This is a genomic window from Streptomyces sp. NPDC093071 (assembly GCF_044754545.1).
Taxonomy (GTDB): domain Bacteria; phylum Actinomycetota; class Actinomycetes; order Streptomycetales; family Streptomycetaceae; genus Streptomyces.
In genome coordinates, this window is record NZ_JBIVPH010000010.1 from 169628 (window position 1) to 224441 (window position 54814).

Annotated in this window: 53 protein-coding genes and 1 pseudogene (1 of these 54 only partly in view); 16 read left to right on the forward strand and 38 right to left on the reverse strand. The window is 73.2% G+C overall.

What is annotated here, in order from left to right:
• A protein-coding gene (locus ACIQD7_RS28860; RefSeq protein WP_402445375.1) for a hypothetical protein crosses the window boundary here: on the reverse strand, positions 1-209 show its 5' portion. Its footprint begins 457 nt before the window's first position; only the first 209 of its 666 coding nucleotides appear in the window; its start codon is at positions 207-209; its stop codon lies beyond the left edge, outside the window.
• A 208-nt stretch (positions 210-417) separates the two neighbouring features.
• Here ACIQD7_RS28860 and ACIQD7_RS28865 point away from each other — a divergent pair, with 208 nt between their 5' ends.
• Together ACIQD7_RS28865 and fxsT are read left to right on the forward strand one after the other, a co-directional pair.
• A complete protein-coding gene (locus tag ACIQD7_RS28865) occupies positions 418-1167 on the forward strand; it encodes a hypothetical protein (RefSeq protein WP_402445377.1) in 750 nt (249 codons plus the stop codon).
• Between the two features lie 104 nt (positions 1168-1271).
• Positions 1272-4037 (forward strand): FxSxx-COOH system tetratricopeptide repeat protein, encoded by a 2766-nt coding sequence (gene fxsT / locus ACIQD7_RS28870; RefSeq protein ID WP_402445379.1) that lies wholly within the window; start codon positions 1272-1274, stop codon positions 4035-4037.
• Positions 4038-4047: 10 nt separating this feature from the next.
• Here fxsT and ACIQD7_RS28875 read toward each other — a convergent pair whose 3' ends face one another.
• Positions 4048-4926, reverse strand: coding sequence for a glycosyltransferase family 2 protein (locus tag ACIQD7_RS28875; RefSeq protein WP_402445380.1), 879 nt, complete (start codon positions 4924-4926; stop codon positions 4048-4050).
• A gap of 220 nt (positions 4927-5146) precedes the next feature.
• Here ACIQD7_RS28875 and ACIQD7_RS28880 point away from each other — a divergent pair, with 220 nt between their 5' ends.
• Positions 5147-6199 carry a serine/threonine-protein kinase gene (locus tag ACIQD7_RS28880; RefSeq protein ID WP_402445382.1) on the forward strand — a complete coding sequence of 351 codons (1053 nt, stop codon included), beginning with the start codon at positions 5147-5149 and terminating at the stop codon, positions 6197-6199.
• 47 nt (positions 6200-6246) lie between these two features.
• On the opposite strand, the gene ACIQD7_RS28885 is transcribed toward ACIQD7_RS28880, so the two are convergent.
• On the reverse strand, positions 6247-6528 hold the full coding sequence (locus ACIQD7_RS28885; protein WP_402445384.1) for a hypothetical protein: 282 nt from the start codon (positions 6526-6528) through the stop codon (positions 6247-6249).
• A gap of 187 nt (positions 6529-6715) precedes the next feature.
• Here ACIQD7_RS28885 and ACIQD7_RS28890 point away from each other — a divergent pair, with 187 nt between their 5' ends.
• Positions 6716-8587, forward strand: a complete 1872-nt coding sequence (locus ACIQD7_RS28890) for an alkyl/aryl-sulfatase (protein ID WP_402445385.1) — start codon at positions 6716-6718, stop codon at positions 8585-8587.
• 70 nt (positions 8588-8657) lie between these two features.
• Here the strand turns inward: ACIQD7_RS28890 and ACIQD7_RS28895 are convergent, their stop codons facing one another.
• Positions 8658-10262 (reverse strand): tetratricopeptide repeat protein, encoded by a 1605-nt coding sequence (locus tag ACIQD7_RS28895; protein WP_402445387.1) that lies wholly within the window; start codon positions 10260-10262, stop codon positions 8658-8660.
• Between the two features lie 222 nt (positions 10263-10484).
• On the opposite strand from ACIQD7_RS28895, the gene ACIQD7_RS28900 reads away from it, so the two are divergent.
• The gene (locus tag ACIQD7_RS28900) at positions 10485-11531 is read left to right on the forward strand and encodes an Lrp/AsnC family transcriptional regulator (protein WP_121829774.1); all 1047 of its coding nucleotides are present in this window, start codon (positions 10485-10487) and stop codon (positions 11529-11531) included.
• Between the two features lie 9 nt (positions 11532-11540).
• On the opposite strand, the gene ACIQD7_RS28905 is transcribed toward ACIQD7_RS28900, so the two are convergent.
• Positions 11541-12371, reverse strand: a complete 831-nt coding sequence (locus ACIQD7_RS28905; RefSeq protein WP_383410182.1) for a class I SAM-dependent methyltransferase — start codon at positions 12369-12371, stop codon at positions 11541-11543.
• Between the two features lie 62 nt (positions 12372-12433).
• Between ACIQD7_RS28905 and ACIQD7_RS28910 the strand changes: the two genes are divergently transcribed.
• A complete protein-coding gene (locus tag ACIQD7_RS28910) occupies positions 12434-14311 on the forward strand; it encodes a prolyl oligopeptidase family serine peptidase (RefSeq protein ID WP_402445450.1) in 1878 nt (625 codons plus the stop codon).
• Between the two features lie 24 nt (positions 14312-14335).
• Positions 14336-15085, forward strand: a complete 750-nt coding sequence (locus ACIQD7_RS28915) for an SURF1 family protein (RefSeq protein WP_390755656.1) — start codon at positions 14336-14338, stop codon at positions 15083-15085.
• A gap of 330 nt (positions 15086-15415) precedes the next feature.
• On the opposite strand, the gene ACIQD7_RS28920 is transcribed toward ACIQD7_RS28915, so the two are convergent.
• The 6 genes from ACIQD7_RS28920 to ACIQD7_RS28945 all read right to left on the reverse strand — a co-directional run bounded on the left by ACIQD7_RS28920 (position 15416) and on the right by ACIQD7_RS28945 (position 21190).
• Positions 15416-16513: a hypothetical protein gene (locus ACIQD7_RS28920; protein ID WP_402445389.1), complete on the reverse strand. Its 1098-nt coding sequence runs from the start codon at positions 16511-16513 to the stop codon at positions 15416-15418.
• 344 nt (positions 16514-16857) lie between these two features.
• Positions 16858-17586, reverse strand: a complete 729-nt coding sequence (locus ACIQD7_RS28925; protein ID WP_121829778.1) for a SigE family RNA polymerase sigma factor — start codon at positions 17584-17586, stop codon at positions 16858-16860.
• A gap of 386 nt (positions 17587-17972) precedes the next feature.
• A complete protein-coding gene (locus tag ACIQD7_RS28930; RefSeq protein WP_121829779.1) occupies positions 17973-19244 on the reverse strand; it encodes an aspartate kinase in 1272 nt (423 codons plus the stop codon).
• Between the two features lie 202 nt (positions 19245-19446).
• Positions 19447-20109: a DUF5063 domain-containing protein gene (locus ACIQD7_RS28935; RefSeq protein ID WP_402445390.1), complete on the reverse strand. Its 663-nt coding sequence runs from the start codon at positions 20107-20109 to the stop codon at positions 19447-19449.
• 41 nt (positions 20110-20150) lie between these two features.
• Complete coding sequence (gene recR, locus ACIQD7_RS28940) at positions 20151-20750, reverse strand: recombination mediator RecR (protein ID WP_121829781.1); 600 nt, start codon at positions 20748-20750, stop codon at positions 20151-20153.
• Between the two features lie 104 nt (positions 20751-20854).
• On the reverse strand, positions 20855-21190 hold the full coding sequence (locus tag ACIQD7_RS28945; RefSeq protein ID WP_121829782.1) for a YbaB/EbfC family nucleoid-associated protein: 336 nt from the start codon (positions 21188-21190) through the stop codon (positions 20855-20857).
• 319 nt (positions 21191-21509) lie between these two features.
• On the opposite strand from ACIQD7_RS28945, the gene ACIQD7_RS28950 reads away from it, so the two are divergent.
• The gene (locus ACIQD7_RS28950; protein ID WP_202527012.1) at positions 21510-22247 is read left to right on the forward strand and encodes an SLATT domain-containing protein; all 738 of its coding nucleotides are present in this window, start codon (positions 21510-21512) and stop codon (positions 22245-22247) included.
• Between the two features lie 34 nt (positions 22248-22281).
• On the opposite strand, the gene ACIQD7_RS28955 is transcribed toward ACIQD7_RS28950, so the two are convergent.
• The 3 genes from ACIQD7_RS28955 to ACIQD7_RS28965 form a co-directional block, all read right to left on the reverse strand.
• A complete protein-coding gene (locus ACIQD7_RS28955) occupies positions 22282-22935 on the reverse strand; it encodes a hypothetical protein (protein ID WP_402445392.1) in 654 nt (217 codons plus the stop codon).
• A gap of 155 nt (positions 22936-23090) precedes the next feature.
• The gene (locus ACIQD7_RS28960; RefSeq protein ID WP_161371867.1) at positions 23091-23795 is read right to left on the reverse strand and encodes a GntR family transcriptional regulator; all 705 of its coding nucleotides are present in this window, start codon (positions 23793-23795) and stop codon (positions 23091-23093) included.
• A gap of 80 nt (positions 23796-23875) precedes the next feature.
• A complete protein-coding gene (locus tag ACIQD7_RS28965; RefSeq protein ID WP_401503293.1) occupies positions 23876-25237 on the reverse strand; it encodes an aspartate aminotransferase family protein in 1362 nt (453 codons plus the stop codon).
• 133 nt (positions 25238-25370) lie between these two features.
• Between ACIQD7_RS28965 and ACIQD7_RS28970 the strand changes: the two genes are divergently transcribed.
• Both ACIQD7_RS28970 and ACIQD7_RS28975 read left to right on the forward strand, forming a co-directional pair.
• Positions 25371-25976: a DJ-1/PfpI family protein gene (locus ACIQD7_RS28970; RefSeq protein WP_121829787.1), complete on the forward strand. Its 606-nt coding sequence runs from the start codon at positions 25371-25373 to the stop codon at positions 25974-25976.
• On the forward strand, positions 25973-26458 hold the full coding sequence (locus ACIQD7_RS28975; protein ID WP_121829788.1) for a MarR family winged helix-turn-helix transcriptional regulator: 486 nt from the start codon (positions 25973-25975) through the stop codon (positions 26456-26458). The genes ACIQD7_RS28970 and ACIQD7_RS28975 overlap by 4 nt, the downstream gene beginning before the upstream one ends.
• On the opposite strand, the gene ACIQD7_RS28980 is transcribed toward ACIQD7_RS28975, so the two are convergent.
• Positions 26400-26846, reverse strand: coding sequence for a hypothetical protein (locus ACIQD7_RS28980; protein WP_121829789.1), 447 nt, complete (start codon positions 26844-26846; stop codon positions 26400-26402). The genes ACIQD7_RS28975 and ACIQD7_RS28980 overlap by 59 nt on opposite strands.
• Before the next feature lie 156 nt (positions 26847-27002).
• Between ACIQD7_RS28980 and ACIQD7_RS28985 the strand changes: the two genes are divergently transcribed.
• A complete protein-coding gene (locus ACIQD7_RS28985) occupies positions 27003-27839 on the forward strand; it encodes a helix-turn-helix transcriptional regulator (RefSeq protein ID WP_402445395.1) in 837 nt (278 codons plus the stop codon).
• Entirely contained in the window at positions 27836-28075 is a 240-nt protein-coding gene (locus tag ACIQD7_RS28990; RefSeq protein WP_402445397.1) for a DUF397 domain-containing protein, read from the forward strand. Before ACIQD7_RS28985 ends, ACIQD7_RS28990 begins: the two co-directional genes overlap by 4 nt.
• A gap of 159 nt (positions 28076-28234) precedes the next feature.
• Here the strand turns inward: ACIQD7_RS28990 and ACIQD7_RS28995 are convergent, their stop codons facing one another.
• The 4 genes from ACIQD7_RS28995 to ACIQD7_RS29010 all read right to left on the reverse strand — a co-directional run bounded on the left by ACIQD7_RS28995 (position 28235) and on the right by ACIQD7_RS29010 (position 32051).
• Positions 28235-29125 carry a glycoside hydrolase family 19 protein gene (locus ACIQD7_RS28995; RefSeq protein WP_402445399.1) on the reverse strand — a complete coding sequence of 297 codons (891 nt, stop codon included), beginning with the start codon at positions 29123-29125 and terminating at the stop codon, positions 28235-28237.
• A gap of 194 nt (positions 29126-29319) precedes the next feature.
• The gene (locus ACIQD7_RS29000) at positions 29320-30264 is read right to left on the reverse strand and encodes an FG-GAP repeat domain-containing protein (protein WP_402445401.1); all 945 of its coding nucleotides are present in this window, start codon (positions 30262-30264) and stop codon (positions 29320-29322) included.
• A 171-nt stretch (positions 30265-30435) separates the two neighbouring features.
• Positions 30436-31068, reverse strand: a complete 633-nt coding sequence (locus ACIQD7_RS29005) for an AAA family ATPase (protein ID WP_390755663.1) — start codon at positions 31066-31068, stop codon at positions 30436-30438.
• 41 nt (positions 31069-31109) lie between these two features.
• Positions 31110-32051, reverse strand: coding sequence for an NADP-dependent oxidoreductase (locus ACIQD7_RS29010; RefSeq protein ID WP_402445403.1), 942 nt, complete (start codon positions 32049-32051; stop codon positions 31110-31112).
• A gap of 269 nt (positions 32052-32320) precedes the next feature.
• On the opposite strand from ACIQD7_RS29010, the gene ACIQD7_RS29015 reads away from it, so the two are divergent.
• The gene (locus ACIQD7_RS29015; protein ID WP_402445404.1) at positions 32321-33913 is read left to right on the forward strand and encodes a PstS family phosphate ABC transporter substrate-binding protein; all 1593 of its coding nucleotides are present in this window, start codon (positions 32321-32323) and stop codon (positions 33911-33913) included.
• Here ACIQD7_RS29015 and ACIQD7_RS29020 read toward each other — a convergent pair.
• On the reverse strand, positions 33910-34278 hold the full coding sequence (locus ACIQD7_RS29020) for a hypothetical protein (protein WP_391165766.1): 369 nt from the start codon (positions 34276-34278) through the stop codon (positions 33910-33912). The genes ACIQD7_RS29015 and ACIQD7_RS29020 overlap by 4 nt on opposite strands.
• A gap of 216 nt (positions 34279-34494) precedes the next feature.
• On the opposite strand from ACIQD7_RS29020, the gene ACIQD7_RS29025 reads away from it, so the two are divergent.
• Entirely contained in the window at positions 34495-36393 is a 1899-nt protein-coding gene (locus ACIQD7_RS29025; RefSeq protein ID WP_402445406.1) for a protein kinase, read from the forward strand.
• Between the two features lie 70 nt (positions 36394-36463).
• Here ACIQD7_RS29025 and ACIQD7_RS29030 read toward each other — a convergent pair whose 3' ends face one another.
• A complete protein-coding gene (locus tag ACIQD7_RS29030) occupies positions 36464-37747 on the reverse strand; it encodes an adenylosuccinate synthase (protein ID WP_121829798.1) in 1284 nt (427 codons plus the stop codon).
• Positions 37748-37890: 143 nt separating this feature from the next.
• Here ACIQD7_RS29030 and ACIQD7_RS29035 point away from each other — a divergent pair, with 143 nt between their 5' ends.
• Positions 37891-38673: a diacylglycerol kinase gene (locus ACIQD7_RS29035; protein WP_402445408.1), complete on the forward strand. Its 783-nt coding sequence runs from the start codon at positions 37891-37893 to the stop codon at positions 38671-38673.
• Positions 38674-38684: 11 nt separating this feature from the next.
• On the opposite strand, the gene ACIQD7_RS29040 is transcribed toward ACIQD7_RS29035, so the two are convergent.
• The 4 genes from ACIQD7_RS29040 to ACIQD7_RS29055 are packed head-to-tail and all read right to left on the reverse strand — an operon-like array spanning position 38685 to position 40811.
• Entirely contained in the window at positions 38685-39203 is a 519-nt protein-coding gene (locus ACIQD7_RS29040) for a GNAT family N-acetyltransferase (RefSeq protein ID WP_402445410.1), read from the reverse strand.
• A complete protein-coding gene (locus ACIQD7_RS29045) occupies positions 39200-39625 on the reverse strand; it encodes an arsenate reductase ArsC (RefSeq protein WP_402445411.1) in 426 nt (141 codons plus the stop codon). The genes ACIQD7_RS29040 and ACIQD7_RS29045 overlap by 4 nt, the downstream gene beginning before the upstream one ends.
• Positions 39622-40428, reverse strand: coding sequence for an aquaporin (locus tag ACIQD7_RS29050; protein WP_402445413.1), 807 nt, complete (start codon positions 40426-40428; stop codon positions 39622-39624). Before ACIQD7_RS29050 ends, ACIQD7_RS29045 begins: the two co-directional genes overlap by 4 nt.
• On the reverse strand, positions 40428-40811 hold the full coding sequence (locus tag ACIQD7_RS29055; protein WP_391055435.1) for a metalloregulator ArsR/SmtB family transcription factor: 384 nt from the start codon (positions 40809-40811) through the stop codon (positions 40428-40430). The genes ACIQD7_RS29050 and ACIQD7_RS29055 overlap by 1 nt, the downstream gene beginning before the upstream one ends.
• A gap of 85 nt (positions 40812-40896) precedes the next feature.
• Between ACIQD7_RS29055 and ACIQD7_RS29060 the strand changes: the two genes are divergently transcribed.
• Positions 40897-41316 carry an ArsI/CadI family heavy metal resistance metalloenzyme gene (locus ACIQD7_RS29060; protein WP_402445415.1) on the forward strand — a complete coding sequence of 140 codons (420 nt, stop codon included), beginning with the start codon at positions 40897-40899 and terminating at the stop codon, positions 41314-41316.
• Between the two features lie 15 nt (positions 41317-41331).
• Here the strand turns inward: ACIQD7_RS29060 and ACIQD7_RS29065 are convergent, their stop codons facing one another.
• The 13 genes and pseudogenes from ACIQD7_RS29065 to fbaA all read right to left on the reverse strand — a co-directional run bounded on the left by ACIQD7_RS29065 (position 41332) and on the right by fbaA (position 54789).
• A complete protein-coding gene (locus ACIQD7_RS29065) occupies positions 41332-42504 on the reverse strand; it encodes a serine hydrolase domain-containing protein (protein ID WP_402445417.1) in 1173 nt (390 codons plus the stop codon).
• Positions 42505-42693: 189 nt separating this feature from the next.
• On the reverse strand, positions 42694-43896 hold the full coding sequence (locus tag ACIQD7_RS29070) for a cytochrome P450 (protein ID WP_402445419.1): 1203 nt from the start codon (positions 43894-43896) through the stop codon (positions 42694-42696).
• Positions 43897-43905: 9 nt separating this feature from the next.
• Entirely contained in the window at positions 43906-44568 is a 663-nt protein-coding gene (locus ACIQD7_RS29075) for a response regulator transcription factor (RefSeq protein WP_121829805.1), read from the reverse strand.
• On the reverse strand, positions 44565-45878 hold the full coding sequence (locus tag ACIQD7_RS29080; protein WP_402445420.1) for a sensor histidine kinase: 1314 nt from the start codon (positions 45876-45878) through the stop codon (positions 44565-44567). Before ACIQD7_RS29080 ends, ACIQD7_RS29075 begins: the two co-directional genes overlap by 4 nt.
• A 104-nt stretch (positions 45879-45982) precedes the next feature.
• Positions 45983-46849: an alpha/beta hydrolase family protein gene (locus ACIQD7_RS29085; RefSeq protein WP_390755665.1), complete on the reverse strand. Its 867-nt coding sequence runs from the start codon at positions 46847-46849 to the stop codon at positions 45983-45985.
• Between the two features lie 121 nt (positions 46850-46970).
• Positions 46971-48236, reverse strand: coding sequence for a kynureninase (gene kynU / locus ACIQD7_RS29090; protein ID WP_402445422.1), 1266 nt, complete (start codon positions 48234-48236; stop codon positions 46971-46973).
• On the reverse strand, positions 48229-49119 hold the full coding sequence (locus ACIQD7_RS29095; RefSeq protein WP_402445424.1) for a tryptophan 2,3-dioxygenase: 891 nt from the start codon (positions 49117-49119) through the stop codon (positions 48229-48231). The genes kynU and ACIQD7_RS29095 overlap by 8 nt, the downstream gene beginning before the upstream one ends.
• A gap of 121 nt (positions 49120-49240) precedes the next feature.
• Positions 49241-49420, reverse strand: a complete 180-nt coding sequence (locus tag ACIQD7_RS29100; RefSeq protein ID WP_402445453.1) for a DUF3152 domain-containing protein — start codon at positions 49418-49420, stop codon at positions 49241-49243.
• 82 nt (positions 49421-49502) lie between these two features.
• Positions 49503-50030: pseudogene (locus tag ACIQD7_RS29105) on the reverse strand (DUF3152 domain-containing protein); the annotation flags it as partial.
• 414 nt (positions 50031-50444) lie between these two features.
• Positions 50445-50858, reverse strand: coding sequence for a DUF3151 domain-containing protein (locus ACIQD7_RS29110; protein ID WP_121833705.1), 414 nt, complete (start codon positions 50856-50858; stop codon positions 50445-50447).
• Between the two features lie 112 nt (positions 50859-50970).
• Entirely contained in the window at positions 50971-52482 is a 1512-nt protein-coding gene (locus ACIQD7_RS29115; protein ID WP_402445425.1) for an MFS transporter, read from the reverse strand.
• Positions 52483-52521: 39 nt separating this feature from the next.
• Positions 52522-53682 carry a MalY/PatB family protein gene (locus ACIQD7_RS29120; protein WP_402445426.1) on the reverse strand — a complete coding sequence of 387 codons (1161 nt, stop codon included), beginning with the start codon at positions 53680-53682 and terminating at the stop codon, positions 52522-52524.
• 84 nt (positions 53683-53766) lie between these two features.
• A complete protein-coding gene (gene fbaA, locus ACIQD7_RS29125) occupies positions 53767-54789 on the reverse strand; it encodes a class II fructose-bisphosphate aldolase (RefSeq protein WP_062754101.1) in 1023 nt (340 codons plus the stop codon).
• Positions 54790-54814 lie beyond the last annotated feature (25 nt).

The window sequence follows — 54814 nt, forward strand, 5'->3', positions numbered from 1 at the left end:
GGTGTATCACCGTGATCGGCGGCGATGGCAGCCAGCGCTGCGAGAGAAGCCACCACCCGGTACGCCGTCGCCACGAGTTTCAGCGAACGAGCCTCCTTGACCAGGTTGTTCACCGTGCTCGATACGCGCACGTCCCGGATCGTCCTCGCTTGGAGTACCGACCCCTTGACGTGCCCACTCACATCGTTGCTGACGAATTGCTCGCTCATGCACCGGAAACTACGTCTCCGCGCAGGAGCACGCCATCGAACATGCCCCTTCGCCCCGGACGCCCCGGACGCCGCCCGGCGGGCAGCGGCGTGGTGAGAGGCCGAATCCCTTCCATCCTGTACACCCCTTGTGGGAAGGGGCGTTGAAGGTACCGAGAGTGATCAGTACTGTCGGTGGCCAACGGGGAGTCAGGGGGAGATTCTTGTGGTGACGCGTCGCAGTCGTGCGTGGGGACCGGGTGCCCGGACAGCGGCGCGGGCGGGTTTCGCCGGGCTGGTCGGCGCGGTGGTCGGCATCGCCGCGTACTCCATCAGTCAGACCGGGGGTCAGTCGCTCTCGGTCGTGGTGGGCGGACTGGCCGGTGTCGCGATCGTGCTGGGGGCCGAGTTCTACCGCCGGTCGGCGCAACTGACGGAGGTACAACTCACCCTGCCCGGAAGCGTGATGGTCTTCGCCGCCAACACGGACATGCGGCAGGCGGCCCTGCGGATGTTCTTCCAGGCTTCCACGCGTATCGCCACCCGTCCGCTGGACGACGGCAGCGGGAACCTCCGCGAGGCGCTGACCTCGCTCAAGACCCTGTTCGACCTGTACCGGGAGCCGCTGGAGTCCGGGGCCGCGCCCCCGCCGCCCGCCAAGGGTGACTCGGTGCACGAGCTCGTCCTGGACGTCCTGAACTTCGAGCTCGCCCCGTTCCTCGCGAAGTGGCATCCGCGGCTGAGCGCCTGGGAGGCCTCCCAGGGCGAGCGGGTGGACGAGACGGAGTGGCCCGACAACGCCGCGTTCCGTGCCGATCTCAAGGAACTCCAGCAGCGCCTGCGTCCGTACGTCATCGGTCTCGGGGAGATCGCCGGGGTCCGCGACCCGGAACGGCATCTGCGCCGGTCCGCGTGGAACCCGGGAGCCGGGGGCACGCCGGTCCCCCACCAGCAGGGGGCCGGGGCCGACACCCCCTGAGGCGGCCCGGTGACGACCTCGTCGTTCACCTGCAACGTCCGCGCTCGGCGGGGGATCATTGGGCGACACGGCACGACAAGCACCTGGTCACTCGGGGGGCCACGATGACCGAGAGTACACAGCGGTTCTTCATCAGTTACGCGGGGCCGGACCGCCCCTGGGCGGAATGGGTGGGCTGGCACCTGGAGCGGGCCGGCCACGAGGTCACGCTCGACGTCTGGGACTGGCGTACCGGTGACGACTTCGTACGCCACATGGACAACGCCCTCGGGACGGTCGACGCCGTCGTGGCCCTCTTCTCCAAGTCCTACTTCGAGCCCGGGCGGTGGACCGAGGAGGAGTGGGCCGCCACGGTCGCCCGCAGGGACCGCATCATTCCTCTCGCTCTCGAACCCATCGCCACCGACGACGTCCCCCCGATCCTGGCACGGAGGCTCCGCAAGGACCTCCACGGACTGGACAAGACCGCCGCCCTGGCGGCCCTCCGGGAGGCGATCGACGGCGGGGCCCGCCCGACCAGCAGCCCGGCCTTTCCCGGCACTCCCGCGTCGGTGGAACCGGCTTCGGCCTCCGACGACACGCAACCCCGGCTGCCGAGCAGCGCGGGCCGGCCCGACGTGTGGAACGTACGCCGACGCAACCCCGACTTCTCCGGGCGCGAGGCCGAGCTCACCCGGCTCCGTGAGGGACTGCTCGCCCCCCGGCAGTCCCTGGTGCAGGTGCTGCACGGGATGGGCGGCATCGGCAAGACCCAGATCGCCCTGGCCTACGCCCACCGCTTCGGCGGCCAGTACGACCTGGTGTGGTGGATCGACGCCGAGCAGGCCGACCAGCTGCCCGTCCACTACACGGAGTTGGCGGACCGCCTCGGCATCGCCAAACCCGACGCGGGCTCCGAGCACAACGCCCGTGCCCTGCTGCAGCACCTGCGCGACCGGCAGCGCTGGCTCCTCATCCTCGACAACGCCGAGGATCCCGGCCAGATCGAGCCCTGGCTTCCCGAAGGGCCCGGCCACGTCCTCATCACCTCGCGCAACCCCGACTGGCAGGGCGTCGCCCACCAGACGGGACTGGACGTCTTCACCCGCTCCGACGCCGTCGCCTACCTCGAACTCCGTATCCCGGGCATCGCCCCCGACCAGGCCGACGCCCTCGCCAAGGACCTCGGCGACCTTCCCCTGGCCCTGGCCCAGGCAGCGGGCGTCGTCGGCAGTGGCATGACCCTCGACCGCTACCGCCGGCTCGTCACCACCAGCACGGCGAGGATCCTGGAGGAGGGCGAAGCCCCGGGCTATCCGGCCACGCTGGCCGCTTCGGTCGACATCGCCACCGACCGACTGGGGGACAGCCACCCCGACGCCCTCGCCCTTCTGCGCCTCGGCGCGTTCTTCGGTCCCGAGCCCATTCCGACCAGTTGGCTGGAGGAGGCGCGTCCCCGGCTGAGCACCATCCCCGGCGATCCGGACGACCTGATGTGGCCGCACACCGCCCTGCAGCCCCTGAGCCGTTACGGGCTCGCCCGGGTGGACCACGAGGCGTTCCAGATCCACCGTCTGACGCAGGCGGTCCTCCGTGACCAGACCGAAGCGGAGCAGGTCCGGATGATCTGCGGCGACGTCGCGGCCGTCCTCGGCGGCGTCGACCCGGGCGACCCCGAAACTCCTGACACCTGGCTCGACTGGGCCGCGCTCGCCTCCCACCTCACAGCTCAGCACGCCCTCCTCTCCGACCGCCCGGAGCTGAGGGTCCTCCTGCTCAGGGCCGTGCTCTTCCTCATTCGAAGCGGCCAGCCACAGAGCGCCCACGGTCTCACGACCTCACTGCGGCGGTCATGGGTCTCCGAACTCGGAGAGGAGCACCCGCACACCCTCACCTGCACGCAGTACCTCGGTCACGCGACCAGCGATCTCGGCGACCTCAAGGGAGCCCTGCCCCTCATTCAGGACACGTTCGCCCGGCGGCAGCGCACGCTCGGGGACGATCACCCCGACACGCTGCATTCCGCCAACGACCTGGCCGTGATCTTGGATTCCATCAGCGTGAACACAGAGGTTCACCTTACGCACGAGGACACTCTGACCCGGCGGCGCCGCGTCCTCGGCGACGACCACCCCGACACCCTCAGTTCCGCCCACAACCTCGCAGCCGTCCTGCGCGCCTTCGGCAAACCGGACGAGGCCCGCCGCATGCACGAAGACACCCTCACCCGGCAGCGCCGCGTCCTCGGCGACGACCACCCCGACACCCTCCGATCCGCCCACGGCCTCGGCATCACACTGCACGATCTAGGCGAACTGGACGAGGCCCACCGCATGCACGAGGACACCCTCGCCCGGCGACGCCGCGTCCTCGGCGACGACCACCCCAACACCCTCCGATCCGCCAACGACCTCGCCAGCGCCCTGCACGACCTGCACAAAACAGACGAGGCCCGCCGCATGCACGAGGACACCCTCACCCGGCAACGCCGCATCCTCGGCAACGACCACCCCGACAGCCTCCAGTCGGCCCACAACCTCGGCATCACCCTGCGCGTCCTGGGCAAACCGGACGAGGCCTGCCGCCTGCAAGAAGACGTCCTCGCCCGGATGCAGCGCACTTTCGGTACCGATCGTCCCGAGACCTTGAAGGTCGCCCACAGCCTGGCCATCACCTTGCACGCCCTCCGGCGTCACCCGGAGGCGATCCGACTGCTCGAAGAGACGCGTGGCCATCTGCGACGCATCCTCGGTGACCAGCACCGCGACACTGTGCAGGTCACCGCGTCGCTCGCCACCGTCCTGACCGAAACGGGGCAGCGTTTCAAGGCCCAGCGGCTGCTCGCCCAGCAGAAGCCGAAGAAGCGCCGCTTCGGCAAGAAGTCCCGGTGACCAGGGGCCGTCAGATCACCGGCGGCCGCCCCAGCCGCGTCATGCGCAGGACTGTGGCCCAGCGGATCGGGACGCGGGGGCCCGCCGGGCGGCGGATGCCCTCGGCGAAGCCGGTGAGCCAGGCGCCGAGGCCGGGGAGGGAGCGGGTGCGGGCGAAGGTGAGGAGGGTCCAGACGCCGAGGTAGACGGGGACCAGGAGGGCCGGGAGGTTGCGCTTGGCCAGCCAGACGCGGTTGCGGGCGGTCATGCGGTGGTAGACGGCGTGCCGGGCCGGGCTGGTCTTCGGGTGCTGGAGGAGGAGCTTCGGCTCGTAGACGACCTTCCAGCCCGCGTCCAGGGCCCGCCAGGCGAGGTCCGTCTCCTCGTGGGTGAAGAAGAAGTCCTCCGGCCAGCCGCCGATCTCGTCGAGCATCCGCATCGACAGGCCGTGGCCGCCGCCGAGGAAGGTGGTCACCTCGCCGCCGCGCATCGGGTCCTTCGCCCCGAGGCGGGGCACGTGGCGGCGCTGGGTCTCGCCGGTCTCGTCCGCGATGCGGAACGAGACCACGCCGAGCGCCGGGTCCCCGTCGTACAGGTCCGCGAGGCGGCGGAAGACGTCCCGGTCGACGAGCAGGCCGTCGTCGTCGAGGTCCACCACCACGTCCACGTCGCCGAAGGCGCGGAGCGTGTCGAGCGCGACGTTCCGGCCGCCCGTCACCCCCCGGTTCTCCGGGAGTTCGACCCCGGTGACGCCCTCGGGCAGCTCCGGGAGCGAGCCCGTGCCGTTGCCGACGACCACGATCCGGGCGGCCGGCTCGTCCTGGGCCGCCACGGCGTCGAGCAGCGCCCGCAGCTCGGCCGGGCGCGTGCCCATCGTCAGTACCGCCACACCGATACGCGGTCGCGCCACGGTCCGCTCCGTTCCTCGCAGGCCAAAGGTCCTCGCAGGCCTCGAAGGCCTTTCGGGCCGCGATGCTAGCCGCCCCGCGCCACCTTCCGTTCACCCGGACCACGGATGTCGTGCACCGCGGGGGCGTTCGGAGGGGGAGCGCGGCGAGGAGCGCGGTCGCGCGGCTCTACGCTGGTTCCCTTCCGTCAGGTTGATCGATCTTCGAAAGGGTGGTCTCCAGGTGCTGGTCGCGGACCGATATCGGCTTCACGTGTGTATCGGCCGGGGCGGCATGGGCGAGGTGTGGCAGGCCACCGACGAGGTCCTCGGCCGGTCCGTGGCCGTGAAGCTGATGCTGGCCAACGCGGCCGACCCCTCCGCGGGCGACCGGTTCCGCCTGGAGGCGCAGACCGCCGCCCGGCTCAGCCACCCGCACGTGGTGGGCGTCTTCGACTTCGGCACCTGGGACGGGAAGCTGTTCCTCGTCATGGAGTTGGTCGAGGGCGACAGCCTCGCCGGAAGCCCCTCCGACCCCCTGGTCCTGCCGCCCGAGCGGGTCGCCGTGGTCGCCGCGCACGCCGCCGCCGGGCTCGCGGCCGCGCACCGGCAGGGCGTGGTGCACCGGGACATCAAGCCGGGGAACCTGCTCATCGACGCCGAAGGGACCGTGAAGCTCGCCGACTTCGGCATCGCCCGCTTCGTCGACGACCCCTCGGCCGCGCTCACGACGACCGGTCAGATCGTGGGCACCGGGCTGTACCTGGCGCCCGAGCGGGCCCTCGGGCAGCCCGCCTCGCCCGCCTCCGACGTGTACTCGCTGGGCTGTGTGCTCTACCAACTGCTCACCGGAAGACCCCCGTTCCGCGCGGACACCGCCACCGCCCTGCTCTACCAGCACATCGACACCCCGCCCGCGCCGCCCGCGCACCTCGGGGTCGCGCTGCCGCCCGAGTTCGAGTCGTACCTGCTGAGCCTGCTGGCGAAGCAGCCCGAGCAGCGGCCCTCCGCGCAGGCCATCGCCGACTGGTTCTCCTCCGGCGCCTGGCGCTCCTACCACCAGGCCCCGCCCGCTCCCGCGCCGCACCGCCCCGCACCCATGCCCCGGCACGTGCCCGCCCCCACCCCGCCGCCGACGACCGTGCCCGCCGCGCCCGCCTCCCGGCGGCGCGAGCGCCCGGCCCCCGGCGGCGGGCTCGCGGAGCTCTCCCGGCGCCGCCCGCGCAAGACGGCCGCCGTGGCCGGGGCCATCGCCTTCGTGGTCTTCCTGATCATCGGGATGGCCTGGCTCTCCTGACGCCCGCGGCACGGTCACGGCACGCCCGCGGCACGGTCACGGACGGTTCAGTACGGCCTCGGCGCCATCACCAGCGGATCCCCCTCGTCCGCCGGGATCAGCAGGCAGCGCGGTACGCCGGGGCCCGCGGTCGCCCGTACGGTCACCGTCGTCGGAGGGTCGGTCAGCAGCTCGACCGGGAGCGCGACCTGCCGTTCGCGCCCGATCACGACCCGGGCGGTCTCCTTGCCGTCGACGAGGACGTCGACGGCCGCCGAGTGGCCCGTCTCCACGGTCACGGAGACCGAGTGCCCGAGGTGGTCGATGTGGAAGTGGTGCCGTCGTCTCATGGGTCACCTCCGTACCTCCCAGAGTAGGTACGGCCCGGCTCTCCCGCCCCTCCCCGCTCCCCCGCCCCGGCGTGCGGGCGCGGGGGCCCGATGGTCAGATGGACCGGTACGAACCGCCACGGACCGACACGGACCCTCACGTACCGGTACGGCGAGCGGCGCCCGCGCGGAACGGAGCACCCCGCCCATGAGCGACACCCTCCCCTCGTTCGAGGACACGACGGACTTCGAGAACGCCGACCGGGGCTTCCTCGCCGCCCTCGTCCCCGGCACGGTCACGGACGCCGGCGGGCGGACGGTCTGGGACGGCGACGCCTACGCGTTCCTGGAGGCGGACTGCCCCGACACCGCCCACCCCAGCCTCTGGCGCCAGTCGCGGCTCTGCGCCCGGCAGGGGCTCTACGAGGTCACCGAGGGCGTCTACCAGGTGCGGGGCCTCGACCTGTCGAACATGACGCTCGTCGAGGGCGAGCGCGGGGTCGTCGTCATCGACCCGCTGATCTCCACGGAGACCGCCGCCGCGGCCCTCGCGCTCTACCGGGAGCACCGCGGCGACCGCCCGGTCACCGGCCTGATCTACACCCACTCGCACGGCGACCACTTCGGCGGGGCCCGGGGCGTCCTGCCGCGCGGCACCGAGGAGGGCGTGCCGGTCCTCGCCCCGGCCGGCTTCCTGGAGCACGCCGTCAGCGAGAACGTGTACGCGGGCAACGCCATGACCCGCCGGGCGGCCTACATGTACGGATCGAACCTGCCGAAGGCGCCGGACGCCCAGATCGGCGCCGGGCTCGGCCCGACCATGTCCACCGGCACCATCAGCCTGATCCCGCCGACCGTGGACATCACCGGGACCGGCCAGGAGGAGACGGTCGACGGCGTGCGGATCGTCTTCCAGCTCACGCCGGGCACCGAGGCCCCGGCCGAGATGAACTTCCTCTTCCCCGACCTCCGCGCCCTGTGCCTGGCCGAGAACGCCACGCACAACCTGCACAACGTCCTGACCCTGCGCGGCGCGGTCGTCCGCGACGCCCGGGTCTGGGCCGCGTACCTCGACGAGGCGATCGAGTACTTCCACGGGCGGTACGACGTCGCCTTCGCCTCCCACCACTGGCCCACCTGGGGCCACGACGAGGTGGTGCGGTTCCTGACCGAGCAGCGCGACCTCTACGCGTACCTGCACGACCAGACGCTGCGGATGCTCAACGAGGGCCTCACCGCGCCGGAGATCGCCGAGCTGCTCGAACCGCCGCCGGCGCTCGCCCGCGCCTGGCACGCGCGCGGGTACTACGGCTCCCTGCACCACAACGCGAAGGCGGTCTACCAGCGCTACCTGGGCTGGTTCGACGGCAACGTGGCCCACCTCTGGGAGCACCCGCCGGTCGAACTCGCCAAGCGGTACGTGGCGGTGGCGGGCGGGCCCGCCGAGGCCCTCGCCAAGGCACGCGCGTACGTGGCGGAGGGCGACCTGCGGTTCGCCGCGACCCTCCTGAACCACCTGGTCTTCGCCACCGCGCCGGAGGTCCCCGTGGGCGAGGAGCGCCCGGCGAGCGCGGTCCACGAGGAGGCCAGGGAGACGCTCGCCGGGGTCTACGACCGGCTGGGGTACGGCTCCGAGAACGGCCCCTGGCGCAACTTCTACCTCACCTCGGCGCAGGAGCTGCGGAACGGGGTCAGTGGCGAGACGGTCGACATGACGAACCCCGAGATGGCGATGGCCCTCACCGTCCCGATGCTGATCGACTCGATCGCCGTCGCGATCGACGGGCCGCGCGCCTGGAACGACGACCTGACGCTCGACCTGGTCCTGACGGACGACCCGGAGGGCGGTCGGCGGCGGCTCACCCTGCACAACGGGGCCCTCACCCACCGGGCGGTCACCGACCCCCGGACGCCCGCCGGGCTCACCCTGACCCTGTCCAAGCAGCAACTGCTCGGCCTGCTCGCCGGGGAGGGGCCCGGGGAGCTCGGGGTCGGGGTGGAGGGCGACCCCGCCCTGCTCGCCCGCCTCCTCTCGTACGTGACGAAGCCCGACCCGCTCTTCCCGATCGTCACCCCGTGAAACCCCTTCCCGGCGCCGGAGACGCATAGGGCTCTCGGGTCTCCTGGGCCTCCTGGGCCTCCTAGGCCTCCTAGGGCTCCTCCGCGAGGGCGAACAGGCCCAGGCTCGCGCCCTCTTCACGCGCCCGGCGCAGCTCCTCCTCGCCGAGCGTCTCCCGCAGGGCCCGCTCGCTGCGCTTCCGTGCCGTCAGGCCGGAGGCCGCCGGGCGGTACTCCTCGCCGAAGACGGAGGTCCTCAGCACGTCCACGGCGCCCAGGAGGTGGGCGGCGGAGACGGGCCGTCCGGTCGCGATCCGCAACTCCGCGAGGAGTTCGGCCGCGCAGGACGCCCCGGCCGCCGAGCCGAGCGTCAGATGGCCCCGGAGCGCCCTCCGGGCGTGCTCGGCGGCCCTCCCCCGCTCCCCGTCCCAGGCGAGGAGCTCGGCACGCGCGTGGTGCGCCCAGGCGTCGGCCCACAGGTCCCGTCCGGCCCAGGCCCGCCGCCCCGCCCGTTCGAGCGGCAGCCGGTCCAGGGCCTCCTGCGCCGCCTCCGGGTCGGTGCGGGCGAGGGCGAGGGCGAGCCCGGCCCAGGCCGGTTCGCGGCCGGGACCGAAGTCCGGGGGCTCCGCCGTCAGGGCCAGCGCCTCGCGGAACTCGGCCGCCGCCGCGCGCGTGCGCCCCTGGTGGAGGGCGGTGGAGCCGCGCAGCTGGGCGAGCAGGCCCAGGCAGCGGTCGTCGCCGTCCCGTACGGCCGCCGCCCAGGCCCGGGCCAGCAGCGGGTCGGCGTCCTCGGGGCGGCCCGCCTCCAGCTCCAGGTGGGCGGCGAGCCACAGGGCGCGGGCGGGCGGCGGCCCGGGGTGCAGGGCGAGGGCGTGCCGCAGCCGGGTCCGGCCCTCGGCGACCCGGCCGCAGGCCACCCACAGGAACCACAGGGAGACCGCGATCTCGACGGCCGTGCCCGCCTCGGCGCTCGGGGAGAGCGGCGCGGTGGTGGGGTCCATGGCGGCGGCCAGGTCCGGGAGTTCCCGCAGGGCGAGGTCGCGGGCGTCGAGCTGCCGGCCGCTCTGCCACCGGTCGGCGGCCCGGCGGGCGAGCCCGGCGCACCACCGGCGGTGATGCAGGACGACGGCCCAGCGGTCGCCGCGTTCGGTGAGCCTGCGGGCGCCCACCGCGCGCATGGGGAGCGGCATCCAGTAGCGGGGCACGTCCTCCTCGCCGTCGAACAGGTCGTCGACGGGCAGAAGCGCGAGGGGGGCGAGCCGGTCGAGGACCTCCCCGACCCGGGACGAGGGGAGGGTGCCGGAGGCGCACACCTCGCGGACGGCGTCCCGGCCGAAGGCGCCCTCGAAGACGGAGAGCCGCTCCCACAGGAGCCGCTCGTCGGGGTCGCAGCGGGCGTATCCGCCCTCGGCGGCGGCGAGCTGACCGGCGGTCACCGGCTCGCCCCACAGCAGCTCGGTCTCCGGGGTCCCGCCGGGCCCGGCGCACTCGACGCCTCCGGCGCCCTCCGTGTCCCCCGCGCTTCCCGCGCCCCCGCCGCTCCCCGTAACCCCGGCGCTTCCCGTGTCCCCGAGGCTTCCGGCGCTCCGGAGGCCCCTGAGGTGTCCGATGTGCCGGACGTGTCCGGTCGTGTCGGCGGCCGGATCGCCGGCCGGGCGACCGGACGGGCGTCCGTTCCCCCGCGAGTGCCTCGTCATCCCCACCCTTCCCTGGTGTACGCGCGCGTGGGATGTGGTGCCCCGGACCGTCGCGTCCGCGGGCCGTTCCACGGGCCGTGCCCGCGCGCCGTGTCCGCGCGTTGTGCCCGACGTCATGGCGAAGGCCGCCGTCGCGGGCTTGAATGCACGTGCCCCGGTGCACATCCTGGGGCTCCTCGGAACCCGGAGGCGGGGTTTTCCGGGGATCGGCCAAGGAGGCACATGGATACCGGGGAATCCGTCCTGGGAGAGGCGGATCTGGCGCTGATCCACGCGCTGCAGATGGCTCCGCGCGCCAGCTGGACGCAGCTCTCGGCCGTCCTGGAGGCGAGCCCCGACACCCTCGCCCGGCGCTGGGAGCACCTCAGCGGCAAGGGTTACGCCTGGAGTTCGCTGCTGGCCGCCCGGCACGGCAAGGAGGCCACCCTGTACGCGTGGGTGGAGCTGGAGTGCGTCGCCGGGGCCATCGAGGCCACCGCGGGCGAGCTCGCGGAGGACCCCTGCACCCTCGGCGTCCACCAGGTGACCGGCGACGCCGACCTGGTGCTGCTCGTCGCCTCCCCCGACCTCTACGCCCTCGACGCCTACCTGGCCGGCCGGGTGCGACGGCTGCCGGGGGTGCTCCGGTGCCGCGCGCAGGTCGTCACGCGGCTGCACAACCGCCCGTACCGGTCGCGGATCGACCAGCTCACCCCCGGGCAGATCCAGCTGCTCACGGAGCTGACGGGCGGGGAGCGGCGGAGCCGGGTCCACGCGCGCGCGTACCCGCACGTGACCGAACTGGACCGGCGGATCGTCGCGGAGCTGGCGGGGGACGCCCGCCGCAGCGCCGCCGAGCTCGCCCGGCAGTGCGGCACGAGCGAGTCGACGGTACGGCGCAGGCTGGACGTCCTGGCGACGGCCGGCGCCTTCCACCACCACTGCCTGCCCGCGCCGCGGTTCTCCGGGCGTCCGGTGTGGGCGCTGGTCACGGCGGACATCCCGCCCGTCGAGGTGCCGGAGACGGTCGCCGCGCTCGGCCGGCTGCGCCAGGCCCGGCTGGTCACCTCGGTCACCGGGCCGCACAACCTGGCGCTCGCGATGTGGCTCCGTACCGTCGACGAGCTGCACGAGGTGACGGCGGCGCTCGTCCGGGCCGCGCCGGCGCTGCGGATCACGGGCACCTCGCTCTCGCTGCGCACGCACAAGATCGGGGCGCAGGTCCTCGGCCCGGACGGTCGGCGGACGCACCACGTGCGCCCGGGGGACACGCTCCGGGAAGGGAGCTGAGGACCGGTCTCAGGCGGGGCGGGACGCCTTGACCGAGTACATCAGGGGGACGCGGGGGCGGTCCGCCGGGAAGCGGTAGTAGCCGTCCTCGTGCCGCTGGAGCGTGCCGTAGCGGGGGAAGAGCGAGACGTCGTGCTCGTGCAGGAAGTCGATCCGCAGGCCCGTCCGCGCGAGCGCCGTGACGACCTCGCCGACCGGGTGCACCCACTCCACGCTGCGGTTGTGGACGGTGGGGGCGTCGAGGTCGGCGTACGTGCCCGGGGTGGTGTCCACCCACGGGTCGCGGACGAAGTAGTCGTGCACGATCCGGCTGCCGGTCTCGTCGTCGAGCGAGTCGGTCAGCGGGTGGAACTCGGCCAGGTAGAGGAAGCCGCCGGGGGCGACGAGCGAGGCGGCGGTCTCCGCCCAGCGCTCGACGTCGGGCAGCCAGCACAGCGCCCCGCCGCCGGTGTAGACGACGTCGTACGAGTCGTCGGGGACGGCCCCGGCCGCGTCGTACACGTCGGCGGCGACGAACGCGGCCCGCTCCTGCGCGAGGCCGAGGTCGGCGGCGAGCGAGCGGGCGGTCTCGACGGCCGGTTCGGAGAAGTCCAGGCCGACGACGTGGGCGGCGCCCTGCCGGGCCCAGGAGAGGGTGTCCAGGCCGATGTGGCACTGGAGGTGGAGGAGGGTGCGCCCGGTGACGTCCCCGACCTCCGCCAGCTCGAAGTCCCGCAGGGCGTTCTTGCCCGCGCGGAAGGCGTCGAGGTCGTAGAAGGAACCGGCCGCGTGGAGGGGGACGCGTTCGTCCCAGCGCGCGCGGTTGGCCTCGCGCCAGTCCTCGGGGGTCGGAGAGTACATGTCGGCGAGGTTATCCACAGGCTGCGGAGCACGCGACCCGATTGTCCGCCGCCCGGAGCATGATGGGTGCCATGACCGAGAGCGAGAACGCCGAGAGCACCGAGAACCCCGCACGCCCCGAGAACCCCGCACGTCCCGAGAGCGCCGACGCGCCCGTCTGGGAGCGGCGCTTCCGCGCGCCCCGCGTCTCCCTGCCCGACTGGGCCGAGGAGGCGCCGGACCGCTCGCTGTTCGTGTCGAACGCGACGGGGACGTACGAGCTGTACGCGTGGGACCGGGCGACCGGGGAGCAGCGGCAGGTCACGGACCGGCCGAACGGGACGACGGACGGGACGCTGTCCCCGGACGGCGACTGGATCTGGTGGTTCGCGGACACCGACGGGGACGAGTTCGGGGTGTGGATGCGGCAGCCGTTCGCGGGCGGCGCGGACGAGCCGGCCGTGCCGGACCTGGCCCCCTCCTATCCGGCCGGGCTCGCCATCGGCCGGGAGGGCACGCTCGTGGTGGGCCGTTCCACGGACGAGGACGGCTCGACGGTCCATCTCGTACGGCCCGGGGCCGGCGCCCCGGTCGAGATCTACCGGCACCGGGAGTCGGCCGGGGTCGGCGACCTGTCGTACGACGGCTCGCTGGTCGCGATCGAGCACACCGAGCACGGGGACGCGATGCACTCGGCGCTGCGGGTGCTGCGCGCCTCGGACGGGAGCGTGGTCGCGGAGCTCGACGACACCAAGGACGGCACGGAGGAGCTGGGCCTCACGGTCCTGGGCTTCGCCCCGGCCGCCGGGGACACCCGGCTGCTCGTCGGCCACCAGCGGCGGGGGCGCTGGGAGCCGATGCTCTGGGACGTGGCGACGGGCGCCGAGACGGATCTGCGGCTCGACCTGCCGGGCGACGTGTCGGCGGAGTGGTACCCGGACGGCTCGGGCCTGCTGATCGTGCACGGCTTCGAGGCCCGCAGCGAGCTGTGGCGGTACGAGATCGCCACCGGGGCCCTGGTGCGGGTGGAGACCCCGGCCGGTTCGGTGTCGGACGCGACGGCCCGTCCTGACGGCTCCGTGGAGTACCTGTGGTCCTCGGCCGCCGAGCCGCCGGTGGTGCGCTCCACGGACGGCGGGGTCGTCCTGGACCCGCCCGGCCCGAAGGCGCCGCCGTCGCTGCCGGTGGAGGACGTGTGGGTGGAGGGGCCCGGCGGCAGGGTCCACGCGCTGGTGCAGCGCCCGGCGGAGGGCGAGGGCCCGTTCCCGACGGTCTTCGAGGTGCACGGCGGTCCGGCCTGGCACGACAGCGACGCCTTCGCGTCGGGCCCGGCGGCCTGGCTGGACCACGGGTACGCGGTGGTGCGGGTCAACTACCGGGGTTCGACGGGGTACGGCCGGGAGTGGACGGACGCGCTGAAGCACCGGGTGGGCCTGATCGAGCTGGAGGACGTCGACGCGGTCCGGAGGTGGGCGGTGGCGAGCGGGCTCGCGGACCCGGAGCGGCTGGTCCTCTCCGGCGGCTCGTGGGGTGGCTATCTGACGCTCCTGGGCCTGGGCACCCAGCCGGACGTCTGGGCGGTCGGTCTGGCGGCGGTCCCGGTCGCGGACTACGTGACGGCGTACGAGGACGAGATGGAGGCTCTGAAGGCGCTGGACCGCACGCTCCTGGGCGGCTCGCCCGAGGAGGTGCCCGAGCGGTACGCGGCCTCGTCGCCGCTGACGTACGTGGACGCGGTGAAGGCGCCGGTGCACATCTCGGCCGGGGTCAACGACCCGCGCTGCCCGATCCGGCAGATCGACAACTACGTCGACCGGCTGGCGGCCCGGGGCGCGGTCCACGAGGTGTACCGGTACGACGCGGGCCACGGCTCCCTGGTGGTGGAGGAGCGGATCAAGCAGGTCGCCCTGGACCTGGCGTTCGCCGCGAAGCACCTGGGGACCCGGGCGACGGGGGGCTGAGCGGCCTTGCGTACCGTGGGGGGCGTGTACCGGTTCCTGAGAACTCCCCGCTGGTGGGGGATCAACCTCTTCGTCCTCCTGGCGATCCCGTTCTGCGTCTTCATGGGGACCTGGCAGCTCGGGAAGTTCGAGGACCGCGTCGACACCCACCAGGAGGCGGAGCGGCGGCCCGCGCCGAGCACGGCGGCGGCCGAGCCGCTGGACTCGCTGCTCCCGGTGGACAAGGAGACGTCGGGCCGCACGGCCGAGGCGCGCGGCCGGTTCGGGGACCAGTTCCTCGTGCCGGGCCGCGAGCTGGACGGCCGGAGCGGTGCGTACGTCCTGACGCTGCTGCGGACGGACGGCGGCCGGTCGCTGCCGGTGGTCCGGGGCTGGCTCCCCGAGGGCGCCCCGGCGCCCGCCCCGCCGTCCGGCGAGGTCACGGTGGTGGGCGCGCTCCAGGCCTCGGAGAACCAGGGGTCGAAGGGCGTCCGCGCGGCGGGCGGCCTGCCCGAGGGACAGCTCGGCATGATCAGCGCGGCGTCCCTGGTGAACGTGGTGACGGACGACGTCTACGACGCCTGGATCACCCTCGCGGACTCCCCCGCCGGCCTCACGCCGGTCCCGGCGGCGGCGGCCGCGGGCACGGGCCTCGACGCGAAGGCCTTCCAGAACCTGGGCTACACGGCGGAGTGGTTCGTCTTCGCCGGCTTCGTGCTCTTCATGTGGTTCCGCCTGGTGCGGCGCGAGGCGGAGGCCTCCCGGGACGAGGCGCTGGGTCTGTCGGGCGCGTGAGGCCCGCGGGGCGCGTGAAGGCCGTGAAGGTCGCGGGACCATGAAGCGCATGGGGCTGTGAAGCCCGTGAAGCCCGCAGGGCCGTGAAGCCCGCAGGGCCGTGAAGCCCGCAGGGCCGTGAAGGTCGCGGGGCCGTGAAGCCCGTGAAGCCCGCAGGGCGCGTGACAACCGTAGAGCTCGTGAAGGCCCCGGGGCACGTAAGGCCTGCGGCCCTGGAGCGCACGCACGACCCGTAGTCCCGTAGTCCCGGAGGCCGCGCAAGGCCCGTGGCCCCGCAGAAGGCGTGAGAGCCCCGGCCCCGGAATCCGGGGCCGGGGTGTGCTCCTGGGATCAGGAGCCGAGGAGGCCGGTGCGGTAGACGGTGCCGGAGCAGGCGTCGGGGATGACCGCCGACAGCGAGGGGCCGCCGGGCTCCGCGGTGTGGCTGACCACGACGCTTCCGTCCGCCGGGCCGTCCGCCAGGAGCAGCTGGGCCGCCGGGCCGCCCTCGGCACCCGGGACCGGTTCCGGGCTGCCGCCGGAGCCGCCGGAGCCCGGACCGCCGCTGGGGTCGGGGTTGGTCGTGGGCTCGGTCGGAGTGGGCGTCGGGGGCGGTGTGGTCGGCGGCTCGACGGGCGTGGTCGGCGTCGGGGTGGGCGTGGTGCCGGTCGTCGGACAGGTCTCGCTCGGCACCCAGACGAACTTCACCTCGTAGGAGCCGTTCGGCTTCAGGACGAGCCGGGCGGACTCCTGCGAGGCGCCGGGCAGCCCGTCGCCCGAGGTGTGCCGGACCACCGAGATGCGTCCGGGGTCGGCCGCCCCCCGGGCCTCGAAGCCGACGACGCCCGCGCCGTCCACGACGCAGGAGGTGCCGGAGACGTTGACGACGCGGAAGCTGCCGTACACCTTGCCCTCGGCGTCGGGGCCGCCGGCCTGCGCGCCGCCGGAGCCGAGCTGGCCGGACGTGCAGCGGCCGACGCCGGAGCCGACCCCCTCCGTGTCTCCCGAGGCCTCGCCGGAGGCCCCGGCGCCCGGTCCCTCCGGCTTGCCGGAGGAGCCGTCGGCCCCGCCCTCCTCGCCGTCCCGGCTCGGGGAGACGCTGCTCGCGGGGGTCTTGGAGCTCTGGCCGCCCTCGACGCCGGTCTCGGTGCCGGTGCCGCCCTGGGCCTCCTCGCCGTGGCCGGCGTTCACGGGGCTGGCGGTGGTGGTCCCCTCCGAGGAGGCGACGTGCACGAAGGCCGGGACGGCCGTGCCGATGAGAACCGCGGCGGCCGCGGCGCCCACGACGGCCTGCCGCTTGCGGGCGCGCCGGGCGGGCACGGCCCGGCGCAGGTGCTCCAGCGAACCGGCGGAGGGCTCCAGCCCTCCCACGGCGCCCTGCAGCATCCGCCGCAGCGCCAGCTCCTCGTCCCCGTCTCCGTCGCCGGGCCCGGGCTCGATGTTCACCATGCGCTGTCCACTCAGATCGTCGCGTTCGTCTCGGGCACGGGCCTCGGGGCCCCCGGTGACCCTACGGTCCCCGGCGCCCGGCCCGTCTCCCTCGGATCCCCCGTGGTCGTCGGCGCGCGTTCCGCGCCCCCCCGCGTCCCCGGACGAGTCCCCGGAGCCCTCCGCGGTCCCGGGCCCCCCGGCACCGGTCCCGCGTTCCTCGGGTTCCCCGTGGTCCTCCGCGCGGTCCTCGGCGCCCGTCCCGTGGTCGTCGGGTGCGCCGTGGTCACGGCCCTCCGGGCGCACGCCCTCCTCCGGGGCGGTCCCGTCCTCGGGAGTCCCGCCCCGCTCGCCGCGCGCCCCGCTCACGACGTCGCCCCCATCGCGACGCGCAGGGCGGCCATGCCCCGCGAGCCGTACGCCTTCACCGAACCCAGGGATATCCCCAGCGTCTCGGCGACCTGGACCTCGGTCATGTCCGCGAAGTACCGCAGGACGAGGACCTCGCGCTGGCGCCGCTGGAGCCCGCGCATCGCCTTGATCAGGTCCTCGCGCTCCAGCTGGTCGTACGCCCCCTCCTCCGCGCTGGCCATGTCCGGCATCGGCTTCGAGAGGAGCTTGAGGCCGAGGATGCGGCGGCGCAGCGCGGACCGGGAGAGGTTCACGACGGTCTGGCGCAGGTAGGCGAGCGTCTTCTCCGGCTCACGGACCCGCTTGCGGGCCGAGTGGACGCGGATGAACGCCTCCTGGACCACGTCCTCGCAGGAGGCCGTGTCGTCGAGGAGCAGCGCGGCCAGCCCGAGCAGCGACCGGTAGTGGGCGCGGTAGGTCTCGGTGAGGTGGTCGACGGTGGTGCCGACGGCCGGAGCCCCCTCGTCGCTCGTGCGGGGCGCGGGAATGCCGTTCACCCGGGTGGACCGGGAACCGGTGGTCACGGGGGCGATCACCGGCATTCCGCCGGGAGCCCGCGGGCGCCGGAACGGGGCGACGACGGAGCCGCGTACGGAGCCGGCGACGCCGCTCCGTACGGGGAGCAACGCCGTGCCCGCGCCGCGCAGCGGGGCGATGGTCGCGATGTCGAGTACCTCTGCCACGCCTGTTGGACACGCCTGCCCCCGGCAGGGTTGTACGCGCTCGCCGTCCTTTTCGACGGCGGGTTGTTCGTCCTCATGCGTACCTGTTCTCCCCCGATGCCCCGCTTTCACAGCGCGCCCGGCGCCACACGCCCACGGGTGTCCGCAGAGACGCGCCCCACCCAACTACCGGTTGCAGCAAGGGGGAAATGCATCGTCGTCCAGGAGATCATCCCAGTTCAAGGGGTATCTGACGCCGAATTGCTCACAGGTCGTTCACAGATCACACAAATCCATGACACACGGCTCCCCCGGACGGACGGCCGCGAGGCCGCCGTCCGGGGGAGCCGGGAAACCGGGGGACCGGCGAAACCGGGGAACCGGGGGAACCGGGGAACCGGGCGGGGTCAGCGCCCGGTGCCGCCGTAGACCACGGCCTCGTCCGAGTCGCTGTCCAGGCCGAAGGCGGTGTGGACGGCGCGCACGGCCTCGTTGACGTCGTCGGCGCGGGTGACGACCGAGATGCGGATCTCGGAGGTCGAGATCAGCTCGATGTTCACGCCCGCGTCGGAGAGCGCGCGGAAGAAGTCCGCGGTGACGCCCGGGTTGGTCTTCATGCCGGCGCCGACCAGGGAGATCTTGCCGATCTGGTCGTCGTAGCGCAGCGAGTCGAAGCCGATCGCGCCCTTCGCCTTCTCCAGGGCGTCGATGGCCTTGCGGCCCTCGGCCTTGGGGAGGGTGAAGGAGATGTCCGTGAGGCCGGTGGAGGCGGCGGACACGTTCTGGACGATCATGTCGATGTTGATCTCGGCGTCCGCGACGGCCCGGAAGATGGCCGCGGCCTCGCCCGGCTTGTCCGGCACGCCGACGACGGTGATCTTCGCCTCGGAGGTGTCGTGGGCGACACCCGAGATGATGGCCTGCTCCACCTTCTGGGCTCCTTGCGGTTCGTTGCTGACCCACGTGCCCTGGAGTCCGGAGAAGGACGAGCGGACGTGGATCGGGATGTTGTAGCGGCGCGCGTACTCGACGCAGCGGTGCAGCAGCACCTTGGAGCCGGAGGCGGCGAGCTCCAGCATGTCCTCGAAGGAGATCCAGTCGATCTTCTTCGCCTTCTTCACCACGCGCGGGTCGGCGGTGAAGACGCCGTCCACGTCGGTGTAGATCTCGCAGACCTCGGCGTCGAGGGCGGCGGCGAGCGCGACGGCGGTGGTGTCGGAGCCGCCGCGGCCCAGGGTGGTGATGTCCTTCTTGTCCTGGGACACGCCCTGGAAGCCGGCGACAATGGCGATGTTGCCCTCGTCGAGGGCGGTGCGGATCCGGCCCGGCGTGACATCGATGATGCGCGCCTTGTTGTGGACCGAGTCGGTGATGACACCGGCCTGGCTGCCGGTGAACGACTGGGCCTCGTGGCCCAGGTTTTTGATCGCCATGGCCAGCAGGGCCATGGAGATCCGCTCCCCGGCGGTCAGCAGCATGTCGAACTCTCGCCCGGAAGGAATCGGGGATACCTGTCCGGCGAGATCGATCAGCTCGTCCGTCGTGTCGCCCATCGCGGAAACCACGACGACCACCTGGTGGCCGTTCTTCTTGGCGTCCACGATCCGCTTGGCGACGCGCTTGATGCCTTCGGCATCGGCAACGGAGGAGCCTCCGTACTTCTGCACGACAAGGCCCACGTGCGCTCCTCGCTCAGTCTGTGCCGCAGCCGGCGCTGCGATCGGCTCAGTCTAACGAGGGACTCGAAAACGCCTACGAGGTATCGCATGGTGAGACGCCCGGCTCACCCCGTGATCACGAGACCGAAATGTCCCGGATGACCCCAGCGGGCGCACGGACCCCGGCACCCGGACGGGCCCGGCTCCCCGGCCGCCCCGGCGCTCAGCTCTTCAGCGAGCGCAGCCCCAGCGGCCCCGCGATCTCCTGGATCATCACCCGGCCCGCCTCCTCGGCGAGGTCGTCCTCGGTCAGGTCCTCGTCCGTGTCCAGGCCGTCCAGGGCCGCGAGCGGCTGGTCGAGGCGGACGTGGGCGACGAGGGACTGGAGGGCGCGGAGGGTGGCCGAGGCGGTCGGGCCCCAGTTGGAGAAGTACGAGAACTGCCACCACCACAGGGCCTCGCTGGTCCGGCCCGCCCGGTAGTGGGCCAGTCCGTGGCTCAGGTCGGCGACGATGTCCGCCAGGTTGTCCGAGATCCGGGCCGGGACCGGCGCCTTGCGCGGCTCGTACGGGTCGAAGACCTCGGAGAAGACGTCGACCGGGTCCAGGAGCGCGGCGAACCGCTCGCGCAGGTCGTCCGCGTCGAGCTCCGGACCGGTGTCCGTCTCGTAGCGCTCGTCCGGGACGATGTCCTCGTGCGCGCCGAGCCGGCCGCCCGCCAGGAGCAGCTGGGAGACCTCCAGGAGCAGGAAGGGCACCGTGCTGTCCGGCTCGTCGCCCTTGGCCACCTCGGTGGTCGCGACGATGAAGCTCTCGATGGAGTCGGCGATCTGGACCGCGAAGTCGTCGGGGTCCTGCGTGACGGAGTGCAAGGTGGGGTCAGACATGGAACTGCCTTCCTCGGAGCACCCACACGTGGGCTGGGTCGTCATACATCCAGCAGCCTCCGGCCCTCGAAGGCGCGGCCCAGGGTCACCTCGTCCGCGTACTCCAGGTCGCCGCCGACCGGGAGGCCGCTCGCGAGCCGGGTGACCCGCAGGCCCATGGGCTTGATCATCCGCGCCAGGTACGTCGCGGTGGCCTCGCCCTCCAGATTCGGATCGGTCGCGAGGATCAGCTCGGTGATCGTGCCGTCCGCGAGCCGCGCGAGCAGCTCGCGGATGCGCAGGTCGTCCGGGCCGACGCCCTCGATGGGGCTGATCGCGCCGCCGAGGACGTGGTAGCGGCCGCGGAACTCCCGCGTCCGCTCGATCGCCACGACGTCCTTGGGCTCCTCGACCACACAGATGACGGTCGTGTCCCGGCGCGGGTCCCGGCAGATGTTGCACTGCTCCTGCTGTGCCACGTTGCCGCAGACCGCGCAGAACCTGACCTTCTCCTTGACCTCCAGGAGCGCGTGCGCGAGCCGCCGGACGTCCGTCGGCTCCGCCTGGAGGACGTGGAAGGCGATCCGCTGCGCGCTCTTGGGACCGACGCCGGGCAGCCTGCCCAGTTCGTCGATGAGGTCCTGAACCACGCCTTCGTACAACGGAACGCCCTTCTCGGGTGTGCTTGATTCTTACGGTAGTGGCTGGGGCCGGACCTTAGAACCCCAACGGAAGCGGTGCTGTGGACGGGCCCCGGCGGGGAGTCTCAGAAGCCGAGGCCCGGCATGCCGCCCATGCCCTGCGCCAGCGGGCCCAGCTTGGCCTGCTGGAGCTGCTGCGCGTTGTCGTTGGCGGCCTGCACGGCGGCGACGATCAGGTCGGCCAGCGTCTCGGTGTCCTCCGGGTCGACCGCCTCGGGGGCGATCACCAGGCCGCGCAGCTCGCCGGAGCCGGTCACGGTCGCCCTGACCAGGCCGCCGCCCGCCTGACCGTCGACCTCGGTCGCGGCGAGCTCCTCCTGCGCCCGGGCGAGGTCCTGCTGCATCTTCTGGGCCTGCTGGAGAAGCTGCTGCATGTTGGGCTGGCCACCACCGGGAATCACGGTCACTCCTGAGGGTCGGTGCGTCGGGTCGGTCCGTCCGGTCCATATGTCCGGCTCGGTACGCCGAGCCTACGTGGTCCCCGCCCACCCTGCCTCCATCACTCTTTCGGGTGAGAAACTGCGGGCTCCTCTACCTGATCAACACCCACTTGCGGGCGGAAATCCTGGGATTCCGGGCCCATCGCCCTCCATTCGGCGGTAGGAAGGGCAGGCACCACGTGCACCGCACGCCACAGAAGGACACGAGCGACACGAGCGCCGCACCGAGCGGAGGCGCTGAGCTGAACAGAGGAGTCCCCCGGTGAGCCAGCAGCCGGAGATGCAGCCGCCGGGGCACCCCGGGGGAGACGTCCACCCCGATCCGACCGGCCGTGTTCCGGACGGCCGCGACCTGACCGGCAGGCCCTTCCCCCTGGGGGACTGGGGCGAGCCGGCCGAGCGGCTCGACGAGCTGTACCGCTGGGTGGAGGGCAATGCCCTGCGCACCGCCGAGTGGTACCTCGCGGACCGGGTCTGGAAGCGCCGCGCCGCCCGGCTCCTGCGGATCGGTACCGCCGTCGGGGTGATCGCGGGCGCCGCGCTGCCGCTGCTCGACCTGACCGGGGTCGCGGCGGGCACGGCCGGCTGGGGCTACCTCTCGCTGCTGCTCGGCGCCGCCTGCCTGGCCTGCGACCGGTACTTCGGGGTGACGTCGGGCTGGATAAGGGACGTGGCGACGGCCCAGGCGGTGCAGCGGCGACTCCAGGCGCTCCAGTTCGACTGGGCCTCGGAGAGCGTCCGGGAGGTCCTGGGGCCCACGGAGGGCACCGCCAGCGAGGCGGCCGAGCGCTGTCTGGGCGTGCTGCGCCGCTTCTCGGAGGACGTGACGGAGCTGGTACGGGCGGAGACCGCCGACTGGATGGTCGAGTTCCGCTCGGGCCCCGCGCCGCTGGCCCTCCAGTCGGTCGGCGTGCTGCCGTCCCGGCCCGAGAGCGTGCAGTCGGCGGGCGGCCGCTTCCCGCTGCCGCCGGGCACCCGGCCGAACATGCCGCGCCAGCGGCCCCCGGAGACCCGCTGAGGCCTCCCGGGGGCGCGGGGCACGGCGTCCGGGCTCAGCTCAGGATGATCATCGAGCCCTGGGCCAGGCTCCGGGTCGCCGCCGCGTGCAGCCCCAGCCACACGTGCCGCTCCCGGGCGAAGGGCCCCTGGTCGTACGGGGAGGGGCCGACGGCCGGCTCCTCCAGGGCGGTCGGCCGCTCCGGCGGCAGCGGGGCGGCCGGCGGGTTGGCCGGGTCGATGCCGATCGAGGGCGCCACGAACTCCAGCTCCCGCAGCAGCCCGTGCGAGGAGCCGAGCGGCCCGCCGCCCTCCAGGAGCTCGTCGCTGGCGAGCGGCGCCGGGAAGTCGACCGGCACGTACGCGCCCGCGTGGTCGTAGTGCCAGACCAGGTGCGACCGCTGCGCGGTCGGCTCGAACATCTCCAGGAGCTGTTCGTAGTCCCCGCCCAGCTCGCCGACCGGTTCGACCGGGAGCCCGTGCACCTGGAGCAGGTAGGCGCGGCGCAGGAAGTGCAGGGCCTCGTAGTCGAAGCCGGCGACCGGGGCGACGTCGCCGGAGAGCCCCGGCATGTACGCGTAGACGGGCACGGTCGGCAGGCCCGAGGCGCTGAGGACGGCGTCGTAGGCGGCGATCTCTTGGGCGAAGGGGTTGTCGGGGCTGTGGCACAGCACGTCGACGAGGGGGACCAGCCACAGGTCACAGGCCAAGGGAGGCTCGCTCTCCGTCAGTTGCAGGGACGGCCAGGGTAGTCGGATCGTCCGACGACGCCCACCCGCTGAGGACCTGCCCCCGGAGACGGGCCCTCAACCCGCCGGGCCCCGCCCCGGTGTCCCCGCCGGACCCGCTCCCCACCGTCCCCGTCCTACCGGCCGCGTCGCTCCAGGAGCTCCAGCCGGTCCGCCCACTCCAGGGCGTGCGCGTTGTACTCCCGTACGACCGTCACGGCCGCCTCCGCGTCGCCGCGGGTGACCGCGTCGACCAGGTCCACGTGGCCGCTCCACAGCCAGCCCAGGAGGTCCCGCTCGGAGCGCAGGTGGGGCACGGAGAAGGCCCAGGCCTGGACGCGGAGCCGGTGCAGGAAGTCCGCGAGGTGGTCGTTGGCGGCGATCAGGCGGCCCAGCTCGCGCCAGTAGCGGATGTCGTAGCCGATGAGGACGTCCAGGTCACCGGCGCGGGCGGCGCGGGCGGCGGCCTCGCCCCGGCGGCGCACGGAGACGAGCGCGACCCCGATGCCGAGTTCGGGGGCCGGGGGCCGGGCCCGGTCGGCGCGGCGGCGGAAGATGCCCTCGACGACGAGCATCCGGGCCTCGACCATCCGCCGGTAGTCGTCGACGGAGTACTGGTGGACGCGGAAGCCGCGGTGCTGGTCGGAGTCGAGGAGGCCCTGCGCGCAGAGGTCCACGAGGGCTTCCCGCACGGGCGTGGCCGAGACGCCGTACTGCTCCGCGATCTGCTTGACGGTGAACTCCCGCCCGGCCTTGAGACGGCCCGCGAGCACCTCGTCACGCAGCGCGTCCGCGATCTGTTGTCGCAGGGTGTTGCGGGTGACGCCTCCGCTCTCGGGCATGGTGGTGGGTCCCCTCCGTCCGGCTGCGGACACCCTAGTCCAGACGGAGGGAACCTCTCCGGTACGCGTGCGGGCCGAGGTCAGACGGTGTGCTCGTCGGCCACCGAGAGGGCCGCGTCCAGGGCCGCGAGCCCCTCCTTGGCCTCCGCCTCGGAGACGTTGCAGGCGGGGACGGCGTGGGTGCGGTTCATGTTCACGAAGGGCCACAGGCCGTGCTTCTTCGCGGCGGCGGCGAAGGCGGCCATGGGCGCGTTGGCCTCGCCGGACGCGTTGTACGGGACGAGCGGCTCGCGCGTCTCCCTGTTCTTGACCAGGTCGAGGGCCCAGAAGACGCCGAGGCCGCGGACCTCGCCGACCGAGGGGTGGCGCTCGGCCAGCTCGCGCAGGCCGGGGCCGAGGACGGTCTCGCCGATGTGCGCGGCGTTCTCGACGACCTTCTCGTCCTCCATCACGTGGATGGTGGCGACGGCGGCGGCGCAGGCCAGCGGGTGGCCGGAGTAGGTCAGGCCGCCGGGGTACGGGCGCTTGTCGAAGGTGGCGGCGATCTCGGCGCTGATGGCGACGCCGCCGAGCGGCACGTAACCGGAGTTCACGCCCTTGGCGAAGGTCAGCAGGTCGGGCACGACGTCGAAGTGCTCGGCGGCGAACCACTTCCCGGTGCGGCCGAAGCCGGCCATGACCTCGTCCAGGACGAAGACGATGCCGTACCGGTCGCAGATCTCGCGGACTCCGGCGAGGTAGCCGGGCGGCGGGGTCATGATCCCGGCGGTGCCGGGGACGGTCTCCAGGATGATCGCGGCGATGGTCGCCGGACCCTCGAAGGCGATCGTGTCCTCCAGGTGCTGGAGGGCCCGCGCGCACTCCTCCGCCTCGGTGGTGGCGTAGAAGGGCGAGCGGTAGAGGAAGGGCGCCCAGAAGCGCACGACGCCCGCGGAGCCGGTGTCGGAGGCCCAGCGGCGCGGGTCGCCGGTCAGGTTGATCGCGGTGGAGGTGGCGCCGTGGTACGAGCGGTAGGCGGAGAGCACCTTGGTGCGGCCGGTGTGCAGCCGGGCCATGCGGACGGCGTTCTCGACGGCCTCGGCGCCGCCGTTGGTGAAGAAGATCTTGTCCAGGTCGCCCGGGGTGCGCTCGGCGATGAGGCGTGCGGCCTCGGAGCGGACGTCCACGGCGAAGGCGGGCGCGAAGGTGGCGAGCTTCCCGGCCTGCTCCTGGATCGCGGCGACGACCTTCGGGTGCTGGTAGCCGATGTTGGTGTAGACGAGGCCGCTGGTGAAGTCGAGGTAGCGGTTCCCGTCGTAGTCCCAGAAGTACGAACCCTCGGCGCCGGCGACGGCGAGCGGGTCGATCAGGCCCTGGGCGGACCAGGAGTGGAACACGTGGGCGCGGTCGGCGGCCTTGACGGCGGCTCCGGCCCGCGGATCGGGTGCGGCATGAGGGGTCATGCGGCCGAGGGTAAGGAACCGCAGGTGGGAAGGGCCATGGCCATCTTGTCCACCGAGACCGGGAGGGACGCGACACGTTGTTCTCCCGACCCCCACCCTTGACAGCATGCTGTCGAGATGACAGTCTGCTGTCATGACAAACGAGAGCGGCACCCGCATCGTCCACCTCGCCGTCTACGACACCCTCGCGGACTGGGAGACCGGCCACGCCACGGCCTGGCTCGCCCGCGCGGGACACACCGTCAGGACCGTCGGCCCGGTCGCCGGCGAGCCCGTCACCACGATCGCCGGGATCCGGATCGTCCCCGACCTGGCCCTCTCCGACCTGCGCCCCGAGGACAGCGCCCTGCTGATCCTGCCGGGGGCCGAGAAGTACGACGAGGGCGACGAGCTGGCCCCCTTCGCCGCCAAGGCCCGCGCCTTCCTCGACGCCGGGGTCCCGGTCGCCGCGATCTGCGGCGCGACGGCGGGCCTGGCCCGCGAGGGCCTGCTCGACGACCGCCGCCACACCAGCGCGGTCTCCTTCTACCTGGCCGCCACCGGCTACAAGGGCGCCGAGCACTACGTCGACGCGGACGCGGTCCGGGACGGCGACCTCATCACGGCGGGCCCGACCGAGCCGGTCGCCTTCGCCCGCGAGATCTTCGCCCGCCTCGGCGCGTACGAGGGGAAGCGGGACGCCTGGTTCCGCCTCTTCCACGACTCGGACCCGGCGGCCTTCGCCGAGCTGAACGGATGAGCCGCGAGGAGCAGGACGCCCTGTCCCGCACGGCCCTGGGCGTCTTCCGGCTGAACGGCCAGTTCCTCGCCGTCTCGGAGAAGCTGGCCGAGCCGGCGGGCCTGACCGCCGCCTGGTGGCAGGTCCTCGGAGCCGTACTCCCCGAGCCCCTGCCGGTCGCCGGGATCGCCCGCGTCATGGGCATCACCCGGCAGAGCGTCCAGCGCGTGGCCGACCTCCTCGTACGGGAGGGCCTGGCGTCCTACGAGCCGAACCCGGCCCACCGCCGCGCCAAGCTCCTCGCCCCCACGGACGCGGGCCGGGCGGCGGTCCGCCGCGTCGACCCGGGCCACGCGGAGCTGGCCGCGCTCCTCCTCCGGGAGCTGGGCGGCCAGGAGGCCTTCGACGAGACCGTACGGGTCCTGGAGCGCCTCTCCCGGGCCCTCACGGCTCTGGAGGACTTTGAGCCGGGAGCAGCGGACGCCGCTCCATCAGCTCCGTGACCGCGCTCCTCAGCAGCAGCGGATGCACGAACCGGTCGGGCCCCGTCGGCGGGCACCGCCACGCGAGCGGCCAGGTCCGACCGGTCAGCGCGGGCACCGGCACGTAGCTCACGTGCGCGGGCCCCGCGTTGAAGCGGGTCACCCCGCGCGGCCACGCCTTGCGCGCCGTCGTCCCCGGCGGCACCAGGAAGTAGACCCCGCGCCGCCCGTTCGCCTCGATGACGACCGGCCCCGGGTCGCCGTCGGTGAGCGCCTCCATCCAGTCGGCCAGCCGACGCCCGTCCTCGCCGTCCACCCGAACGGCGTCGAATTGTACGCCGGCCTTACGGAGTTGGAATCCGGAAACTGGAATCCAATCCACGTTTACTTCCCGATTCTCTTCAATCACGAGGACATGTTCCCGCGCCGAAGCTAGCGTTTTCCACGACTGCTGACGGTGCGTCGGCATTCTGTCGACCTGCGTCAACGCAGCTTGAATGCAGTCGAATTGGGCGGGGAGCAGTTGAGACCGGTTGAGACCGGTTGAGTTCGAATGGGGAGCGCGATGGTGCGAGCGGAGAACAAGGAACCGTTGGGTCCGGCGGCGCGGATGGCGGCGTCGCTGACCAAGAGAATGCGCACGAGGAAAGGAATGACGCAGGAGCAGCTCGGTACGGTGATGGGTTATACCGGCGCGGCGATCAGCGCGGTGGAGCGGATGATCCAGCCGGTGAGCGACGAAATGCTCGTACAGCTCGAACAGGCGCTGAGTAGCGGGACAGGTGTCTTCGAGGAGCTGCGGGAACTCGTACGGCTGGAGAAACTGCCGGAACAGTTCCGGGGGTACGCGCCGATCGAACAGAAGGCGGTGGCGCTGTGGCTGTACGCGAACCACGTGGTCCACGGCCTCTTCCAGACGGAGGCGTACGCGCGGGCGCTGATCGCGGGCGGGTACCCGGAGCCCACTCCGGAGCGGACCGAGGAGCTGGTGGTCGGCCGGATGGCGCGGAAGGTGCTGTTCGACCGGAAGCCGGTGTGCGAGATCGAGCTGATCCTCGACGAGTCGGTGCTGAAGCGGCCGTTCGGGGACAACGAGGTCATGCGGGAGCAGCTGGAGTACTTGGCGGAGTGCGCGCGGAGGAGGAACGTGAACCTTCAGGTGCTGCCCATGGACGCGGGGCTGGACGGAGAGTACGCAGGTGCGCACGGCGAGCTGAACATCGTGGAGACCTCGGCCCACGACCGGGTGACCTACCTGGAGGTGCAGCGAGAAAGCCTGCTGATCACCGACCGGGCGAAGGTAAGTGGGCACATGCAGCAGTATGCGAAGATCCGAGCACAGGCCCTGGATCCGCGCAGGTCGCTGGGCTTCATCGAGGAGTTGGCGGGAGTACGGAGATGAACGACACCCTGCAGTGGTTCAAGTCGAGCTACAGCGACAGCGGCGGCGGCAACTGCGTCGAGGTGGCCTTCACGTGGCGCAAGTCCTCGTACAGCGACGCCAGCGGCGGCAACTGCGTGGAGGTCGCCACCTGCACGCACGCCGTGCACCTGCGGGACTCCAAGCAGCAGGACGGCGGGCCCACGTTCGCCGTGGAGCCCGCCGCGTGGAGCGAGTTCGTCGCCTGGCAGAGCTGACGGCGCGGCGCTCACCGTCGTCGGCTGCGTCGCCACGGCGTTGAGGGCGAGGCGGTTCCGAGGGCGGGGTCGTCAAGTTCGTCGCCCTCTTCCCGTGACGCCGAGAGGGGCCGGTCCCGCTGTCGCGCGGACCGGCCCCCCGACGTACCCGTGCGGACGTCAGCAGTACAGGTTCGCCCCGGTGGGGACGCCCAGGATCTGGGTGTACTGCTGGTACTTGGTGACCCGGCTCTGCACCTGGGCCGGGTTGCCGCCGTTGCACTCCAGGGTGCCGTTGATCGAGCGGATCGTCTCGCCGAAGCCCGCGCCGTTGACCATGGCGTTGTGGCCGGTCATCGTGCCGGGGCCGTTCTGGGTGTTCCAGTACCAGAGGCCGGTGGCCATGGCGACGGCCGGGTCCTGCTCGACGCGCCAGGGGTTGTTCAGGAGGTCGATGCCGAGGGCGTCACCGGCGGCCTTGTAGTTGAAGTTCCAGGAGAGCTGGATCGGCCCGCGGCCGTAGTACGCGGCCTGGCCGGCGGGGCAGCCGTAGGGCTTCCCGGCGTCGCAGTAGTGCGGGTAGTTGGCCGTGTTCTGCTCGACGATGTAGTAGAGCCCGGCGGTCTCGTGGGAGACGTTGGCGAGGAAGGCCGCGGCCTCCTGCTTCTTCACCGTGTCACTGCCGGTGTTGGCGAAGGCGGGGTACGACTTGAGGGCGTTGACCAGGCCCGCGTACGTGTAGAACGGGTTCCGGTTCGGGAACATCTGGTTGAACTGGGCTTCGGAGACCACGAAGCCGTTGTTCTGGCCGCCGTCGCCACCGCCGCCGGTGCCGCAGGCGCCCTCGTCGCGCCAGACGTCCGAGGAGCCGGGGCGCTCGTTCTGGGTCCACCACTTCGCGTACCAGTTGCGGCCGTTGTACGAGGCGGTCTTGCCACCGGTGTAGACGGTGGAGGAGTTCCAGGCGGTCACACAGGCCGGGGCGGCGCCGGCGCTGGTCGCGGGGAGCAGTACGGCGAGGCCTACGGCCGTACAGAGCGCGGCGAACAGGGTGAGCAGCTTGCGGAGCATCGCTCGTCCTTCCGGGTGGGGGGGTCCGGGTTCGGGAAGGGCCAGCGAAGCGTGATTGGTCTGGACCTGTCAAGGTCTAGACCAGAAATCGTGACAGTGGGGCGGGGCACGGGAAAGGCCCGGGGGACGGAGACCGTCCACCCGGGCCTGTCGCTCACGGCACTTTCGTACCGATCAGCTCGACTTCACACCGCTCAGAGCAGGTTGAAGACCTGGTAGCCGAAGCCGATCTTGACCGGCGCCTTGTACGGGGCCGCGGCGTTGCCGGTGCCCGAGTAGCGGAACAGCTCGCCGTTCGTCTTGCGGGCGATCAGGTCCGTCTTGCCGTCGCTGTCGAGGTCACCGACGGAGAGCAGGCGGTCGTAGATGTTCCAGCCGGCGCCGACCTTCGTGCGGGCGGTGAAGGGGGCCTTGTAGTCGCCCGTGCCCTTGTACAGCCACAGGACACCGGAGGTGTCCTTGGCGACGATGTCGGCCTTGCCGTCACCGGTCAGGTCGCCCTGGCCCGCGATCTGGTTGTAGGCCTGCCAGCCGCCGCCGACCTTGGTGCGCGGGGTGAGGCGACCGTCCGGGTAGGAGAGGTAGCTCCACAGGACACCGGCCTTGTCGACGCCGATGAGGTCGGCCTCCGGGGCGCCGCCGATGCTGCCCGGCGAGAGGACGGTGCTGTAGATGTTCCAGCCCGTGCCGACGTTCCTCTCGAAGTACTCCTCGCCGACGAAGCCGGTGAAGTCCAGCCGGCCGTTCTTGTAGAGGGCCCAGCTGCCGTCCTCGAAGCCGTCCTTGTCGTTGTCGACGTCGATCCAGTCGGCGAACTCGGAGAAGTCGATCTCCAGGTTCTCACCGGGCTGGAAGCCGCCGGTGAAGTTCGGCACGTAGAGGTGCAGGTCGCCGTTCTTCTTGTTGACCGCGTTCATGATGAAGGTCGGCGTGTTGACCACGTCGTCGTTCGTGCCGAACGCGCCCGCCTTCGGGGCCTTCGCGGCCTGCTGGGCGGCGCCGGCCTCGGCGCGGGCCTGGCCGGGTCCGACCGGAGCGCCGGCGGCGAAGGCCGTGCCCGCGGCGGTCGCCGCGGCGACGGTGACGGCGGTGGCTACGAGCGCCCCCCGGAGCACGTGCCTGCGTCGGTTCTTGATCATGGAGATGTCCCCCCTGCGTCATTCATCGGCGGCGCGTGGTGCGAACCGCCGGTGATCCGAAGCCTCTCACACGAGCTTCACCGAACGCACAGGAGATCCCTGTCACTTGCGCCCCATCCGGCCTCTTCTTGATCGCCTGGGGGCGGGGGCCGGGTGATCCGGGGCCGGGGGTCAGTCGAAGCGGATGTGCCTGGCCCCGGTCGCCGCCCGGCGCAGGCGGGCGCGGAGGGCGCCGTCGGTGTCGGGGGCGAGGGCGAGCCCGGCCGAGGCGGCGATGCGGTCCGCGACCCGCGGGACCGTGAGGCGGTCGGTGCGGACGTGCTCCGAGAAGGCCTCGCCGCTCAGACGGTCCAGGCACAGGTCGATCCTGGACACGGCGAAGCTCTCCCGCCGGAGCGGGGCGTCCTTCCCCGCCAGGAACCGGACCGCGTGCCCGAAGCCGCGCTCGCGCAGCCGCCGCAGGACGGTCTCCCGCTCGGCGAGGAGCGCGAAGTGCCGCACGTCGTGCCCGGCCCCGCGCAGGCGCCCGACCGTCTCGTCGAAGTACCGGGGCTCCACGACCGTCATCGGCACGATCACCACGCCCGGGTGCTTCCGGAGGGCCAGGTCCAGGACCTCGTACACGCCCTGCCGCCAGGCCGGGAAGTCCTGGAAGTCGCCCCGGAGGCCCGGGGGCGCCATGCGGTGCAGGCCGAAGCCGACGTGCTCGGGGTCGCAGACGACGCTCCCCGGCAGCCGCCTGCGCAGCTCGTACGCGGTCTGCGTCTTGCCGCCGCCGAACGGTCCGTTGATCCAGATCAGCATTCCCCGACCCTAGGGCCGGACGTACCGGTCGGGGCGCGCGGTCAGATCAGCAGCACGATCCGCCCCGGCCGGTGCCCCGCCTCCGCGCGGCGGTGGGCCTCGGCGGCCGAGGCCAGGGGGACGATGTCCGCCGTCCGGGTGGTCAGCTCGCGGGCGGCGACGCCGTCCAGGATCGCCTTCAGGCGGGCGGCGTCCGGGCGGGGGCGGATCGCGGTGACGTCGATGTCCCGGACCCGGTCCGGCAGCTTCTCGCCGGAGGCCGAGACGAAGGTCCCGCCGTCCCGCAGGGCGGGCAGCAGCGGGGCGCCGATGAGCGCGGCGTCCAGGACGGCCGCGACCCCCTCGGGGACGTGGGCGCGCACCTTGGCGACGACGTCCGCCGGGTCGCCGCGCGGGATCAGCTCCTCGGCCCCGAGCCGGAGCAGCTCGTGCCGGTCGTCCTCCTCGGCGAGGGCGACCACCCGGTACCCCGCGGCGGCGGCGTGCTGGACGGCGAAGCGGCCCACCACCCCGCCGGCCCCGCTGACCAGGACCGGGGAGCCCTCGGGGAGGTCCAGCTGGTCGACGGCCTGGTAGGCCGCGAGGGCGGAGAGCGGCACCGAGGCGGCCGTGGTGAACTCCATGTCCTCGGGGATCGGCGCCAGCCACTCGGGGTCGGCGCGGATCACCTCCGCGTACGAGCCCTCCCCCGTGCCCTCCGTCACCCAGGGGATGAAACCGGCCACCCGGGTCCCCTCGGGGAGGCCCGGCGCGGCGTCCAGGAGCACGCCCGCGAAGTCGAAGCCGAGGACGAAGGGCGGGGCCAGCTCGCCCAGGAAGGCGGCCCACTGCCCGGAGCGGATCCTCAGGTCCGCCTGGTGCACGGCGGCGGCCTTGAGCCGTACGCGCACCCGGCCCGGGACGTCGCCGGCCTCCGGCTCGGGACGGTTGGCGATCCTGAGGACCTCGGGTCCGCCGTAGGAGATCACTTCGACGACGCGCATGGGGCACTCCTGCACTGCTCGTGTACCGCTTCGTGTACTGCTCGTGTACTCCTCGTACGGACGCCCCCTCGTGGCCATTACACAGAGGCTCCCCACCCCCGGCAACCGCTGATGGCCCGCCCGCGCGACGCTCCGGGAAGGCGACCGGGAGGGTCATCGGGCAGGGCGTCGGGAACGCGGCCGGAATCCGGCTTGCGGAAGGAAGAACACCGGGTGACGGGTGGCGACGTCCGCCACGGAACCGCACACGCGTCCGTACCGTCGCGCGCATGGACTGGCTCACCTCCGAGAACCTCATCGCCGTGGTCACCGCGCTCATCGGCGTCCTCGTCTCGATCGGTGTCGCCTGGTACCAGTGGTGGGTGCTGCGCCAGCGGCGGATCGGCTACCGCATCCAGCTGGACACGGCCATCGGCGCCGGGGCGAACGGCGCCGCCGGGGCCGCCACCGGCACCGGCGCGGCCGTGCGGCGCGGCTACTTCGACGCCAGCCCCGGCCTGGAGGACGCCACCCTCGTCCTGCTCCGGATCGAGAACGACGGGGCCCTGTCCGTCGCCCACGAGCACTACACGGACGGCGACGACCACGGGCTCACGGTGGAGTTCGAGGGGCGGCACGTGAAGGCGGTCGTCGTCACCGCCCCCGACCACCCCCGGCTCCTCAGCCACTTCCCCGACTCCTGGACGGGCCCCGCCGAGGGGGCCACCAGCATCGCCCTGCCGAAGGTCCCGCTCAACCGGGGCGCCTACTACAAGCTGCTCGTCCTGCTCGGCGGCGGCCCGATCGGCGGCGGGGTCACGGTCGACGGCAGCATCACCGAGGGCCGCGTCCACCCCACCCGCAGCATCACCCCCGACGACAAGCCGCCCGTCTTCAGCCGGGCCGCGCTGTTCGTCACGGTCGGCCTCACCGCCTGCGTCGTCGCCCTCGCCGCGATCATCGTCCGGGAGGAGGTCCCGCCGCCGATCGGCTGCGCCCGGGGCACCCTCACGGTCACCGGCTCGACGGCCTTCGCGCCCGTCGCGAGGGAGGTGGCGCGGCAGTACGAGAAGGACTGCGCGGGCGCGACGGTGCTCGTGGACGCGCACGGCTCGGCCACCGGCATCCGGGCCCTCGACGCCGCCGGGAGGAAGGCGGCCGCGGCGAAGAAGGGTCCGCCCGCCGTCGTCGCGCTCTCCGACGGGCACAAGCCGAACGGCCACCCGGAGCTGCGGGAGACCCCCGTCGCCGTCTCCCTCTTCGCCCTCGTCGTCCACGACGGGACGTCCGTCGCCAACCTGAGCCGGGAGCAGATCCGGGGCGTCTACCGGGGCGACATCACCAACTGGAGCGTGCTCGGCGGCCCGAACCTGCCGATCCGGCTGGTGAGCCGGAACGCCGGATCTGGCACGCGGGAGGTCTTCCAGCGCCGGGTCCTCGGGGAGAACGAACCGGCCCACTCCTCCCTCGACTGCGAGCACCGCGACGACCCCCGCGCGCGGGTGACCCGCTGCGAGCTCGACTCCACCGAACAGGTCCTGGACACCGTCGCCCGCCTCCCCGGGGCCATCGGCTACGGCGAACTGCGCGCGAGCGGCGGCGTGAAGGGCCTGCACCGGGTGGCGATCGACGGCCGCGAAGCCGACGCGGACACCGGTACCGGTGCCGGTACCGGCATCGACGGGCCGGGCGCGTCCGGGTACCCGTACCGGGAGATCGAGTACGCCTACACCTGGGGCGAGCCCCCGACCGGCTCCCTGACGGCCCGCTTCCTCGCCTATCTCACCCGGGGCGGCGGCCAGGACCTCGTCCGCGTCCACGGCCACCTGCCCTGCGCCACCCCGAAGGGGCTGCGGGCCTGCGGGGACGGACAGGCCTTCTAGGTCCCGTCGGGCCGGTCGGTGCCGGTATCTTCGAGCGGCTCTTCCCCTCCGTGGGCGGCGGCGAAGCGGTCCAGCTCGGCGTCGTACCGGTCGGCGTCGAAGTGGGAGTCCGGGGGCAGCCGCACCCGGATGTCGTCCGTGTTCTCCCACGTCCACACCACCAGGCCGCCGCGGCGCTCGACGGTCACGAAGACGCCCCCGCAGCAGTCGGTGACGCAGTGGTTGTTCGACAGCTCGAATCGCCTCGGTTCGGCGCCGGCCCTCAGCGGCCACGTCCCGGGCGGGCCGGTCAGCATCTCCCGGTGGAGGCTCGCATCGCTGCCGGGATGGATCGCCTCCACGACGTCCACCCCGTCGACCGCCACCCGGATCCGCGCCGACGGCCGCCACGACCCCGGTTCCGCGGGGACGAGGCGGAGGGAAAGGACGTCGAACGGCTCGGAAGGATCGGAAGACCCGGAAGGGACGGAAGAGGCGGAAGGATCGGAAGGATCGGAAGGGTCCATCACCCCATGGTCACACCTCCGGACCTCCGGACCTCCGGCCCCCGGGCACGGGCGGGTCTGGCATTCTCTGACGACGTGGAGCCATTGAACGCGGAAGACCCGGTGCGCATCGGCCCGTTCCGACTGATCGGCCGCCTCGGGGTCGGGGGGATGGGCCGGGTGTTCCTGGCGCGCTCGGCCGGGGGCCGGACGGTCGCCGTGAAGGTGGTGCACGCGGAACTGGCCGCCCGGGACGAGTTCCGGCGCCGGTTCGCCCGCGAGGTCGCCGCCCTGGAGCGGGTCGGCGGCACGGGCACGGCGCCCGTGCTCGGCTCGGACACCGACGCCGAGGCGCCCTGGGTCGCCATCGGGTACGTGCCGGGCCCGTCGCTGCGGACGGTGGTGGGCGACGAGTACGGGCCGCTGCCGACCGAGACCGTACGGACCCTGGCGGCCGGGCTCGCCCGCGCCCTCGGCCACATCCACACCGCCGGGCTCGTCCACCGCGACCTCAAGCCCTCGAACGTCCTGCTGACCGTCGACGGACCGCAGCTCATCGACTTCGGCATCGCCCGCGCCGTCGACACGGTCGCCGAGGGCGGCGACCTCACCACCACCGGGGCCGTCGTCGGCTCCCCCGGCTTCATGTCGCCGGAGCAGGTGCGCGGCGAGCGCCTGACGCCCGCGTCGGACGTCTTCTGCCTGGGCTCGGTCCTCGTCTACGCGGCGACCGGCCGCGCCCCGTTCGGCTCGGCGGACAGCGGCGTCCACGCCACCATGTTCCGCATCGCCCACGACGAGCCCGACCTGACGGACCTGCCGCCCGCGCTCTCCGGGGTGATCCGGGCCTGCCTCGCCAAGGACCCGGCGGCCCGCCCCTCGACCGGCGAACTCGTCGAGGCCCTGCCGGTCGCCGATCCCTGGCTCCCGGCGGACGTCCTCGCCCGGCTGGGGCGGCACGCGGCGCGCCTGCTCGAAGCGGAGGCGGTTTCCGGCGGCGAGGGCTCCGGCGGTACGGCCGCCGGGGATCCGGCTCCCACCGGAAGCACGGGAAGCACCGGGGCCGGCGGGGGCCCGACCGTCACCCCGCCCCGCCCCCGGCGCCGCCGGACCCTGCTCGCCGCCGTCACGGTCCTCGCGGTGGCGGCCGCCGCCACCGTCACGTACACCGTCTGGCCCGGCACCGGCGCCGACGGGAAGGAACGGGCACAGGGGAAGGGGAAGGAGCGGACGGGCGGCACCTCCCCCGGCCCCGCCGGGATCGTCCCGGCGGCCTTCCTCGGCGCCTGGGAGGGCGTGCTCCAGGGCGGGGAGGACCACCCGAGGGAGACCGCCCGCATCGAGATCACCCAGGGCCCGGCCGGCGCCAAGAACGCCGTCTACGTCCAGGTGTCCGAGAGCCGCCTGTGCATGGGCCGCTCCCGGCTCGTCTCGGCCGACGAGGACGAGGTCGTGTACGGCGAGTCCGACGTGACGACCAGCGTGCCCGCCGCGCGCTGCACCCCGGCGGCCCACCAGACCCTCGCCCTGCGCTCCCCCGACGTCCTGGAGTGGACCTCGGGCGCCGCGAAGGCCACCTTCCGCAAGTCCCCCACCGGCACGTCCGTCGTCCCCGCCCGCCTCCTCGGCGAGTGGCGGAACGTCCCCCGGCCGGAGGTCTACGGCGACCAGGACGGCCGGTACGGCTCGTGGGTGACGGTCACCCAGGGGCCGGTCGGCACCCGGGTGGTCCGCTTCCGGGACGTCTTCCCGCGCACGGACGAGGACGGCGCCCCCACCCCCGAGACGATCTCCTGCGGCTCCACCGCCGTCCTCGGCGGCACCGGAAACCTCCTGGTGATCGGCCCCCAGGTACGGGACCCGGCCGCCTGGGACTCGGAGTGCGCCGAGAACGGCTCCAGCTACCTCCAGCTCGTGAAGTGGAAGGGCGAGGACCGGCTCCTGGTCTACCCGATGGTGGACGCGGAGCCGGGCGAGTACCAGCGGCGGTCCTAGAACGGGCGAGGGCCCGCGCCCCGGTCGGTGACCGGGAGGCGGACCCTCGCGCGTGCTCCTTCTGGAAGTCCTACAGGAAGGAGTTGATCTCGATCGTCTCGGTGCGGCCGGGGCCGACGCCGATGGCGGAGATCGGGGCGCCCGACATCTCCTCCAGGGCCTTCACGTACGCCTGCGCGTTCTTCGGCAGGTCCGCGAAGGTCTTGGCCTTGGTGATGTCCTCGGACCAGCCCGGCAGCATCTCGTAGACCGGCTTCGCGTGGTGGAAGTCGGTCTGCGAGTAGGGCAGCTCCTCGACGCGCTTGCCGTCGATCTCGTACGCGACGCAGACCGGGATCTGCTCCCAGCCCGTCAGCACGTCGAGCTTGGTGAGGAAGAAGTCGGTCAGGCCGTTGACGCGGGTCGCGTAGCGGGCGATGACCGCGTCGAACCAGCCGCAGCGGCGGTCGCGGCCGGTGGTGACGCCGCGCTCGCCGCCGATGCGGCGCAGGTCCTCGCCGTCCTTGTCGAAGAGCTCGGTCGGGAACGGACCGGCGCCGACGCGGGTCGTGTACGCCTTGAGGATGCCGATGACCCGGGAGATCTTCGTCGGGCCCACGCCGGCGCCGGTGCAGGCGCCGCCCGCGGTCGGGTTCGACGAGGTGACGAAGGGGTACGTGCCGTGGTCGACGTCGAGCAGGGTGCCCTGGCCGCCCTCGAAGAGCACGACCTTGTCCTCGTCGAGCGCGTTGTTGAGGATCAGGGTGGTGTCGGCGACGTACGGCTTGATCTGCTCCGCGTACTGGAGCATCTCCTCGACGATCTGCTCGGCCTCGATGGCCCGCCGGTTGTACAGCTTGGCGAGGAGCTGGTTCTTCCCCTCCAGGGCCGCTTCGACCTTCTGGGTGAGGATCGACTCGTCGTACAGGTCCTGGACCCGGATGCCGACGCGGTTGATCTTGTCGGCGTAGGTCGGACCGATGCCACGGCCCGTGGTCCCGATCTTGCGCTTGCCGAGGAACCGTTCCGTCACCTTGTCGAGGGTGACGTTGTACGGGGTGATCAGGTGGGCGTTGCCACTGATCAGGAGCTTCGACGTGTCGACGCCGCGCTCGTTCAGTCCGCTCAGCTCGGAGAGCAGGACCGCCGGGTCGACGACGACACCGTTTCCGATCACCGGGGTGCACCCCGGCGAGAGGATTCCGGAAGGGAGAAGATGCAGCGCGTACTTCTGGTCGCCTACGACGACCGTGTGGCCGGCGTTGTTGCCGCCCTGGTAGCGCACCACATAGTCAACGGATCCACCGAGCAGGTCGGTGGCCTTTCCCTTGCCCTCGTCACCCCACTGAGCACCGAGCAGCACAAGTGCGGGCACAGGCGTACACCCCTTCCGGGTGGGGCATGTCCAAGGTCAGGGGGCGTACGCCGCCTCACCGGTGTGCCCCGGAATAGACGAAGCCCCTGGCGCAATAGCGCAAGGGGCTCTTGCACAAAGATGCTACCCGAGGAAGGACCGAGGTGTCGGATCACGACCAGCTGCTGGTCATCGTCGACCCGGTCGCCCGCCGAAGTGACGGCGAGTCCGTACGGATCGCGAAGGATGTCCTGCTCGCGGGCGCGGAGGCGAAGATCTGCCTGCCGGACGGCCCGGAGGAATTCTCCCGGGCCCTGGCCAGGCGCGGCTCCCGGCGCCCCGTGCTGCTCGGGGACGACCGGGCCCTGCTGCGCACGGTGGCGCTGCTGCACCGCGAGCGGGAGCTGGCGGAGGGGGCCCTGTCCCTGGTCCCGATCGGGGCCCCGGAGTCCCTGGAGGTGGCGTACGCGCTCGGCGTGCCGCGCTCCACGCCGACGGCGGCGCGGGCGGCCCTGGAGGGGGCGGTGCGCCGGCTGGACCTCCTGGTGGACGACAGCGACGGCGTCGTCCTGGGTGACCTCCTGGTCCCGGCCGCCCCCGCCCCGGCCCCGGTGGCCCCGTCGGTCTGGGGCACCTGCCGGTCCCTGGTCCGCACCCTGGTGCCCCCGGCGGTCCGCCTCCACCCCCTGCGGGTCGAGGCGGACGGCGTCCTCCTGGCGGACGTCGACGTCCCGCTGGAGGCCCTGACGGCCCGCTCGGTCGCCGGCACGGCCGAGGTGACCGTCCACCCCCCGTCCTCCCCGCCCCGCCGCGCCACCGCCCGCACCCTCACCGTCTCGGGCCCGGACTTCCACTACCGCGCGGACGGCCGCCTCTCGGGGCCGGTGCGGCGGCGGACGTGGACGGTGCGGGAGGGGGCGTGGGGGTTGAGGCTGCCGAGGGTGTGAGCACCGCTCTCCTAAAGCGGGTGTTCCCCGGTCCCGACGACCGGGCTGCGCCGTTCGAGCAGGACGACGTCGCGCCAGGTGCCGTGGTGGCGGCCGAGGCGTTCTCGGGTGCCGACGGTGCGGAAGCCCGCGCGGTGGTGGAGGGCCAGGCTGGCGGTGTTCTCGGGGAAGACCCCGGACTGGACCGTCCAGACGCCGGCCGCGTCGGTGGAGGCGAGCAGGGCGGTGAGCAGGGCGAGGCCGACGCCCCGGCCCCGGGCGTCGGGGTGCACGTAGACGGAGTGCTCGACGACGCCCGCGTAGGCGCAGCGGTCCGAGACGGGGGTGACGGCGGTCCAGCCGACGACGCCGTCCGCCCGGTCCAGGGCGACGAAGCGGTGCTCCGGGAGGTGGGAGGCGTCGAACTCGGGCCAGGTGGGCGCGGTGGTCTCGAAGGTGGCGTCGCCGGTCGCGATGCCGAGCCGGTGGATCTCCAGGACCCGGTCGGCGTGCTCGGGGCGCATCGCGGCGAGGCGGACGGCGGCGCTCATGCGCGGGCCTCGACGCCCAGCTCCGCGAGCAGGTCGCGGACGTGCCGCTCGATGGCGTCGCGGATGGGCCGGACCGCTTCCACGCCCCGGCCCGCGGGGTCGTCCAGCGTCCAGTCGAGGTAGCGCTTGCCGGGGAAGTACGGGCAGGCGTCGCCGCAGCCCATGGTGACGACCACGTCGGAGGCCCGTACGGCCTCGGCGGTGAGCACCTCGGGGGTCGCGGCGGCGATGTCGACGCCCACCTCGGCCATGGCCGCCACGACGGCCGGGTTCACCGCGTCGGCGGGGGCGGACCCGGCGGACCGGACCTCGACGCGGTCGCCGCCGAGGCGGGCGAGGAGGGCGGCGGCCATCTGCGACCGCCCGGCGTTGTGGACGCAGACGAAGAGGACGGAGGGGGGCGGGGCGGGGGTCATGGTCATGTGGGTACTTCCCGGGGCGGAGCGGGGGCGGGTGCGGGTGCGGGCCCTGATTGGGGGGCGCGGCCGGTTTCCGGAGTGCGGCCGACTTCCGGGGTACGGCCGGTTTCCGGAGTGCGGCCGGCTTCCGGATTACGGCCGAAGAGCGCGGTGGCCAGGACGACTCCCGCTCCGGCTCCCAGGAGCTGGGACGCGACGAAGGGCGGTACGGAGGCCGGGGCGATGCCCGCGAAGGTGTCGGAGAAGGCCCGGCCGACGGTGACGGCCGGGTTGGCGAAGCCGGTGGACGAGGTGGCCCAGTAGGCCGTGCCGACGTAGGAGGCCACCAGCACCGGGGCGAGGTGCCGCCGTCCGGTCCGGCCGAGGCCGAGGACCAGGAGGACGAGGCCCCCGGTCGCGACGGTCTCGGCGAGCCAGAGGTGGCCGGCGGACCGGTCGTGGGCGGAGGGGGAGACGAGGGGGCCGGCGAACATGGCGTGGGCCAGGACCGCGCCGCCGACGGCTCCGAGCGTCTGCGCGGGCAGGTAGGCCGCGACGTCGCGCGGCGCCGGCCCGGTGCCGTCGCGGCGCCCGGTCCACCACAGGGCCAGGGTCACCGCCGGGTTGAAGTGGGCGCCGGAGACCGGTCCGAGCAGGGCGATCAGCACGCCGAGGCCGAAGACGGTGGCCAGCGCGTTGGCGAGCAGCCGGACGGCGACGTCCTGGGTCAGCCCGGCGGCCTGGATCCCGGAGCCCACGACGACGGCCACGAGGGCGGCCGTGCCCACCAGCTCGGCGAGCGCGCGGCGCCGCAGCGGCGCTTCCATCAGGGCGTTCCGGCGGGCACGGCGTCGGAGGGGGCCCGGAGCAGGGAGGAGAGCCGGGCGAGGGCGGCGGGCAGGATCCAGTAGTAGACCCAGGTGCCCCGGCGCTCGGAGCCGACCAGGCCGGCGTCGCGCAGCACCTTCAGGTGGTGGGAGATCGTCGGCTGCGAGACGTCGAACGGGCCGGTGAGGTCGCAGACGCACGCCTCGCCGCCCTCGTGCGAGGCGATCAGCGAGAGCAGGCGCAGCCGCACCGGGTCGGACAGGGCCTTGAACGTCTTGGCCAGGTCGACGGCGGAGGCCTCGTCCAGCGGCTCCCGGACCATCGGCGAGCAGCAGACCGCCGTCCCGTCCGGCTCGGCCAGGGGCAGTTCCCATTTCGACATGCGTCAATATTGACAGTCATCTATCCCGGTGACAACCTCGACTCCACCGAGCCATATCGACAGCCATCGAAACAAGGAGACGGTCATGTCCCGCGTCCAGCTCGCCCTGCGCGTCCCCGACCTCGAAGGATCGGTCGCCTTCTACTCGAAGCTCTTCGGCGTGGAGCCCGCCAAGCGCCGTCCCGGCTACGCCAACTTCGCCGTCACCGAACCGCCGCTCAAGCTCGTCCTGATCGAGGGCGGGGCCGGCGAGGACACCCGCCTCGACCACCTCGGCGTCGAGGTCGAGACCACGGCCCGGGTCACCGCGGCCGCCACCCGCCTGAACGACGCGGGCCTCACCACCACCGAGGAGAACGACACGTCCTGCTGCTACGCCCTCCAGGACAAGGTCTGGGTCACGGGCCCCGGCGGGGAGCCGTGGGAGATCTACACGGTGAAGGCGGACGCCGACACCCTCACCAAGGCCACCGAGGCCACGTCCGCCTGCTGCACCCCTGCCTAGAGGGTTCCTCCCGACTCACACCACCGACCTGCGCACCGCCTCGGCCAGCGCGGCCGCGCGTACGTCGTCCGGCCCGCTGACGATGTGGTTCATGACGTACCCGAAGGCGATGCCGTGCTCGGGATCGGCGAAGGCGAGGGAGCCGCCTCGGCCGGTGTGACCGAAGGCGGTCGGGCCGGTCATGGGGGTGCCGTCCGTGGGCAGCATGTAGCCGGTGCCGAAGCGGCTGGGAACCAGCATCACCCGGTCTTCTCCGCTCGCCTGCTCCCCGGTGGCCGAGGCCAGGGTCTCCGGAGCGAGCAGCCGCACACCGTCCACCTCGCCGATCAGGGCCGCGTACATGCGGGCGAGGGCGCGTGCGGTGCCGATGCCGTTGGAGGAGGGGAGTTCGGCCGCCTGGACCTCGGGGGCGTCGAAGTCGATCGCGGCGGGGTCGGTGACCGCGAAGGCCCGGTTGCTCAGGGAGTTCGGGTCGCGCCAGGCGGCGACCTGTTCGCGGAGTTCGGCGGGTACGGACTCGACGGGGAGGGCGGTGAGATCGACGGCCGGCTGCCGGTACGCCATGCGACCGACCCGCTCGCGCTCGCCCGGCGGCAGGCCGATGAAGAAGTCCAGGCCCAGCGGCCCGGCGACCTCGTCGGCGAAGAACCGCCCCGGCGTCCGACCGGACACCCGCCGGACCACCTCACCGACCAGCCACCCCCAGGTCCGGCCGTGGTACCCGTGCGCAGCGCCCGGGGTCCACAGGGGGCGCTGGGCCGCCAGCGCCTCCGCCATGGGTTCCCAGGCCAACGCGTCCGCCAGCGGGAGCGGTCGGTCCAAGGCCACGAGCCCGGCCCGGTGGGACAGCAGCCAGCGCACCGGAATGTCCGCCTTGCCGTTCGCCGCGAACTCCGGCCAGTACTCCGCCACCGGCGCGTCGAGGTCCAGCAGACCGCGCTCGGCCAGCATGTGCGCGACGGTCGCGGTGGCGCCCTTGGTCGCCGAGTAGACCAGTTGCAGGGTGTCCCGCGTCCACGGACGACCGGTCTCGGCATCGGCGGTGCCGCCCCAGAGGTCGACGACCGGCCTGCCGTACCGGTACGCGCACACGGCCGCGCCGATGTCCCCACGCCGCTCGAAGTTCGCCGCGAACGCCTCGCGGACCGCCTCGAACCCGGGCGCCACCTCACCGTCGATCGTCGTCATGCCGCTCATCCTGGCAGCGGAGCCGCCCTCTCCGGAGGGCCATGGGCGTACCCGGAGCCAGAGACACCAGTGGCCTCACCGGCAGGGGTATGTGATCACGCGGCACGGCCCCGGGGTGGTTGTCCGCCCGATCGTGCCGGGCGGACAGATCGATCCCGGGTGAGGGAGCGCCCTTCCGCAAACCACCCCTCACACCTCCACCACCAACTCCTCGAACCCCCTGATCACATACCCCTCCCTCCGCACCGGCTCCGACACCAACCGCATCCCCGGTGCCCGCCGCAGCAGCTCCCCGAAGAGGGTCGTCAGTTCCAGGCGGGCCAGGGGGGCGCCCAGGCAGTAGTGGATGCCCGCGCCGAAGGTGAGGTGGGGGTTGTCGGGGCGGGTGAGGTCGAGGGTGTCGGTCGTGGGGCCGAAGCGGGAGGGGTCGCGGTTGGCCGAGCCGAGGAGGAGGGCGACCTCCGAGCCGCGGGGGATCAGCAGGCCGTCGATTTCGATGTCGTCGAGGACCCAGCGCTCGAACATCTGGAGCGGGGTGTCGTAGCGCAGGAGTTCTTCCACAGCTGTGGACAAGTTTTCGAGGCGCGGGCGGACGCCCTCCTGGAGGAGGATCCGCCAGCCGTTGACCGTGGTGTTGACCGTCGCCTCGTGGCCCGCGTTCAGGAGGAGGACGCAGGTCGAGATCATTTCCTGTTCCGTCAGCTCCGGGACGGCGAGGAGGGCCGAGATCAGGTCCGGGCCGGGGGTCTCGCGGCGCCGCGCGATCAGTTCGCGGAGGTAGGTCGAGAACTCGATCGACGCCTCCACCGCCCGCCTCGCCGTCTCCTCCGACGGGTTCAGCTCGAACATCCCGCAGATCGCCGCCGACCAGGGCCGCAGCCGCCCCCGCTCCTCGTCCTCCTCCGGGATCCCCAGCATCTCCGCGATCACCGCGACCGGCAGCGGTTCCGCCACCAGGGCCTGGAGGTCGCCGCCGCCCGCCGCCAGCAGGTCCCCGACCAGGCCGGCGGCGAGGCGCCGTACCGTCGGGGCCAGGTTCTCCACCGTCCTCAGGGTGAACGCCTTGGACACCAGACGGCGGATCCGGGCGTGGTCCGCGCCCTCCAGGTCCACGAGCCCGTGGTCGTTCAGGGTGTGGAAGGGCTCGTGCGCCGGGTCCGGGGCCTCCCGGCCGAACTCCTCGTGCGTGAAGCGGTGCGTGTACGTACGGCCCAGGCGCCGGTCCCGCAGCAGCGCCGAGACGTCCTCGTGGTGCGGGATCAGCCACTGGCGGGTCGGCTCGTGCCAGTGGGCGCGGCCCCCCGCCCGCAGCGCGGCGTAGGCCGGGTAGGGGTCGGCGACGAACTCCGGGGACCAGGGGTCGTACGCGGGGGCATCCATGGGGGCGTCCATGGGCGGACGCTACCCGCCCACCCGCACCAGCCCCGCCTCGTACGCGAACACCGCCGCCTGCGTCCGGTCCCGCAGGCCCAGTTTCACCAGGATCCGGCTCACGTGCGTCTTGATCGTGGACTCCGCCACGACCAGGTGGTCCGCGATCTCCGCGTTCGACAGGCCCTGCGCGATCAGCACCAGGACCTCCGTCTCGCGCTCGGTCAGCTCCCCGATCTGCGCCATCGCCGGCGGGCGCGGCGAGGCCCCCGGCGCCTTCGCGAACTCGGTGATCAGGCGCTTGGTGACGGTCGGCGCGAGCAGCGCCTCGCCCGCCGCGACGACCCGGACGCCGTCCGCGAGCTGCCGGGCCGAGGCGTCCTTGAGCAGGAAGCCGGAGGCCCCGGCGCGCAGCGCCTGGTACACGTACTCGTCCAGGTCGAAGGTGGTCAGGACCAGCACCTTCGCGTCCGCGTCGGCCGCGACGATCTCCCGCGTGGCCTCGATGCCGTTCAGCTCCGGCATCCGGATGTCCATCAGGACCACGTCCGGCCGGAGCGCCGCCACCTGGGCGATCGCCTCCCGGCCGTTGACCGCCTCGCCGACGACCTCGATGTCCGGCATCGCGCCGAGCAGCACCGAGAAGCCCTCCCGGACCATCATCTGGTCGTCGACGATCAGCACCCGGATCACTTCTCGGCCTCCTCGCGGCTCACGGGGACGAAGGCCGTCACCTCGTAGCCACCGTCCTCGGTCGCCTCGGCCGTCATCTCCCCGCCCAGCATCGTCACACGCTCCCGCATCCCGGTGATGCCGTGCCCCGCCCCCGGCGACGGCTTCACGAGGCCGCGCGCCGGGCCGTTCGCGATGCGCAGGCCCAGGCCGCCGAGCACGTACGACACCTCGACCTTCGCCGCCGCGCCCGGCGCGTGCCGCAGCACGTTCGACAGGGCCTCCTGGACGATCCGGTACGCGGACAGCTCCACGCCCTGCGGCAGCTCGCGCACCGCGCCGGTCACCGTCTTCTCGATGTCGAGACCGGCCTCCCGGACGTTGGCGACCAGCGCGTCCAGGTCGGCCAGGGTGGGCTGCGGGGCGTCGGGCGCCTCGTAGTCCTCGGCCCGGACGACCCCGAGGATGCGGCGCAGCTCGGTCAGCGCGGCGACCGCGTTCTCCCGGATGGTGAGGAAGGCCTGCTCCAGCTCCGGCGGCGGGTTCTCCACCCGGTACGGGGCGGCCTCCGCCTGGATGGCGACCACCGACATGTGGTGGGCGACGACGTCGTGCAGCTCCCGGGCGATCGTGGTCCGCTCCTCCAGGAGGGTCCGCTTCGACCGCTCCTGCTCGGTGACCGTCTGCTGGGCGGTGACCTCGCGGTCGGCCTGGCGGCGGATCTGGAAGACGGTGACGGTGAGCAGGACCAGGGCGGAGACGAAGAGCAGCGGGGCGGTGTCGGAACTGCGCCCGACGCCGAGGAACGCCTCCATGAAGAGGGAGAAGACCGCCGTCGCGATCCACATCCACGCCGCGGCGCGGGGCCGGGTGCGGAGCGCCACCACACCCAGGACCACCAGGTGCGTGACGAGCATCGCGTCCACCCAGGGCCAGCCCTCCCCGAAGCCGGTGACGTAGCCGATGAAGGGCGCCGCTCCGAGCGAGGCCCAGAAGGCCAGGATCGGCCGGACCAGGGTGAGCAGCACGATCACGGCGGGCACGGCGGCGGCCACGAACGCCAGGACGCCGAAGTGGTAGGAGATGCCGTCGTATCCCATGCCGAAGACGACCAGCGCCCAGAACGCGACGACCGCGTGCGGGAGCAGCCCCGCGTAGATCCGTATCCGCCTCGGCAGGAAGCGGGTCGGGCCGCGCTCCACGTCCATGCGCGGCAGCGGCCGGTAGGCGAAGGCGTCGTGGAAGAGTTCCTGCCGCAGCCCCCCGAGGGCCGCCTGCACCAGGCGGAACTCGGGGGCGCGGCTCGTCTCGGGGGTCTGTGTCTGAGTCACGCCGATTACGGTACGGGGGCCGCCGGGGCGGGTCGTCCCGCTCCGTACGGATCCTCCCCCGTCCGTCCTGAGTACTACGGAGGCGCCGGGATCCCCCGTGAAGGTCACCAGGCCAGCTGGGCGATCTCCTCCGCCACCACCGCGCACGCGTCCGTCGCCGGGTCGACGAGCGGGAAGTGGCCGGTCTCCTCCAGGAGCGTCAGGCCGACCGCCTCGCCCGCCTTCGCCGCCGCCTCCGCGTACGCGTCGGCCACCGCGTACGGCACGACGACGTCCTCGCGGCCCTGCACGACGGTGGTCGCGATCCCGGTCGGCAGGAGGGCGGCCGGGTCGGCGGAGGCCGCGCGCTCGCCGTACGCCTCCGGGCCGCCGAGCAGTTCGGTGACCGCGCCGCCGCACACCCCGAGCTCGACCGCCCGCGCGAAGTGGGCGATCGGGGCGAGGGCGACGACCCCGCGCAGCGGCGGCGGGGCCGGCAGCCGCCACGGGGACCCGGCGGGCAGCACGTGCCGGGCGGCGGCCCACAGGGCGAGTTGCCCGCCGGCCGAGTGCCCGGTGAGCACGATCCGGCCCGTGTCGGCCCGCGGCAGGTGCGCGGCGGCCAGCTCCGGTACGGCGTCCAGGGCGGCGGCCACGTCGTCGAAGGTCTCGGGCCAGCGCCCGGCGACCGGGGCCGTGCCGCCCTGGCGCGGCAGGCCGCCGCCGCGCCGGTACTCGACGCTGGCGACGGCGAAGCCGCGCCGGGCCAGGAAGTCGGCGAACGGCGACAGGTGCGCCCGGTCGTACGGCGCCCGCCAGGCGCCGCCGTGCAGGGCGACGACGAGCGGGGCCCGGTCGCGCCCGTCGCGCGGGGCGTAGAAGTCCACCACCTGGTCCGGGTGGTCGCCGTACGCGGCGGTGGCGTCCGGGGCGACGGCCGGGTGCGAGAAGGCCGACGCCTCTTCGGCGGCGTCGCGCGCGGCGGGATCCATGGCTGTTCCAACCTCTCGGGTACGGGGCCGAATTGGCCTGACCTGCGGGGACGGTACCAGGACCGGAGCCCCGCGGATCAGGTGGTCATCGGACCGTACGACCGGTCGGAGGCCGCGCCCGTTACGCGGCCGGCACGTCCGCCAGGACCTCCGCCAGGATCCGTGCCGCGCGCTCCGCGTCCGCGAACCCGACGTACAGCGGCGTGAAGCCGAACCGCAGGACGTCGGGGCGGCGCAGGTCGCCCACGACCCCGCGCCGGATCAGCTCGGCCATCACCGCCGGGGCCTCGGCGCAGCGCAGCGCGACCTGGCTGCCGCGCTCGCCGTGCGCCTCCGGCGTGACCGACGCGACCCGGCCCGCAGGGGCGTACGCCTCCACGCACTCCAGGAAGAAGTCCGTCAGGGCCAGGGACTTGGCCCGCACGTCCTCGACCGCGACCCCGTCCCACACGTCGAGGGCCGCTTCCAGCGCGAGGAGGGAGAGGATGTCGGGGGTGCCGACCCGGCCCCGTACGGCGCCGGCCGCCGCCTCGTACCCGGGGGTCATGGCGAACGGGTCGGCGTGCGAGTTCCAGCCGGGCAGCGGCGAGTCGAAGGCCGCCTGGTGGCGCTCGGCGACGTACAGGTAGGCGGGCGAACCGGGGCCGCCGTTCAGGTACTTGTACGTGCAGCCGACGGCCAGGTCGACCCCGTGCGCGTCCAGGCCGACGGGCAGGGCGCCCGCGCTGTGGCACAGGTCCCAGACGGCGAGCGCGCCCGCCGCGTGCAGGGCGGCGGTGACGCCCGGCAGGTCGTGGAGCCGGCCGCTGCGGTAGTCGACGTGGTTGACGAGGGCGGCGGCCGTGCGCGGGCCCGCCGCCTCCGCCATCGCGGCCGGGTCGAGGGGCACGATCCGGTGACCCGTCATCCGCGCGGCCGACTCCGCGATGTACCCGTCCGTGGGAAAGGTCGTGGCGTCCACCAGGATCTCGTCGCGTCCGTCGCCCGCGAGACGGGCGGCGGCGACGACCGCCTTGAAGACGTTCACGCTGGTCGAGTCGCCGACCACGACCTGCCCGGGACCGGCGCCGACGATCGGCGCGATCCGCTCGCCGACCCGCTCGGGCGCGGTCCACCAGCCGGACTCGTCCCAGGAGCGGATGCGCAGCTCGCCCCACTCGCGGGTGATGACGTCGGCCATCCGGGCGGGGACGTGGGCGGGCAGCGCGCCGAGCGAGTTGCCGTCGAGGTAGACGGTGTCCGCGTCGAGGGCGAACTTCTCGCGGTGTCCGGCCAGTGCGTCGGCCGCGTCGAGGTCCCGGGCCCGGGTTTCGAGGTGGTCCTCGCGACGGCTCTTGAGGCGGTCCTTGAGCTGGTCCTTGAGACGGCCCTTGAGGAGATCAGACATGGCTGCGGGCCGTCCAGAGCTCGGGGAACACGTTCTTCTGGGCCCGCTTCTCCAGCCAGGCCACGCCGGCCGAACCGCCGGTGCCGGTCTTGGCGCCCATCGCGCGCCGGGTCGCCACCAGGTGGTCGTTGCGCCAGCGCCAGACCAGTTCGGCCACGTCGCTCAGGGCCTCGCCGAGGCGGACCAGCTCGCCGTTCTGGTCGGGGTCGGCGTAGATCCCGGCCCAGACCGCCTCGACCTCGGGCGAGGAGTCGTACCGCTTCGCGAGGTCGCGGTTCAGGACGGCGGCCGGGACGGGCAGGCCGCGCCGGGCGAGCAGGCCGAGGACCTCGTCGTACAGGCTCGGCTCGTGGAGGGCCTTCTCCAGCTCGGCGTGGACGCGGGGCGCGCCCCGGTGCGGGACGAGCATGGACGCGGACTTCTCGCCGAGCAGGAACTCCATCCGGCGGTACATCGCCGACTGGAACCCGGAGCCCTCGCCGAGCGCCCCCCGGTAGGAGTTGAACTGGGCGGGGGTGAGGTGGGCGAGCGGCCGCCAGGAGTGGTTCAGGGCCTCCAGCTCGCGCACGGAGCGCTTGAGCGCGTCCATGGCGACGGGGATCCGGTCCTCGCGCAGGGCGCGGCTCGCGGTCTCCCACTCGTGCACGATCACCGTGAACCACAGCTCCATGACCTGGGTGGTGACCAGGAAGACCATCTCGCCGGGGTCGTCCGAGCGAAGGTGCTGGAGGTGGGTGAGGACGTCCGCCTGGACGTAGTCCTCGTACGGCGTCGTGCCCGCGAAGTCGAGGTTCGGGGCCTCGACGGCCGCGTCGGCGCCGGAGGCTCCGGAGGTGTCGGGAGAAGTCCCGGAGGCATCGGGAGAACCCGGGAAGGTGGACATTTCTGTCTCCTCGGTACGTTCTACCGGGTAGCGGTCCGCTCGCACCGTGCGGCACCTCGTGCGGCACGGGAGCTCCGGTCCCCTCGGGAGGCGCGCTCCGTCGCGCGCCGTCCCAAACGCATCATGGCACGATCGGCCCCGTGATGTAGCTCCCGTCTTCGTCATACGGATAAGCGTTCGAAACGCAGCCGTCCAGGCCCTTGATCTGCTGCATCATCGCGGGGGCGGGCTTTCCCGGCCCCGGGCAGGCCATGTGCTCCCGGATGCCGATCTCGTGCCCGACCTCGTGGTTGATGATCAGGTGCCGGTACTCGGCGGGCTCCCCCCGCGAAGGTCGGGGAGCCGAGCATCCACCGCCTGAGGTTCACGACGACGCCCTCGGTGGTCTCGCAGTTCAGCTCGCCGCCGGTGTCGAGGCCCTCGCGGAGGCAGAGCGCGTCCGCCGTGTCCGGGGTGGCGATCCGGATGACGAAGTCGGCCTCCTCGCCCTCGGAGACCAGCTGGAAGCGGCCCCGGCCGTGCGCGGCCCAGCCCTGCGGATGGGCCAGGATCCGCTGGATCTCGGCGGCCGTCCCGTCCGCCCGGAGCTCGATGCCGTCCTCGACCAGGACCCGGTAGCGGCGCAGGACGCCGCCGGTGCCGGTGGGGGCGCCGGAGGCCCGCGCGGTGGTGAAGGTTCCGGAGCCGGAGCGGGGCACCACGGGCTTCTCCGGGAGGGCCTCGGGCGTGGGAGCGGGCGTCGTCTTCGGGCTCGCCCCGGGCGTGGTGGGCCCGGGCGTCGGCGTCCGCTTCGGTTTCACGGCCGGCGTCGGGGCCGGCGGGGCCGGGGCCCGGGTCGGTGCCGCCGTGGTGGGCCGGGGCGCGGGCGGGGCGGGCGCCGGTTCCGCGCTGACGGCCTCGGGGCCGGGCATGGGGAGGGCCGGGAAGGCCCGTTCGCCGGCCGTTCCGCCGTGGAAGTGGGCGAGGGCCGCGCCGCCGCCGAGCGCGAGGGTCGCCAGGACCAGGGCGGGGAGGGCGAGCCGGCGCACGGGCCCGCGTCCGCCTCCGCCCCGTCGGCGGCCCTGCGCGCGTCGCCGTCCTGCGGGTGCGGCACGTTTGCCCACGACAGACTTCTCCCTGCTTCCGGCCGGTGTGGGGGAAGAGGGAGGGACCTCGGTACCGGCGTTCGTCGGTGCTGCGGTTCCGGGGATCGTACCGGTCCCGCTCGAACAGACTCGAAAAACGCGCGGGCGGTTCCGCTCAAGCGTGCGACGTCGAAGAAGGGGCGAAAAGGCGTCGGGGCGGCGGCCGTTCACCGGCCGCCGCCCCGGGGAGTCGCGTCCGGGTCAGCCGAGCGTCTCCGCCGCCGTCTCCGAGGAGTCGCGCAGGAAGGACGTGCAGCGCTCGTACTCCTCCTTCTCGCCGATCTCGCCGGCCGCCCGGGCCAGGGCGTGCAGCGCGCGCAGGAAGCCGCGGTTCGGCTCGTGCTCCCACGGGACCGGGCCGTGGCCCTTCCAGCCGTTGCGGCGCAGGGCGTCCAGGCCCCGGTGGTAGCCGGTGCGGGCGTAGGCGTACGACTCGACGACCCGGCCGCCCTCGAAGGCGTCGTCGGCGAGGCGCGCCCAGGCGAGCGAGGAGGTCGGGTACTTCGCGGCGACCTCCGCCGGAGCCGTGCCGCTCGCGAGCAGTTCGCGCGGGCCCGGCTCGTCGGGCAGGTGGGTGGGGGCGGGTCCCCCCAGCAGGTTCTCGTGGATGGCCATGGGCCCAGTCTGCCTCAGGACGACCGTCCCGAACCGCCCCCGGCCAGGCGGCCGGGTGCGGCCGCAGGGTCCGGATGCCGGGCCCGCCCCCCGCCGACCGCCCCCGCCCCGCTCAGCGCTCCGCGTCCGCCGACCGGCCGCCCGGGTCCAGCGGCGGGGCCTGCACCCCGCAGTGCACCCGGCACTCCGGGTGGCAGCGGGCCCCGGCACCGGCCCCCGCACCCGCCTCCGCATCGGCACCGGCCCCGGCGGCCGCGCCCGCGCCCCGCATCGTCGTCCAGGCCAGGACCGCGCCCGCCACCAGGATCCCCGCGCACATCGGCATCGCGCGCCGGAACGTCTCCCCGAACTCGGCCGCCGAGCGGTACGCCTCCGGCCCCATCCCCGCCAGCATCGGCAGCGCGGCCACCGCGAGCAGCCCGGCCGCCCGCGCCGCCGCGTTGTTGATCCCGCTCGCCAGGCCCGCCCGGGAGACGTCCACCGAGGCGAGGACGGTCGCGGTCAGCGGGGCGACCAGGGCCGTCATGCCGAGCCCGAGGACCAGCAGCGCGGGCAGCACGTCCCGTACGTACGAGGCGTCCTCGCCCACCCGCAGCATCAGCAGCATCCCGGCGGCGCACAGCAGCGGCCCGGCCGTGAGCGGGATCCGGGGGCCGATCCGCTCCCCCAGCTCCCCGGACTTCGCCGAGAACAGCAGCATGAGCACGGTCGTCGGCAGCAGGGCCGTGCCGGCGGCGAGTGCCGAGTAGCCGGAGACCACCTGGAGCTGGAGCGCCGCCAGGAAGAAGAACCCGCCGAAAGCGGCGTACACGCAGAGGGTGACCAGGTTGACGGCCGTGAAGGTCTTCGAGCGGAAGATCGACGGCGGCACCATCGCCGCCTCCCCGCGCCGCCGCTCCACCCCCACGAAGCACGCCCCGACCACGACCCCGGCCGCCCCCGCCCACCAGGCCGCCCCGATCAGCGCGTACGTCACCAGCGCGAGCGCCGCCGCGCCCAGGAACGCGCCGAGCACGTCGAAGCGGCCGTGCGCGGTCTCGTCCCGCGACTCGGGCACGTGCCGGAGGGCGACCGGGACGCAGACGAGGGCGAGCGGCACGTTCAGCAGGAACACCCACCGCCAGCCCGGCCCGTCCACCAGCCAGCCGCCGACGAACGGCCCGATCGCCGCGCCCACCCCGCCGAAGCCCGACCAGAGCCCGACGGCCCTGGCCCGGTCGTCCTCGTGGAAGCTCGCCTGGATCAGCGCGAGCGACCCGGGCGTGAGCAGCGCACCGCCCACGCCCTGGAGCGCGCGGGCCGCGATCAGGACCCCGGCGTTCGGGGCGAGGCCGCAGAGCAGCGAGGCGGCGGCGAACCACACCACCCCGGTCACGAAGACCCGTCGCCGTCCGAACCGGTCGCCCAGCGAACCGCCGAGCAGGATGAGCCCGGCCAGGGTCAGCATGTAGGCGTTGACCGTCCACTGGAGCACCGCGAGGTCGGCGCCGAGGTCCTCGCCGATGTGCGGCAGGGCGACGTTGACGACGGTGGAGTCGAGCAGCGCCATCCCGGAGCCCAGGACGGTGGTGAAGACGATCCACCGCCCCGCCCCGGAGGCCATCCGCACGTCCCGCTCGCCCATGTCCGCATGGTCTCGCGAAACGCCCCGCCGCGCGCGGCCTCAGCCGGTCCGCAGCCGGTTCGCCGCCCTGATCAGGGCCTCCACGCCCCGCTCGGCCTTCTTCCGGGGGCAGCCCACGTTCAGCCGGACGAAGCCCGGCGTGCCGTACGTGCCGCCCGGCATGATCGCGACCTTCTCCGCCGTGACCAGCTCCTCCTGGAGCCGGGTCTCCTCGATTCCGAGGGGCCGCAGGTCGATCCAGGCCAGATAGCCGGCCTGCGGGGGCTCCCAGACCACCCCGGGCAGGCCCTCGGCAAGCCGCTCCCGGACCAGCTCCATCGTGCCCGCGACGTAGCCGCGCAGCTCGTCCAGCCAGGCCGCGCCGTGCCGGTACGCGGCGATGTGGGCGGTCAGCGAGAGCACGGCGGGCGAGGCGAGGCCCTCGCCGGTCTCCATCCGCCGCACGAAGGCCGCGCGCTCGTCGGGGTCGCCGACGATCCCGTACGAGCCGGAGAGCGCGGGGAAGTTGAAGGCCTTGGTGCCCGAGGTGACCAGCGCCCAGCGGCGGCCCCGGCCGCGCTCCGCGATCCGGGTCCACGGCACGTGCCGGTGGCCCTCGCCGGTCAGATCGGCGTGGATCTCGTCGCTGACGACGCTCACGCCGTGCCGCTCGGCCAGCTCCGCGAAGGCGGTCAGCTCCGCCTCCGTCCACACCCGGCCGGTCGGGTTGTGCGGGGAGCAGAGCAGCAGCATCCGGCTGTCCGGCCGGGCCAGCTCGCGCTCCAGGGCCTCCGTGTCCCCGACCGGGACCCCGCGCAGCTCGCGCCCGAGCCCGGTCACGGCCTTGCGGAAGCCGTCGTACGTGGGGGTGTGGACGACCACGCCGTCGCCGGGCTCCGTCCACATCCGCAGGAGCTGCGAAAGCTGGTTGAGCACGGAGGGCGCGTACACCAGCGACTCCGGGTCGATCACGGCGTCGTACCGGCTCGCGTACCAGTGGCGTATCGCCTCGCGGAAGTCCCCGAGCCGCCAGTCCGTGTAGCCGAAGACCCCGTGGTCGACGCGCTCGCGCAGGGCGGCGAGCACCTCCGGCGGGGAGGCGAAGTCCATGTCGGAGATGGTGAAGGGCAGCAGGTCGGGCACGCCGAAGCGGTCCGCGATCCCGTCCCACTGGACGGACCAGGTGCCGCGCCGGTCGATCTCCCGGTCGAAGTCGTACATCAGGCCCTCTCGCCCTTCTCGTCGGCACGCGAAGGGCCCGCCACCCCGGGAAGCGGGGTGCCGGGCCCTTCGCTCATGACGTGCTTACTTCAGCTTGGTGCCGGTCGAGCGCAGCGCGGCACACGCCTCGGTCACGCGGACGGCCATGCCGGCCTCGGCCAGCTTGCCCCAGGTGCGCGGGTCGTAGGTGGACTTCTTGCCGACCTCGCCGTCGACCTTCAGGACGCCGTCGTAGTTGCGGAACATGTGGTCCACGACCGGACGGGTGAAGGCGTACTGGGTGTCGGTGTCGAGGTTCATCTTCACGACGCCGTTCTCCAGCGCGGTGGCGATCTCCTCCGCCGTGGAGCCCGAGCCGCCGTGGAAGACGAAGTCGAACGGGTCGGCCTTGCCGAACTTCGCGGCGACGCCCGCCTGGAGGTCCTTGAGGAGCTCGGGGCGGAGCACGACGTTGCCCGGCTTGTAGACGCCGTGCACGTTGCCGAAGGACGCGGCGAGCAGGTAGCGGCCCTTCTCGCCCAGGCCCAGGGCCTCGGCGGTGCGGATCGCGTCGTCGACGGTGGTGTACAGCTCGTCGTTGATCTCGTGGGTGACGCCGTCCTCCTCGCCGCCGGTCGGGGTGATCTCGACCTCGAGGATGATCTTGGCGGCGGCGGCCTTCGCGAGCAGCTCCTGGCCGATGGCCAGGTTGTCCGCGAGGGTCTCGGCGGAGCCGTCCCACATGTGCGACTGGAACAGCGGGTTCTCGCCCCGGGCGACGCGCTCGGCGGAGACCTCCAGCAGCGGACGGACGTAGCCGTCCAGCTTGTCCTTCGGGCAGTGGTCGGTGTGGAGGGCGACCGTGATGTCGTACTTCGCGGCGACGATGTGCGCGAACTCGGCCAGGGCGACGGCGCCCGTGACCATGTCCTTGTTGTACTGACCGCCCAGGAACTCGGCACCGCCGGTCGAGATCTGGATGATGCCGTCGCTCTCGGCCTCCGCGAAGCCGCGCAGAGCAGCGTGCAGGGTCTGGGACGAGGTCACGTTGATGGCCGGGTAGGCGAACTTGCCTGCCTTCGCCCGGTCGAGCATCTCGTTGTAGACCTCGGGGGTTGCGATGGGCATTCGTCCGCTCCTTGTGATGTGCGGG

Bases quoted from the DNA above. Each gene is read 5' to 3' on its own strand.
- fxsT (WP_402445379.1), top strand. From the start codon at position 1,272: ATGACCGAGAGTACACAGCGGTTCTTCATCAGTTACGCGGGGCCGGAC.
- ACIQD7_RS28885 (WP_402445384.1), bottom strand. From the start codon at position 6,528: ATGAGACGACGGCACCACTTCCACATCGACCACCTCGGGCACTCGGTC.
- ACIQD7_RS28890 (WP_402445385.1), top strand. From the start codon at position 6,716: ATGAGCGACACCCTCCCCTCGTTCGAGGACACGACGGACTTCGAGAAC.
- ACIQD7_RS28895 (WP_402445387.1), bottom strand. From the start codon at position 10,262: ATGACGAGGCACTCGCGGGGGAACGGACGCCCGTCCGGTCGCCCGGCC.
- ACIQD7_RS28900 (WP_121829774.1), top strand. From the start codon at position 10,485: ATGGATACCGGGGAATCCGTCCTGGGAGAGGCGGATCTGGCGCTGATC.
- ACIQD7_RS28905 (WP_383410182.1), bottom strand. From the start codon at position 12,371: ATGTACTCTCCGACCCCCGAGGACTGGCGCGAGGCCAACCGCGCGCGC.
- ACIQD7_RS28910 (WP_402445450.1), top strand. From the start codon at position 12,434: ATGGGTGCCATGACCGAGAGCGAGAACGCCGAGAGCACCGAGAACCCC.
- ACIQD7_RS28920 (WP_402445389.1), bottom strand. From the start codon at position 16,513: ATGGTGAACATCGAGCCCGGGCCCGGCGACGGAGACGGGGACGAGGAG.
- ACIQD7_RS28935 (WP_402445390.1), bottom strand. From the start codon at position 20,109: ATGTCTGACCCCACCTTGCACTCCGTCACGCAGGACCCCGACGACTTC.
- ACIQD7_RS28950 (WP_202527012.1), top strand. From the start codon at position 21,510: ATGCAGCCGCCGGGGCACCCCGGGGGAGACGTCCACCCCGATCCGACC.
- ACIQD7_RS28960 (WP_161371867.1), bottom strand. From the start codon at position 23,795: ATGCCCGAGAGCGGAGGCGTCACCCGCAACACCCTGCGACAACAGATC.
- ACIQD7_RS28965 (WP_401503293.1), bottom strand. From the start codon at position 25,237: ATGACCCCTCATGCCGCACCCGATCCGCGGGCCGGAGCCGCCGTCAAG.
- ACIQD7_RS28970 (WP_121829787.1), top strand. From the start codon at position 25,371: ATGACAAACGAGAGCGGCACCCGCATCGTCCACCTCGCCGTCTACGAC.
- ACIQD7_RS28975 (WP_121829788.1), top strand. From the start codon at position 25,973: ATGAGCCGCGAGGAGCAGGACGCCCTGTCCCGCACGGCCCTGGGCGTC.
- ACIQD7_RS28985 (WP_402445395.1), top strand. From the start codon at position 27,003: ATGGTGCGAGCGGAGAACAAGGAACCGTTGGGTCCGGCGGCGCGGATG.
- ACIQD7_RS28990 (WP_402445397.1), top strand. From the start codon at position 27,836: ATGAACGACACCCTGCAGTGGTTCAAGTCGAGCTACAGCGACAGCGGC.
- ACIQD7_RS28995 (WP_402445399.1), bottom strand. From the start codon at position 29,125: ATGCTCCGCAAGCTGCTCACCCTGTTCGCCGCGCTCTGTACGGCCGTA.
- ACIQD7_RS29000 (WP_402445401.1), bottom strand. From the start codon at position 30,264: ATGATCAAGAACCGACGCAGGCACGTGCTCCGGGGGGCGCTCGTAGCC.
- ACIQD7_RS29005 (WP_390755663.1), bottom strand. From the start codon at position 31,068: ATGCTGATCTGGATCAACGGACCGTTCGGCGGCGGCAAGACGCAGACC.
- ACIQD7_RS29010 (WP_402445403.1), bottom strand. From the start codon at position 32,051: ATGCGCGTCGTCGAAGTGATCTCCTACGGCGGACCCGAGGTCCTCAGG.
- ACIQD7_RS29015 (WP_402445404.1), top strand. From the start codon at position 32,321: ATGGACTGGCTCACCTCCGAGAACCTCATCGCCGTGGTCACCGCGCTC.
- ACIQD7_RS29040 (WP_402445410.1), bottom strand. From the start codon at position 39,203: ATGAGCGCCGCCGTCCGCCTCGCCGCGATGCGCCCCGAGCACGCCGAC.
- ACIQD7_RS29045 (WP_402445411.1), bottom strand. From the start codon at position 39,625: ATGACCATGACCCCCGCCCCGCCCCCCTCCGTCCTCTTCGTCTGCGTC.
- ACIQD7_RS29050 (WP_402445413.1), bottom strand. From the start codon at position 40,428: ATGGAAGCGCCGCTGCGGCGCCGCGCGCTCGCCGAGCTGGTGGGCACG.
- ACIQD7_RS29055 (WP_391055435.1), bottom strand. From the start codon at position 40,811: ATGTCGAAATGGGAACTGCCCCTGGCCGAGCCGGACGGGACGGCGGTC.
- ACIQD7_RS29060 (WP_402445415.1), top strand. From the start codon at position 40,897: ATGTCCCGCGTCCAGCTCGCCCTGCGCGTCCCCGACCTCGAAGGATCG.
- ACIQD7_RS29065 (WP_402445417.1), bottom strand. From the start codon at position 42,504: ATGACGACGATCGACGGTGAGGTGGCGCCCGGGTTCGAGGCGGTCCGC.
- ACIQD7_RS29070 (WP_402445419.1), bottom strand. From the start codon at position 43,896: ATGGACGCCCCCATGGATGCCCCCGCGTACGACCCCTGGTCCCCGGAG.
- ACIQD7_RS29085 (WP_390755665.1), bottom strand. From the start codon at position 46,849: ATGGATCCCGCCGCGCGCGACGCCGCCGAAGAGGCGTCGGCCTTCTCG.
- kynU (WP_402445422.1), bottom strand. From the start codon at position 48,236: ATGTCTGATCTCCTCAAGGGCCGTCTCAAGGACCAGCTCAAGGACCGC.
- ACIQD7_RS29095 (WP_402445424.1), bottom strand. From the start codon at position 49,119: ATGTCCACCTTCCCGGGTTCTCCCGATGCCTCCGGGACTTCTCCCGAC.
- ACIQD7_RS29110 (WP_121833705.1), bottom strand. From the start codon at position 50,858: ATGGCCATCCACGAGAACCTGCTGGGGGGACCCGCCCCCACCCACCTG.
- ACIQD7_RS29115 (WP_402445425.1), bottom strand. From the start codon at position 52,482: ATGGGCGAGCGGGACGTGCGGATGGCCTCCGGGGCGGGGCGGTGGATC.
- ACIQD7_RS29120 (WP_402445426.1), bottom strand. From the start codon at position 53,682: ATGTACGACTTCGACCGGGAGATCGACCGGCGCGGCACCTGGTCCGTC.
- fbaA (WP_062754101.1), bottom strand. From the start codon at position 54,789: ATGCCCATCGCAACCCCCGAGGTCTACAACGAGATGCTCGACCGGGCG.